The 54,856-nt window shown below is 59.5% G+C and carries 47 protein-coding genes and 1 pseudogene; 17 read left to right on the top strand and 31 right to left on the bottom strand.

The window, feature by feature from the left end; all coding sequences use genetic code 11:
* The first annotated feature begins 220 nt into the window (after positions 1-220).
* The gene (gene zapE / locus E4O97_RS18885; protein WP_148853717.1) at positions 221-1,327 is read left to right on the top strand and encodes a cell division protein ZapE; all 1,107 of its coding nucleotides are present in this window, start codon (positions 221-223) and stop codon (positions 1,325-1,327) included.
* A 165-nt stretch (positions 1,328-1,492) separates the two neighbouring features.
* Positions 1,493-1,987 (top strand): GNAT family N-acetyltransferase, encoded by a 495-nt coding sequence (locus tag E4O97_RS18880; protein WP_032875912.1) that lies wholly within the window; start codon positions 1,493-1,495, stop codon positions 1,985-1,987.
* Positions 1,988-2,085: 98 nt separating this feature from the next.
* On the opposite strand, the gene E4O97_RS18875 is transcribed toward E4O97_RS18880, so the two are convergent.
* From E4O97_RS18875 to E4O97_RS18860, 4 genes are all read right to left on the bottom strand, one after another.
* On the bottom strand, positions 2,086-2,298 hold the full coding sequence (locus E4O97_RS18875; protein WP_032875909.1) for a hypothetical protein: 213 nt from the start codon (positions 2,296-2,298) through the stop codon (positions 2,086-2,088).
* A 142-nt stretch (positions 2,299-2,440) separates the two neighbouring features.
* Positions 2,441-4,678: a TonB-dependent siderophore receptor gene (locus tag E4O97_RS18870; protein WP_248161942.1), complete on the bottom strand. Its 2,238-nt coding sequence runs from the start codon at positions 4,676-4,678 to the stop codon at positions 2,441-2,443.
* 127 nt (positions 4,679-4,805) lie between these two features.
* The gene (locus tag E4O97_RS18865) at positions 4,806-6,548 is read right to left on the bottom strand and encodes a phosphoethanolamine transferase CptA (RefSeq protein ID WP_248161940.1); all 1,743 of its coding nucleotides are present in this window, start codon (positions 6,546-6,548) and stop codon (positions 4,806-4,808) included.
* 154 nt (positions 6,549-6,702) lie between these two features.
* Entirely contained in the window at positions 6,703-6,879 is a 177-nt protein-coding gene (locus E4O97_RS18860) for a DUF6026 family protein (protein WP_157243918.1), read from the bottom strand.
* Between the two features lie 259 nt (positions 6,880-7,138).
* Here E4O97_RS18860 and gnd point away from each other — a divergent pair, with 259 nt between their 5' ends.
* From gnd to E4O97_RS18845, 3 genes are read left to right on the top strand one after another with little or no spacing between them, the layout of a single operon-like run.
* Entirely contained in the window at positions 7,139-8,122 is a 984-nt protein-coding gene (gene gnd, locus E4O97_RS18855) for a phosphogluconate dehydrogenase (NAD(+)-dependent, decarboxylating) (protein WP_248161938.1), read from the top strand.
* On the top strand, positions 8,119-9,642 hold the full coding sequence (zwf, locus tag E4O97_RS18850; RefSeq protein WP_005788671.1) for a glucose-6-phosphate dehydrogenase: 1,524 nt from the start codon (positions 8,119-8,121) through the stop codon (positions 9,640-9,642). Before gnd ends, zwf begins: the two co-directional genes overlap by 4 nt.
* On the top strand, positions 9,639-10,463 hold the full coding sequence (locus E4O97_RS18845) for an HAD family hydrolase (protein WP_248161936.1): 825 nt from the start codon (positions 9,639-9,641) through the stop codon (positions 10,461-10,463). The genes zwf and E4O97_RS18845 overlap by 4 nt, the downstream gene beginning before the upstream one ends.
* Before the next feature lie 67 nt (positions 10,464-10,530).
* Here the strand turns inward: E4O97_RS18845 and E4O97_RS18840 are convergent, their stop codons facing one another.
* Positions 10,531-10,791, bottom strand: a complete 261-nt coding sequence (locus E4O97_RS18840) for a hypothetical protein (protein WP_032875895.1) — start codon at positions 10,789-10,791, stop codon at positions 10,531-10,533.
* A 344-nt stretch (positions 10,792-11,135) separates the two neighbouring features.
* Here E4O97_RS18840 and E4O97_RS18835 point away from each other — a divergent pair, with 344 nt between their 5' ends.
* Complete coding sequence (locus E4O97_RS18835; RefSeq protein WP_078821498.1) at positions 11,136-12,458, top strand: sigma-54 dependent transcriptional regulator; 1,323 nt, start codon at positions 11,136-11,138, stop codon at positions 12,456-12,458.
* A 544-nt stretch (positions 12,459-13,002) separates the two neighbouring features.
* Here E4O97_RS18835 and E4O97_RS18830 read toward each other — a convergent pair.
* The 7 genes from E4O97_RS18830 to E4O97_RS18800 all read right to left on the bottom strand — a co-directional run bounded on the left by E4O97_RS18830 (position 13,003) and on the right by E4O97_RS18800 (position 18,972).
* Complete coding sequence (locus E4O97_RS18830; RefSeq protein WP_005788665.1) at positions 13,003-14,310, bottom strand: autotransporter outer membrane beta-barrel domain-containing protein; 1,308 nt, start codon at positions 14,308-14,310, stop codon at positions 13,003-13,005.
* A 49-nt stretch (positions 14,311-14,359) separates the two neighbouring features.
* A complete protein-coding gene (locus E4O97_RS18825) occupies positions 14,360-15,103 on the bottom strand; it encodes a hypothetical protein (RefSeq protein ID WP_078821497.1) in 744 nt (247 codons plus the stop codon).
* 37 nt (positions 15,104-15,140) lie between these two features.
* On the bottom strand, positions 15,141-15,821 hold the full coding sequence (locus E4O97_RS18820; RefSeq protein ID WP_032875883.1) for a C39 family peptidase: 681 nt from the start codon (positions 15,819-15,821) through the stop codon (positions 15,141-15,143).
* 60 nt (positions 15,822-15,881) lie between these two features.
* Complete coding sequence (locus E4O97_RS18815) at positions 15,882-16,619, bottom strand: hypothetical protein (RefSeq protein WP_005788658.1); 738 nt, start codon at positions 16,617-16,619, stop codon at positions 15,882-15,884.
* A gap of 69 nt (positions 16,620-16,688) precedes the next feature.
* Positions 16,689-17,237: an adhesin gene (locus tag E4O97_RS18810; protein WP_078821496.1), complete on the bottom strand. Its 549-nt coding sequence runs from the start codon at positions 17,235-17,237 to the stop codon at positions 16,689-16,691.
* The gene (locus E4O97_RS18805) at positions 17,237-17,677 is read right to left on the bottom strand and encodes a hypothetical protein (protein ID WP_032875874.1); all 441 of its coding nucleotides are present in this window, start codon (positions 17,675-17,677) and stop codon (positions 17,237-17,239) included. The genes E4O97_RS18810 and E4O97_RS18805 overlap by 1 nt, the downstream gene beginning before the upstream one ends.
* Positions 17,678-17,976: 299 nt before the next feature.
* The gene (locus E4O97_RS18800) at positions 17,977-18,972 is read right to left on the bottom strand and encodes a FecR family protein (RefSeq protein WP_032875872.1); all 996 of its coding nucleotides are present in this window, start codon (positions 18,970-18,972) and stop codon (positions 17,977-17,979) included.
* 148 nt (positions 18,973-19,120) lie between these two features.
* On the opposite strand from E4O97_RS18800, the gene E4O97_RS18795 reads away from it, so the two are divergent.
* Positions 19,121-19,390, top strand: coding sequence for a PepSY domain-containing protein (locus E4O97_RS18795; protein ID WP_032875869.1), 270 nt, complete (start codon positions 19,121-19,123; stop codon positions 19,388-19,390).
* A 20-nt stretch (positions 19,391-19,410) separates the two neighbouring features.
* Here the strand turns inward: E4O97_RS18795 and E4O97_RS18790 are convergent, their stop codons facing one another.
* Positions 19,411-24,549: a DUF6543 domain-containing protein gene (locus E4O97_RS18790; protein WP_248161933.1), complete on the bottom strand. Its 5,139-nt coding sequence runs from the start codon at positions 24,547-24,549 to the stop codon at positions 19,411-19,413.
* Positions 24,550-24,719: 170 nt separating this feature from the next.
* Here E4O97_RS18790 and E4O97_RS18785 point away from each other — a divergent pair, with 170 nt between their 5' ends.
* Positions 24,720-25,751, top strand: coding sequence for an Ldh family oxidoreductase (locus tag E4O97_RS18785; RefSeq protein ID WP_078821494.1), 1,032 nt, complete (start codon positions 24,720-24,722; stop codon positions 25,749-25,751).
* Positions 25,752-25,784: 33 nt separating this feature from the next.
* On the opposite strand, the gene E4O97_RS18780 is transcribed toward E4O97_RS18785, so the two are convergent.
* Positions 25,785-26,105, bottom strand: a complete 321-nt coding sequence (locus E4O97_RS18780; RefSeq protein WP_032875861.1) for a DUF883 family protein — start codon at positions 26,103-26,105, stop codon at positions 25,785-25,787.
* Between the two features lie 162 nt (positions 26,106-26,267).
* Between E4O97_RS18780 and E4O97_RS18775 the strand changes: the two genes are divergently transcribed.
* A complete protein-coding gene (locus E4O97_RS18775; protein WP_003190904.1) occupies positions 26,268-26,522 on the top strand; it encodes a hypothetical protein in 255 nt (84 codons plus the stop codon).
* Here the strand turns inward: E4O97_RS18775 and E4O97_RS18770 are convergent.
* Positions 26,494-27,414 carry a LysR family transcriptional regulator gene (locus tag E4O97_RS18770; RefSeq protein ID WP_248161931.1) on the bottom strand — a complete coding sequence of 307 codons (921 nt, stop codon included), beginning with the start codon at positions 27,412-27,414 and terminating at the stop codon, positions 26,494-26,496. The genes E4O97_RS18775 and E4O97_RS18770 overlap by 29 nt on opposite strands.
* Positions 27,415-27,503: 89 nt before the next feature.
* Here E4O97_RS18770 and E4O97_RS18765 point away from each other — a divergent pair, with 89 nt between their 5' ends.
* A complete protein-coding gene (locus E4O97_RS18765; RefSeq protein WP_078821493.1) occupies positions 27,504-28,430 on the top strand; it encodes a carbon-nitrogen hydrolase family protein in 927 nt (308 codons plus the stop codon).
* Positions 28,431-28,500: 70 nt separating this feature from the next.
* Here the strand turns inward: E4O97_RS18765 and E4O97_RS18760 are convergent, their stop codons facing one another.
* The 7 genes from E4O97_RS18760 to E4O97_RS18730 form a co-directional block, all read right to left on the bottom strand.
* Positions 28,501-28,962, bottom strand: a complete 462-nt coding sequence (locus tag E4O97_RS18760) for an LEA type 2 family protein (protein WP_248161929.1) — start codon at positions 28,960-28,962, stop codon at positions 28,501-28,503.
* A 12-nt stretch (positions 28,963-28,974) separates the two neighbouring features.
* Positions 28,975-30,405 carry a nucleobase:cation symporter-2 family protein gene (locus E4O97_RS18755; protein ID WP_078821492.1) on the bottom strand — a complete coding sequence of 477 codons (1,431 nt, stop codon included), beginning with the start codon at positions 30,403-30,405 and terminating at the stop codon, positions 28,975-28,977.
* A 220-nt stretch (positions 30,406-30,625) separates the two neighbouring features.
* A complete protein-coding gene (locus E4O97_RS18750) occupies positions 30,626-31,603 on the bottom strand; it encodes an NAD(P)-dependent oxidoreductase (protein WP_248161927.1) in 978 nt (325 codons plus the stop codon).
* A complete protein-coding gene (locus E4O97_RS18745; protein ID WP_216091526.1) occupies positions 31,600-32,892 on the bottom strand; it encodes an MFS transporter in 1,293 nt (430 codons plus the stop codon). The genes E4O97_RS18750 and E4O97_RS18745 overlap by 4 nt, the downstream gene beginning before the upstream one ends.
* A 45-nt stretch (positions 32,893-32,937) precedes the next feature.
* A complete protein-coding gene (locus tag E4O97_RS18740; RefSeq protein WP_078821488.1) occupies positions 32,938-33,879 on the bottom strand; it encodes a sugar kinase in 942 nt (313 codons plus the stop codon).
* On the bottom strand, positions 33,872-34,654 hold the full coding sequence (locus E4O97_RS18735) for a sugar phosphate isomerase/epimerase (protein WP_248128873.1): 783 nt from the start codon (positions 34,652-34,654) through the stop codon (positions 33,872-33,874). The genes E4O97_RS18740 and E4O97_RS18735 overlap by 8 nt, the downstream gene beginning before the upstream one ends.
* A gap of 86 nt (positions 34,655-34,740) precedes the next feature.
* Entirely contained in the window at positions 34,741-35,802 is a 1,062-nt protein-coding gene (locus tag E4O97_RS18730; RefSeq protein WP_078821486.1) for a LacI family DNA-binding transcriptional regulator, read from the bottom strand.
* Positions 35,803-36,063: 261 nt separating this feature from the next.
* Here E4O97_RS18730 and E4O97_RS18725 point away from each other — a divergent pair, with 261 nt between their 5' ends.
* The 3 genes from E4O97_RS18725 (at position 36,064) to E4O97_RS18715 (ending at position 42,027) form a co-directional block, all read left to right on the top strand.
* A complete protein-coding gene (locus tag E4O97_RS18725; RefSeq protein ID WP_078821485.1) occupies positions 36,064-37,308 on the top strand; it encodes a hypothetical protein in 1,245 nt (414 codons plus the stop codon).
* A gap of 178 nt (positions 37,309-37,486) precedes the next feature.
* Positions 37,487-39,487, top strand: coding sequence for a hypothetical protein (locus tag E4O97_RS18720; RefSeq protein ID WP_248132151.1), 2,001 nt, complete (start codon positions 37,487-37,489; stop codon positions 39,485-39,487).
* Between the two features lie 272 nt (positions 39,488-39,759).
* On the top strand, positions 39,760-42,027 hold the full coding sequence (locus E4O97_RS18715; protein ID WP_248161925.1) for an autotransporter outer membrane beta-barrel domain-containing protein: 2,268 nt from the start codon (positions 39,760-39,762) through the stop codon (positions 42,025-42,027).
* A gap of 61 nt (positions 42,028-42,088) precedes the next feature.
* Here the strand turns inward: E4O97_RS18715 and E4O97_RS18710 are convergent, their stop codons facing one another.
* The 6 genes from E4O97_RS18710 to E4O97_RS18685 all read right to left on the bottom strand — a co-directional run bounded on the left by E4O97_RS18710 (position 42,089) and on the right by E4O97_RS18685 (position 49,412).
* Positions 42,089-42,550: a hypothetical protein gene (locus E4O97_RS18710; protein WP_032875821.1), complete on the bottom strand. Its 462-nt coding sequence runs from the start codon at positions 42,548-42,550 to the stop codon at positions 42,089-42,091.
* Positions 42,551-42,801: 251 nt separating this feature from the next.
* Positions 42,802-43,401 (bottom strand): LysE family translocator, encoded by a 600-nt coding sequence (locus tag E4O97_RS18705; protein WP_148853729.1) that lies wholly within the window; start codon positions 43,399-43,401, stop codon positions 42,802-42,804.
* Positions 43,402-43,455: 54 nt separating this feature from the next.
* Entirely contained in the window at positions 43,456-44,295 is an 840-nt protein-coding gene (locus E4O97_RS18700) for an AraC family transcriptional regulator (RefSeq protein ID WP_032875816.1), read from the bottom strand.
* A 72-nt stretch (positions 44,296-44,367) separates the two neighbouring features.
* A complete protein-coding gene (locus E4O97_RS18695; protein WP_078821481.1) occupies positions 44,368-45,009 on the bottom strand; it encodes a DUF1345 domain-containing protein in 642 nt (213 codons plus the stop codon).
* A gap of 155 nt (positions 45,010-45,164) precedes the next feature.
* On the bottom strand, positions 45,165-48,263 hold the full coding sequence (locus E4O97_RS18690; protein ID WP_248161923.1) for an efflux RND transporter permease subunit: 3,099 nt from the start codon (positions 48,261-48,263) through the stop codon (positions 45,165-45,167).
* Positions 48,264-48,269: 6 nt separating this feature from the next.
* A complete protein-coding gene (locus tag E4O97_RS18685) occupies positions 48,270-49,412 on the bottom strand; it encodes an efflux RND transporter periplasmic adaptor subunit (RefSeq protein WP_248092306.1) in 1,143 nt (380 codons plus the stop codon).
* 227 nt (positions 49,413-49,639) lie between these two features.
* On the opposite strand from E4O97_RS18685, the gene E4O97_RS18680 reads away from it, so the two are divergent.
* Both E4O97_RS18680 and E4O97_RS18675 read left to right on the top strand, forming a co-directional pair.
* The gene (locus E4O97_RS18680; RefSeq protein WP_005788610.1) at positions 49,640-50,341 is read left to right on the top strand and encodes a response regulator transcription factor; all 702 of its coding nucleotides are present in this window, start codon (positions 49,640-49,642) and stop codon (positions 50,339-50,341) included.
* A 3-nt stretch (positions 50,342-50,344) separates the two neighbouring features.
* On the top strand, positions 50,345-51,646 hold the full coding sequence (locus tag E4O97_RS18675) for an ATP-binding protein (protein WP_078821478.1): 1,302 nt from the start codon (positions 50,345-50,347) through the stop codon (positions 51,644-51,646).
* Here the strand turns inward: E4O97_RS18675 and E4O97_RS18670 are convergent, their stop codons facing one another.
* The 3 genes from E4O97_RS18670 to E4O97_RS18660 all read right to left on the bottom strand — a co-directional run bounded on the left by E4O97_RS18670 (position 51,647) and on the right by E4O97_RS18660 (position 53,428).
* Entirely contained in the window at positions 51,647-52,321 is a 675-nt protein-coding gene (locus tag E4O97_RS18670) for an anti-sigma factor (RefSeq protein ID WP_078821477.1), read from the bottom strand.
* On the bottom strand, positions 52,318-52,845 hold the full coding sequence (locus E4O97_RS18665; protein ID WP_248161921.1) for a sigma-70 family RNA polymerase sigma factor: 528 nt from the start codon (positions 52,843-52,845) through the stop codon (positions 52,318-52,320). Before E4O97_RS18665 ends, E4O97_RS18670 begins: the two co-directional genes overlap by 4 nt.
* A 61-nt stretch (positions 52,846-52,906) precedes the next feature.
* Positions 52,907-53,428, bottom strand: coding sequence for a DUF3455 domain-containing protein (locus tag E4O97_RS18660; protein ID WP_103734302.1), 522 nt, complete (start codon positions 53,426-53,428; stop codon positions 52,907-52,909).
* A gap of 121 nt (positions 53,429-53,549) precedes the next feature.
* Between E4O97_RS18660 and E4O97_RS18655 the strand changes: the two are divergent.
* Positions 53,550-53,855 (top strand): annotated as a pseudogene (locus E4O97_RS18655) (SAM-dependent methyltransferase); the annotation flags it as partial.
* Positions 53,856-53,937: 82 nt separating this feature from the next.
* Positions 53,938-54,723, top strand: coding sequence for a sulfite exporter TauE/SafE family protein (locus E4O97_RS18650; protein WP_216091519.1), 786 nt, complete (start codon positions 53,938-53,940; stop codon positions 54,721-54,723).
* Positions 54,724-54,856 lie beyond the last annotated feature (133 nt).

Below are 54,856 nucleotides of genomic sequence, written 5' to 3'. Positions count from 1 at the left end.
GCCATCCATGGCGCGGGGCGGCTAAACCGGCATCCCTGCCGGTTTACCCCCCCAATCCCTGTCGAATTTCGGCCAGCGTGGTTTGACGGGGCGCCTGAGATCAAAAGCAGATCAAGATCAAGAGCGGCTCGCTTCGCATCGTGGTTACGGTTGGTGACTACAAACCAGGCTCAACGGGGCGTGCCCCCTCTCATATTTAGTCCGCAGAGCAGCATCTGACATGACGTTCGACTCGCCCCTCATTGCCTACCAGCACGCTATCGCCCAGCAAGGCTTCGTCTCCGACGACGCCCAGCGTCGGGCGGTGCAGGCTTTGCAAACCTGTCACGAGGGGTTGCATCAAGGCCATTCGCCAGTTGCCGGGGTCTATCTGTGGGGGCCGGTGGGGCGTGGCAAGACCTGGCTGATGGACCAGTTCCACCAAAGCCTGCGTGTGCCCGCGCGGCGTCAGCATTTTCATCACTTCATGGGGTGGGTGCATCAGCGCTTGTTCCAGCTCACCGGAACCCAGGATCCTTTGCGGGCGCTGGCTCAGGAGCTGAGCCAGGAAGTGCGCGTGCTGTGCTTCGATGAACTGTTTGTCAATGATATCGGCGACGCGATCATCCTCGGGCGGCTGTTCCAGGTGATGTTCGAGCAAGGCGTGGTAATGGTGTGCACCTCCAACCAGCCGCCTGATCAGTTGTATGCCGATGGCTTCAATCGCGAGCGTTTTCTGCCGGGCATCGACGCGCTCCAGCAGCATATGCAAGTGGTGGCGGTGGACGGTGGCGAAGATCATCGCCTGCATCCGGGGGTGGGGCAGCAACGCTATTGGGTGAATCAACCGAATGCACTGGCTGCGGTGTTCAAGCAATTGAGCCAAGGCCAGGCCGTAAGCAGCGGGGCGGTGAGCGTGGGGTACCGCTCCATTGTGGCGGTGCAGGCCAGTGATACGGTGCTCTGGTGTCGTTACGCCGAACTGTGCGAGCAACCCCTGGCCGCGATGGACTTCATGCTGCTGTGCGATCGCTTCGAGGCCATCCTCCTGGGTGAGGTCCCGAACCTCAGCGCCCAACAGCGCCCGGGGCGGATTGCCCGTGGCACCGAGGACGGCGCCGAGCGTGTGATGGCCGGGGACCGCCAATTGCCGCAACTGTCGGTTCATGATGACAGCGTGCGGCGCTTTATCGCCTTGGTGGACGAATGCTACGACCGCAAGGTGCCACTCTTTATCGAGGCCCGGGTGCCCTTGGAGTGCCTGTACACCGAAGGCTACCTGGAGTTTCCATTTCGTCGCACCCTGAGCCGCTTGCAAGAGATGCAACTGCAGCGCTTTGCTGTCTAGGAAAAATCCCCACTCCAGGGGCTTTTGCGCGATTTGATGCGAGCAACCTTCGCAATTTCTGTCAGATATTTGTAGTTAATCTCCTTCATCTACTGCCGACTCCACGCTTACAATCGAGGCTCTCAAAGGGGAACGAATCCCTGGTTGTCGTTATCGAGGAAGGAAATGGACACCCCAGACATCCTGGTGCTGCAAGCCAGCTATACCAACGAGGTGCACGCCAACGCCATCGGCTTGCTGCTCAACCACTATGCGCAAGACCCGATGGGCGGCGGCCACGCCTTGTCAGCCGATCTGTTGCAGCAACTGCCGGCTGAACTGGCCAAGCGTCCTCATGCGTTCAGCGTGCTGGCATTTGTCGGTGGCGAACCGGCAGGGTTGGTCAATTGTTTTGAGGGCTTCTCGACGTTTGCTTGCCGCCCGCTGGTCAACGTTCACGATGTGATGGTGAGGGAACAGTTTCGTGGCTTGGGCTTGAGCCAGAAAATGCTGCAGAAGGTCGAAGAAATCGCCCGCCAGAGGGGCTGCTGCAAGATTACTCTGGAAGTGCTTGAGGGCAATGAACTGGCGCAATCGGCGTATCGCAAGTTCGGGTTCGATGATTCAGTATTTGATCCGAAGTATGGCCATATGTTGTTTTGGAGCAAGTCGCTGTCATAAATGACTGGCGAAAAAAAGGCGCCATTAGATGGCGCCCAATAAACCTTTGCCAACGGAGCGGGATGGCGCAGGGTATTACGGATTAACTAAGCATTAAATCAACTGTTCGGTTGTTCCTGGCTGACGGTATCGACTTTCAACGTCTTCCCGTCGGCAGAGGCCATTCGTTGCTCTGCTGTGCCGTGAGTTTGCTGTTGAATGAAGCTGAAGTTGTCGTAGAACTCCTTCGAACGCTCTGAACCGCCCTCTGCGAAGGCAGCGGCGGAGGTCAGGGTCATCAGGCTGGCAAGCATCAACGTCGAGATTTTCATCGCGGTATTCCCATTAAGAGTGATAGGTGTCTGGCCGTTCCTTGATCAGAATCATGGAGCGACTATGGCGCTATCTTATTAAGTGGGAATTAACTGACAGGCACTGCGAAGTTAACGATTTTGTTAACTTCGCAGGGAGCGACTACAGCTTCCAGTCCAATGCAAGCGTGATAGATCGCGGGTCCCCCCAATACACACCATTATAAAAGCCGACACGTTCGTAATATTTTTTATCAAATAGATTGTTAACGTTAACCGAGGCGGAAACCTGTTCGTCGAACTGGTAGCGTGACATCAGGTTGACCACGGTGTAACCCTGTTGCGTGATCTTCGCCCGCGTGGTTATCGGCCGACCTTCGCTATTGCGTGCCCCTGTGGGCCGGTTACCGAAATCGTAGATTTCGCTTTGCCAGTTCACCGCGCCACCGACGGTGAGGTTGCGCCATGCGCCCGGCAGGCGATAGGCGCTGGAGACCTTCAACAGGTTCAAGGGCTGGCCGGTATTGGTACGTTTGTCTGAGCCATTAAGCGAGTGGGTGTAGGTGTAGCCGGCGGTCAGGTTCCAGTCTGGCCGGATTTCGCCTGCGGCTTCCAATTCGAAGCCGTTGACCTTGTTACCCTTGCCGCCAGACTTGTAGTACTCCTCGCCAGTGACGGGGTTGGGAGGGACCGAGTCATCGCGCTCTGCAACGTTGTCCTGGGTGCTCCAGAAATAGGCGGCCGCCAGGTTCAGACGTTCATTGAGCAGGCTGCCCTTGAGCCCCACCTCATAATTGCTGCCCACCACCGGTTCCAGGTACTTCTTGTTGATGTCACGCCTGTCTTGCGGCTTGAAGATATCGGTGTAGCTTGCGTAAACGGTGTACTGCGGGGTGATGTCATAGAGCAGCCCGGCGTAGGGCGTCCACATGTCGTTGTGGGTCTGGCGTGTTTTGCCGGCAGCCGTCAGTTGATCATTGTCGTTGTATTCAGGCGTGGCGCTTTCCAGCTCCCAGCTGCCGTAGCGGCTACCCAGCACGGCGTGCAAGCGGTCTGTAAGGCTCAGTCGAGTGGCGAGGTAGCCGGCTTTCTGCTGTTTTTTGCTGTGTTCGCCCTTGAGGTCGGTGACCGTGTCGGCGAACTTGCCGATATCGCCCATGTGCTTCCAATCCTCGATGGGGTAGTAGCTGGCAGGCAGGTCGTTACGCATAAAGGGCGAGACGTCCCGTTGGGCGGCCTCGCCATAGCCCATCATCAACCCGTGTTCGCGGCCCAGCAGGGTGTAGCTGCCGGCCAGGTTGAAGTCGATGGCTTCCATCCGCGACGTACCGCGCATATGACTGGCCCAGGCCGTCATGCCGCTGCGGTCCGCATTGGGAAAACCGGTGCCGCCGTAGTAGACCTTGCCGTCGGTGTCACTTTGGCGATGGGTATAGGCAGCCTTCAAATGCCAGTCGCCGCCGAGCCGATGGTCGAGGTTGGCGAAGGTGGTCTTGTCAGTCAGCGGCCAGGAGCTCCAGTGCGCCGCCATATTGGTGGAGCGAGGCAACCTTGCCTTGCCGCCCTGGCTGTTCCAGTAGGGCACAGTGCCCCAGGAGGTGCCTTGTACCTGTTTGTCCTGGTAATCAAAACCTACAGCCAGCACCGTATCGTCTGAAAGGTCACCTTCGAGAATGCCGTAGCCAACTGCGCGCTGCAGCCCATAGTTATCGCGAAAGGATTTGCTGTCACGGTAGGCCAGGACGCTACGCCCGCGCAGCTTACCGTCGAACGCCAAAGGCCCACCTACGTCGATGTAGCTGTAGTAGTTGTCATGGCTGGCGCCACTCACACCGGTCTGTGCCTGCCATTGGGCAGTAGGGCGCTTGCGCACCATGTTGACGGTGGCCGATGGGTCGCCCGCGCCTGTGGTCAGGCCCGTGGCGCCGCGTACCACTTCGATACGGTCGTAGATGATGGTGTCGGCGTCGGACTTCATGTAGCCGAATGTGTTGAGCATCCCATCAACCTGGAAGTTGTTGATGCCGTAACCGCGGGAGGAGTAGTAGACACGGTCCGAATCGTTATGTTGAACGTTGATGCCGGTGGTCTGGCGCAGCACTTCGGTCAAGGTGTTGAGGTTGAAGTCATCCATCTGCTGGCGTGTGATCACCGAGATCGATTGCGGGGTTTCCTTGATGGAAAGGTTCAGGCGGGTGGCGGTATTCATCGAACCGGTGGTGTAGGCACCGGTGTGCTCGGTGGTGGACCCAAGGCCGTCGGCGCTGATAGTGGTCGCGCCCAGCTCCAGGGCTTTGCTGGAGGCTTGTCCGGGGTCGATTTCAGCCAGCAGATCCGGGCTCAGCGCAAGACTGAACAGCCCGAAGGTAATGGTCATGGAACGGGTAAAAGGCGCGAACATTGCGGCAGACTCCTTGTCGTCTTTTAACCCTCCCGGGGTGGGAGGGCATGGTTCAAAGACGAAAGGAGGTGTGGAACTTTAGGCTTAAACGAGAATGATTGTTATCTTTGTGTTGCAGGGCCCCTGATTACTTCGCCACCACTTCGGCGCCATTGGCCTTCTTCGGCTTGATCAGGCTGAAGTCGATCAGGGCCTTCTGCTTGGTTTCGTAAGGGTTGCCGATCAACAAGGGCCGAGGCTTGAAGCTGTCGCTGACCAGGCTCTTGCTGTGGTCCAGTTCGTCAAAACTCAAGCCTGCCATGTCGGCCCAGGTGTGGATCAACTGCGAACTGCTGTAAGGCCGTTGCAGGTCGCCGGCGAAACTCCAGTCGTGGCTTTCGCGCCACTTCGGTGAGGCGTAGGCCATGAACGGGATGGTGTACATCGGTGCAGTCGGCTTGCCTTCGTTGCGGCCCAGGGTGTCGTGGCCGGCGGAGTCGAACACATCTTCGCCGTGGTCCGAGAGGTACAGCAAAAAGCCGTTGGGGTCGGTCTTGGCGTAGTCCTTGATCAGGCTGGAGACCACGAAGTCGTTGTACAGCACTGCGTTGTCATAGCTGTTGTAAGTCGGCAACTGCGCGTCGCTGACACCGGTCGGCACGCCCTGGCGGTCGGTGAACTTGTCGAACGTCGGCGGGTAACGGTACTGGTAGCTCATGTGAGTACCCAGCAGGTGCACCACGATGAACTTGCGCTCGGCGGTATCGGCCAGGGCCTTGGAAAACGGTGCCAGCACATCGCCGTCGTACTGGCGGGCGTTCTGGTTACGGTTGTTGTTCAGGTACACCTGCTCGTCGGCCTGTTCGGAAAAGGTCGTGAGCATGGTGTTGCGCTTGGTCATGGTCTGCTGGTTGGTGATCCAGAAGGTCTTGTAGCCGGCCTGTTTCATCACGCTGACAATCGACGGCGTCTTGAGGTACAGGTCCGGGTTTTCTTCATCGGCAAAGGTCAGCACCTGTTGCAGCGCTTCAATGGTATAGGGGCGAGGGGTGATGACGTTATCGAACACGGCCAGTTGGTCGCGCAGCTTGTCCAGTTCCGGCGTGGTGTTGCGCGGATAACCGTACAGGCTCATGCGCTGGCGGTTGGTGGACTCGCCGATTACCAGTACCAGCGTGGACGGCTGGCCGGCCATGCTGTCCTTGAGGTTCTTCAATGGCGGGATCTGGCTGGCGCTGTTGAGCATGCCCTGCATATTGTCCAGCTGTTCGGTGTAGCGACGGTAGGCGACGATCATCTGCCAAGGCACGGCAGGCTCGATACGGGTTTCGAAACGATCAATGGCCAATTCCATGGTTTCGCTGGTGGCGATTTGCTTGACCAGCGGGTAGCCCACAACCGCCAGGACAATGGCGATGGCCGCCACGATCGACTGGCCGCGAGGCAGGTACACCGGGCGCAGGCGCGTCCAGAGGAAGATAGCGAAGGCGGTGTGGGCTATGAACGCCAACACGATCCACCAGGCAAAATATTGGGTCGCGTATTCGCCCGCTTCGGAGATGTTCGACTCGAACATGATGAAGATGACGCTCTGGGAGAACTCCTGCTGGTAAATGAAGAAGTAACCCAGGCTGGCCATGGAGCAGGCCCACAACACCACACCGATCAAGGCGGCAAGCAGGCGTGTCTTGCGCGGGAACAGCAACATCGGCGCCAGCCACAGTGCACTCATGAAGAATGCCTGGCGGAAACCACTGAAGCCGGACGTGCCGGTCAGTTGGATAAGAAGCTGGGTAATACCCGAGAAATACCAGAAAAACAGGAATAGCCAACCAAGGCCGGCCCAATCAAAGCCTTTCGCAGTCGTCGTGCTGCGTTTGAACATCGCCATCCAGCGCCCCATCAGTCAATGATCGTCGCGCAGAGTCGCGCGACATCGGGCCGCTCAGAACGTGAGCGGCATCGCGGGCGGGAGTATCAGGATAAGTGTGTGAAAACTTTGTGAGTTTTCCGTAGGTATTGCCTTACAAACTGACCAGGTGCGTTCAGCAGAGCGCCGGCTTGGCCTGGGATGGCAGCTCGAGCTGGGCTTGAAGGTGTGAACGCAGACGCAGGACTTCCTGTTGCAACTGATCGCGCTCGTCCTTCAACTGGCGCAATTCATCGCGACGGATGCTGACGTAGAGGGTCTGTGGCGGGCGGGTCATCTGTGCTGTGCTCATTGCTTACCTCGCAAATAGCCGGTAGATCGCGCTGCTCAAACAGGGTTTGGGCAACAGTCGGAAGCAAGTTTGAATTCTTTTTTGCAGCAAGGGAACTTTTTTATTTTTGGCGGTCGTGTGACTTTTCAGGCGGTGATGGTGAAACGATGGCAACTTTTTTGTCATGAAACTACACGGATCCGCTCTGGACTAACCCTCATTAGCCTCATTGCGCTATAAACTATGTCACACATTTTTTAGAAGTTAGGAGCATCAGCACATGCAACTGGGGATTATCGGACTAGGCCGCATGGGCGGTAACATTGCGCGGCGCCTGATGCTCAATGGGCATACCACCGTTGTATACGACCGTAACGAAGCCTTCGTCAAAGCCTTGAGCGAGGAGGGCGCCACTGGCGTCGCCGACTTGAATACCCTGGTGGCTGGCCTGCAAAAGCCCCGTGCGGTCTGGGTAATGTTGCCGGCGGGCGCCCCCACCGAAGACACCATCAATGCCTTGAGCGAGCTGCTCGAAGACGGCGATGTGATCATCGACGGCGGCAATACCAACTACAAGGATGATGTACGTCGCGGCAAGGCCCTGGCTGAAAAGGGCCTGCACTACGTTGACGTCGGCACTTCCGGCGGCGTCTGGGGCCTGGAGCGTGGCTATTGCATGATGATCGGCGGCGACGTCGAGACCGTGCAGCGCCTGGACCCGATCTTCAAGAGCCTGGCCCCTGGCCTTGGCAATATCCCGCGCACCAAGGACCGTTCGGCCGCAGCCGACCCACGCGCCGAGCACGGTTATATCCATGCAGGCCCGGCGGGTTCCGGTCACTTCGTCAAGATGATCCACAACGGCATTGAATACGGAATGATGCAGGCGTTCGCCGAAGGTTTTGACATCCTCAAGACCAAGAACTCGGAAAACCTGCCGAAGGATCAGCGCTTTGACCTCAACGTTGCCGATATCGCCGAAGTCTGGCGCCGTGGCAGCGTGGTGTCGTCGTGGCTGCTGGACTTGACCGCCGACGCCCTGGCCACCGACCCGAAACTCGATGGTTACTCCGGTTCGGTAGCGGACAGCGGCGAAGGCCGTTGGACCATCGAAGCGGCCATGGAACAAGCGGTGCCGGTACCGGTGCTGTCGACGTCGCTGTTTGCGCGTTTCCGCTCCCGCCAGCAGAGCACCTACGGCGACAAAATGCTGTCTGCCATGCGCTTTGGCTTTGGCGGCCATGTGGAGACCTCCAAAAAATGACCGCCAACGGCAAGAAACCCAAGGCCGAACCTGCTCCACCTACCACGTTGTTTCTGTTTGGCGCCCATGGCGACCTGGTCAAGCGCCTGCTCATGCCGGCGCTGTACAACCTGAGCCGCGACGGGTTGCTGGGCGATGGCCTGCGTATTGTCGGCGTTGATCACAACGCCATCAGCGACGCAGACTTCGCCAAGAAGCTTGAGGATTTCATTCGCACCGAAGCCGCCAGCAAGGTCCGGGGCAATGCTGAACATGCCCTGGACCCTGCGCTGTGGGCGCAACTGGCCAAGGGCATCAGCTATGTCGAGGGCGACTTCCTCGACGACGGCACCTACGCGGATATTGCGCAGAAGATCGCCGACAGCGGCACCGGCAACGCCGTGTTCTACCTCGCCACTGCGCCGCGCTTCTTCAGTGAAGTGGTGCAGCGCCTGGGCAGTGCCGGTTTGTTGAATGAAACGGACGATGGCTTTCGGCGTGTGGTTATCGAGAAGCCGTTCGGCTCCGACCTGGCCACCGCCGAGGCGCTGAACGCGTGCCTGCTCAAGGTGATGAGCGAGAAGCAGATCTACCGCATCGACCATTACCTGGGCAAGGAGACGGTGCAGAATATTCTGGTCAGCCGCTTCTCCAACGTGCTGTTCGAAGCGTTCTGGAACAACCATTACATCGATCACGTGCAAATCACCGCGGCTGAAACCGTCGGCGTTGAAACCCGAGGTAACTTTTTCGAAAAAACCGGCACACTGCGCGACATGGTGCCCAACCATCTGTTCCAGCTACTGGCGATGGTCGCCATGGAGCCGCCGGCAGCCTTCGGCGCCGATGCGGTGCGGGGGGAGAAAGCCAAGGTGGTCGGTGCAATTCGCCCCTGGTCGCTGGAAGATGCGCGGGCCAATTCCGTGCGCGGCCAGTACACCGCCGGCGAAATCGCCGGCAAGCCATTGCCCGGTTATCGCGAAGAAGCCAACGTCGCACCCGACAGCAGCACCGAGACCTTCGTTGCGCTCAAAGTGATGATCGATAACTGGCGTTGGGTCGGTGTGCCGTTTTACTTGCGAACCGGCAAGCGCATGAGCATCCGCGACACCGAGATCGTGATCTGCTTCAAGCAGGCGCCTTATGCGCAATTTCGCGATACCGAAGTCGATGAGCTCAAGCCCACTTACTTGAAAATCCAGATCCAGCCGAACGAAGGCATGTGGTTCGACCTGCTGGCCAAGAAGCCTGGGCCGACTCTGGAGATGGCCAATATCGAGTTGGGTTTTGACTACAAGGACTTCTTCGAGATGCAGCCCTCGACAGGTTACGAAACCCTGATCTACGACTGTTTGACCGGCGATCAGACGTTGTTCCAGCGTGCCGACAACATCGAGAACGGTTGGCGCGCCGTGCAGCCGTTCCTGGATGCATGGAAGGAAGACGACGGTATCCAGGCCTACAAGGCTGGTGAAGATGGCCCGGTGGCAGCGGATGCGTTACTCGCTCGTGACGGTCGCACCTGGCACAGCCTCGGATGAGTGACGTAACGATTCATCCCATCCGCTTTGTCCTCAGTGATGTAGACGGGACGCTGTTGCACCCCGACCACAGCCTCAGCCAGCGTACCGCCGATGCAATTGGTGCGATGCGTGAAGCCGGGGTGCTGTTCAGCCTCGCCAGCGGGCGTCCGCCCAAGGCCATGCTGCATTTGATCGAGACGTTTGGCATCGATGTGCCGGTGGCCGGTTTCAACGGCGGCACGCTGGTCAACCCGGATGGCAGCATCCTGGTGGCTCACCATTTGCCGGCAGACGCGGCACTGGTCACCCTGGCGCTGTTTTCTGCCGAGCCGGACGTGGAGGTGTGGGTGTTTGCCGACGGCGATTGGCTGCGCCGCGACCCGCCAGGGCCAATGATGCAGCGCGAAGCTGATGGCTTGGGCTATGGCCCGGTGGTCGTGGAGAGTTTCGAGCCCTACCTGGACCGGGTCGACAAGATTGTCGCGGCCAGTAACAACACGCAGTTGCTGGTGGAGTTGGAAGCGCAGTTGCAGCCCAAGGTACAAGGTTTGGCTCAGGTATCGCGTTCGCAGCCGGTGTATCTGGACGTGACCGCAATGCTGGCTAACAAAGGCGAAGCCTTGAAAACCCTGGCCGAGCACCTTGGCGTGCCGCTGAACCAGACCGCCGCCATCGGCGACGGCGGCAACGATCCGGCGATGTTTCACGTGGCTGGGTTGTCGATTGCCATGGGTCAGGCTGAAGAAACCGTCAAGCGCCAGGCCAATGTGGTGACCGGCAGCAACGTCGAGGACGGGGCTGCCGAGGCATTCGAGCGGTTTATTCTCGCGGCATGCTAAGTACTTGAAGTGTTATTGCACAACTTCCAGCCGATGTTTGACGTTGGCTGGAAGTTGCCGCATTGAATTACTTCGGCATTGCCCAGGACTGTAACTGGTAGCCATCTTTGTCGAGCTCGGCGCGAGCCTGCAACAACAGGTCTTCAAGTTGAGCCGGGTCGGTATAGGCAGTCGACGACAGCTGTTTTCTGCCGATACGGGTGTTGGTACGGTCGATGACGCTGAGGCTGAGGGCGCCATTGCCATCGTGCCAGGCCACGCACTGAAAGGGTTGGAAGGCACGGTCTGCAATCAAAAGAGCTTCGTTGATGCGCAGCGGAGCGTTCATTTGGGTCTTCTCTCTGTATGCCCATTCAAGTGAGTACCGGCGGTTGGGCTGACCGTGCGGTGGGTTACTTGTACTGATGCACGATGGTGGGGTGCGGGTCACATGCTAGAGCAAGAAATTTTAACTTTCCCTGACTAACGTCATGTAAGCGGCTGTTTTGAAAGCTGATTGAAAGTTTCGGCAGCAGCAAACTTTTTGCCCCCGATTAAACACACATGGCTTTTTGCCCGCACTTATAGCGAAATAGTACAAGGTGAGCGTCAAGATCTTGCTAGGGTTAGCGCCAGGCGCCCCAAATCCTTGTTTCTAAATAACTTTAATAATCTTGGCGCCAAGGAATCGTCATGATTGTGACACCTGTTCAACGCCGCTTGCTGGTAGTCGAGCCCTGTGATGACTGTCACAGGCTACTACCCGGCTTGCGCACTGCCGGCTGGGAAGTTGACAGCTGTGCATTGCAGGCGGTGGGGGATCGTTCTTGCGATGTGGGCCTGCTCCGCTTGCAGCCCTGTCATCTGGAACGCCCAGAGGCGGTCAAGGAGTTGATTGGCCGCAGCGGTACCGAGTGGATCGCCGTGCTCAGTCCTGAAGTCCTGCGTTTGCAGAATGTCGCAGACTTTGTCTGCGAATGGTTCTTCGATTTTCATACCTTGCCGTTCGATGTGGCTCGGGTCCAGGTGACCATTGGGCGTGCGTTTGGCATGGCGCGACTGCGGGGCAAGGGTGTCGTGCCGGTAGATGAAGCCCACGAGTTGTTAGGCGACAGCCGCCCGATTCGTGAACTGCGCAAACTGTTGTCGAAGTTGGCGCCCACCGAATCGCCGGTACTGATTCGTGGCGACAGCGGCACCGGCAAAGAGCTGGTCGCCAAGACCCTTCATCGACAATCCCAGCGCCACGCCAAGCCGTTTGTGGCGATTAACTGTGGGGCGATCCCTGAACATCTGATCCAGTCGGAACTGTTCGGCCATGAAAAGGGCGCCTTTACCGGCGCACATCAGCGCAAGGTCGGACGGATTGAGGCGGCCCACGGTGGCACGTTGTTTCTGGATGAAATCGGCGATTTGCCGATGGAGCTGCAAGCCAACCTGTTGCGCTTTCTTCAGGAAAAACATATCGAGCGCGTCGGCGGCAGCCAACCCATTTCGGTGGATGTGCGGGTGCTGGCAGCCACCCATGTGGATCTTGAAGCCGCGGTGGAGAAGGGCGCCTTTCGCGAAGACCTGTATTACCGCCTCAATGTCTTGCAAGTAGTCACGGCCCCATTGCGCGAGCGCCATGGTGACGTGGCGATGCTGGCCAATCATTTTTCGCGTTTCTACAGCCAGGAAACCGGCCGACGCCCGCGCAGCTTCAGCGAAGAGGCATTGGTGGCGATGGGGCAACACCCGTGGCCGGGCAATGTGCGTGAGCTGGCCAACCGTGTGCGCCGCGGTCTGGTGCTGGCCGAAGGGCGCCAGATCGAAGCCGTGGACCTGGGGCTGCAAGGCCAGCAGGTACTTTCGCCGCCGATGGCGACACTGGAAGACTACAAGCACCGCGCCGAACGCCAGGCGTTGTGCGATGTGCTCAATCGGCACAGCGATAATTTCAGTGTTGCAGCCCGTGTGCTGGGGATTTCCCGGCCGACGTTCTACCGGCTGCTGCACAAGCACCAGATCCGCTAAGGCGGGTTGTGGAGGGTAATGCCGGTCACTTAAGCGCAGATCCCCTGTGGGAGGGAGCTTGCTCCCGATGGCGGCCTCAGGACCGGCCGGGATGTTGGATTAGACCGAGTACATATCCGTTATTTGGGTAACGGCTGCTACTGGTTCCGCTCTTACAGCGGGTCACTTTTGAAAAGAAGAGCCCAAAAGTAACCAAAAGGCTCTTGCCCCACCACTCGGCACCTCGCTTAGGCTCGGTGTGCCCGTAATCCGCCATGGATTTGGGGGGGGCGCCGCCACGCGCCATCCATGGCGCGGGGCGGCTAAACCGGCATCCCTGCCGGTTTACCCCCCAAATCCCTGTCGAATTCCGGCCAGCGTGGTTTGACGGGGCTCCTAAGATCAAAAGCAGATCAAGATCAAGAACGGCTCGCTTCGCATCGTGGTTGCCATTGGCGACTGCAAAGTTGTGTAGATACCTATGCCCCGATAGCGGTGGATCAACCAACATCAATGTTTGCTGGGCCGACGTCTTCGCGGGCTTGCCCCTCCCACTTTTTCGCGGTCAGAAGTAGTACGGGAATTTCAGGCTGAACGTAAAGTCCGGCGCATCATCGGTCATCCCGATCGCCAGGTTCGGCACAATGGTCAGGTTATCCGAGGCGGCAATCGTCATGCCTACGTTGAAATAACCCGCGTTGGCATCGCTGGACACCACCGATTGCCAGTCGCCGCCGTCCGGCTTGAGCTTGCTCTTGCGCTGCACCAGATCGGAAACCGAGAACGACATGCTCATCTTCTCGTTCAAGGCGAACGCCACACCGACACCGAACTGGAAGCTGTCGCCCAGGCGTACTTTGCCCCCCACCTTCTGGTTGACTTCACTGCTGATGTCATCGAACGAGTCTTCGAAGTTGTGGGTATACGACAGCGAACCGAACAGCACCGCCGGGTCGAAGGTCTTGACCAGGGAAATGCCCGGTGTAACCGACCAGACCCCGTTGCCCGTAGGCAGGCTTTCCGGCAAGTAGAGGTTGTCGTTATTGGGTTGCCTGACCAGCTTGATGCCGAACGGCTCTTTACCCGTGGGCGCCTTGACGCGCACAGACACTACCGCATCCGGCAAGGTCGGCGTTTCGTCGAGGAACTTGTAGGCCACGCCAAAGTTGACGTCACCGATGGTAGGGTCGCGGGTCACCGAGGCTTCCGAGGTGGCGGTGGCATCGTTGCCGGCGCCGCCGGACTGGTAGGTCGAATCGCGGTACACCACGGGGACGTTCAGATCGAACTGCCAGCGGTTGTCGACGTTGTAGCGCCCGGTAAGGTCCAGGGTCCAACTGTCGGACTTGATCCGGTCCAGGTTGATATTGCCCAGAAAGATCGAGTCCAGCGCCAGGAAGCCATTGAGGGTCAATTGGCGTGCATCGTAACGGGCATAGGTGATGCCGGTTTCCACGCTGAACTTGCCATTGCCGAAAAAGCCGCTGGCCTCGTTGTACAGGTTGCTCACACTTTGCGCAGGGGCCGAGTCGTCCTTGAGGGATTGGCCGTAGGAGCTGCCGCCACCGCCTGCACCACCTGACGCTGCGGCTGCACCGGTACCCGTGGCGGCGACAGCGTTAGCGCCTTGCTTGAAGTCGGCAGGTGATTTGGCCAAGCGCTTGGGGGCGGGCGCTGCGGGTTGATCCTCTACCTGACGCACGCGTTGCTCCAGCACGGCCAAGGCTTTTTGCTGCACGTCATAGCGTTGCTTGAGTTCCAGCAGTTCCTTTTTCAGGGTTTCGATATCGGCGTCTGGCGCGGCATACAGCACGGATGCGGGCAAGAGCGTACTTAAACAAATCACCGCGCGTAGCGATAACGATCGATGCATGAAATAAGCCGTCCTGTTCTAATGCGAAAGTGTCGAGGGTCAGCGTAGTTCAATAACCGAGCGTGCGTAGGCCTTTGAGTTGATCCAAATTGCAGTTCAACGCGCCATTGTTCAAACCGTTATTGTTCATCACGACGTTGAGTTGGGTGATGTTTCTGACAAGGTTGCTGTTGCCGGTCAGCACCGTACCCTGCAGCACATTGCCGCCGCCGATCTGCTGCAGGCTGTTGCCCTGGTTGTGGTTGGCCTGGATCGCCATCTGTACGCCGCCGTTGTTGGCCGAAACGCTGACGCGGCCCGCCGCGCTGTCGCCGGTCACGGTGCCGCCGGCCATCAGCACTTGCCCCGTTTGCAGGTTACTGGCGGGGGCGACGCCATTCTCGATGCTGATGCCCACATCGTTGTAGGCGGTGTTGCCATCGCCTGCGGTGCGCACGCTTTGGGTTACGCCCTGGCCGCTGCCGAGGCCGGCGCCACCGACCACATTCCCGGTTCCGGTGTTTGGCAGGCTGCCGTTACCCGTGGAGCCGGTGGTTTGCACATAGAATTGCGGAGTAACGGTGGTCTTGTCGATCTGCATGTTGGCCGTGCCGGTAATGCGGTCACCGACGGCGTTGGTCCAGGTGCTGCTCATGACAATGCCGAAGCTGATGATGCGCCCCGGCATTACGTAACGGCCACGCAAGTCGGCCATCTGCGCATCATTGAGTTCGATCGGTTTGAAAGCCGATGAAGCATAGGCGGGTATAGAGGCTGCCAGACACAAGACCGTCAGCCAACGGAAAGTGCTCATCTGCTGCTCCTGGGGCGTCCTGCCCCTTATTGCGCTTCTAGAAGAAGTCGCTCTGGATAAAACCGAAATCCATCAACTCGGCATCGCCCACGGGCCGGAACTCGTTCAACTGGTTCTTGGCCGTCAGCGGAGTGGGCGGGTCAAGCAAGACGTTGGCCTTGTCGTAACCTTCACCCAGCACGGCAAACACAATGCCATTCCAGCCTTTGACGAAGTCGTCACGGGAATAGCGCTTGTGCCCCAGCACGGGATCGCCGATATACACCCAGTCCTTGTCGGCCCGCTGCATCACCACGAAGTGCTTGTAGCCACGGATCTCCAGCAGCACCACCACGGGAATCTTCACCGTCACCAGGGTATCGGGTGCGATTTTGTAGCCGCGGGCACGCATACCGATGCTTTCGAGGTAGCGCTTCATATCCAGCATGGAAAAGCCTTGGGTGCGCACCAGGTCCTGGTCGGCGGTTACCAGCATCCCTTTGATGATGTGGTCTTCGTCGACGTCCAGCCAATAGGCCTGGCGCAGGATGGTCGCGAGTGCCGCGGCACCGCAGCTGAAATCGGTTTTCTGTTCCACCAGGTTGGCGAACCGGCGCTCACGGATGCTCTCGACCTTCTTGAAGATCACCGCACCGCCGGGCATGGCGGAAATCGCCATGGTGCCTGCCCAGGTCGTGCCGGTGAGCAACATCAAGAGGGTGAGGGTCGCGATACGCATGATCGAATGACCTGTTGGACACTGAAATAGAAAGGGCCTTGTTGCCAAGGCCCCGTTGGATCAGAAGCGCACGCCGCTGCTGCACACAGTGCAACCCTGGCCGATCGACAGGCTGTTGCTGCCCTGGTTGCCCGCACCGGATTGCAGGTTGACGCCTACGTTGCCGGAGTTGCGGTTGACCGAGTTGTCGAGGCTGGAATTGTTCGACACGTATTGAGCTTTGCCACCATAGCCGTGGCTGCTGGCGGCGGTGTTGAGGAAGTTGTTGGCAAGCGAGTTTTGTTCGGTATTGGCTGCCGCCGCGATATTTTTCCCGTCAGCGGTCACGATAGCCAGGTTGTTTTTACCTTGGTTGCCTTGACCGGACTGGCCGTTGTAACCGACGTTGCCGGAGTTACCGTTAACAGCATTATCCAGGGAGGAGTTGTTTTGCGTGCCTTTGTTGATGAAGCTGTTCAGCCCGCTGTTTTGATTCACGTCGACCACGCCGAACACGGTCGCTGCATCGCCTTTGGCGCTGGAGATGGCGGCAGAGTTGTCGGCCTGGTTGCCACTGCCAGACTGCACGTTGACGCCGACGTTACCGCTGTTGCCATTGACGGAGTCATCGGCAGACGCGTTGTTTTCGGTTTTGGTGTCGTTGAATTTATTGCCTGCGCTGTTTTGTACATCCGTGACGACAGCAGCAATTACGCCCGTTGGCTGAGGCGCTGGGTGCCAGCCACCCGCTTGAGCAGCTGCTGCCATGAGTGCGGCGAGAGCGAAAACCAGAGGTTTCAGAGCCATTTGAGGTTTCATGGTGTTTCTCCTTGCTTCTAATTAGTTGGGTTAAGTGTTGGTACGGTCTAACTAACGTCTACCAAGCGGTTACTTGATAGTGATGCCCAGGGTGTTAGCCACTCGGTTCCCCACCCCGGCACTCTGGTTCACCTGAATCACTCCTCGGCTGCCGGTGAAGGCCTGGTCGCTGGTCGCGACCTGGCGGCTGCCAGTGGTGGGGGTGAGCCCTGAGTCGGTCAACTGCGTCGTGTTCTGTTGCAACAGGACGCTGTCATCGATGCTTTGCGGGCCAGGGTTGAGGCTGATCCGCACCGCGTTGATTGATTGGTTATTGGCCCCGGCCGACTGGTTAACGCCCAGCACGCCGTTGCCATTGATAAATGAAGCGCCCTGAATCGCCACCTTGGCACTCAAGGACGGGTCGACGTTGCCGTCGAGCCGCTGGATATTCACATTGGTGGCCTGGCCATCGAGCGCGATTGCGCGGCTGTTGGACATCTGTTGCTGGTTGCCGGCGGCCTGGTTGATCGACAGCACACCTTCGTACTGTTGGCCGCTGTTGTTGATAACGGCGGTGTTGTCGGCCATTGCCGAGGCGCTGCCCAGCAGGGCGATGGTCAACAGGATGCGCTTCATCATTTGCCCCCCAGCATGTTGCCCAGATTGTTCAAGGGCGCCATGCCGCGCTGGATCGAACCATTGATCTGTCCAGCCATGCTGCTGCCCGCGCCATGGCCGGCGGCTGCACCGGCGCCCTGGGTCGACAGGCTGTTTTGCGTGGCGCCCAGGCCAGACAGGTTGCCGTTGGGCTGGATGGAGCGCGCAAGGCCAGAACCGCTGCGGATGCCGCCAATGTCCCGATCACTGAGTTCGCCGGAGGTGGCACTGATGATTTCTTTGCTGGGGTTGGCGTTGGCAGTGGTGGGGTATGGATCGGGGAGGGAGGTGCGTCCGTACATGTGACCCTGCACGGTTCGCCCTGTCACGATAACGCCATCGCCCGCATGGCTGATGCCGGCGCTGAGCACGCAGCTGATCAGCAGTACGGTTATCGAGGCGTGTGTGAGTGTGATCACGGCGGCAGTCCTTTTTCTGAACGCTGACCCTAAACAGCGTTATCAGGGAAAGAGCAGAACCCGTGCCGCTTTTCGTTTACGTTTGAAACTCAATAGGTTGCGATTTTTCTGCGCGCATCGCCGATAGCAGTGTTTCAAGCATGAAACAGTCGCTGGGCGGCGCGATATGCCCGGCCACACTCTTCAACTGTGTCAGCGATGAAACAGTCTCGATGACAGATGCATGAATCCGCAGCCGCTGGGCGATTCAGCGTACCGAGGTGTTTCAAAAGTGGACACTGAAGTAAAAAAAACGCGCCTCAACCCTTGGGCGTTTTACCCGGGATGGAGTTGAGTACGGGATTGCCATCCTGGTTGCGGGTCAGGTAGACCGGCAGGACCTTGGGCAGGGAAGGGATGAGGTTGTTGACCTCGCTGAGGTTATAGATGCCACCAATGCGAATGCTCCCGGTGCCAGCATCCGCCAGCATCACTGGCTTGTTCAGGTATCGGTTGATCAGCGGTAACGCATCGGCCAATGCAAGGTTATCAAGCACCAGCTTGCCCGTACGCCAGGCAAGCGCAGGGTCATTGGGTTTGATCGCGGCGACTTGCGGCGTGGCGTCGCCGCGGTGGTAGCTGGCCTGCATCCCCGGAGTCAACGGCACGCTGCCATGCACCGCGTCGCTGGTGATCTGCACCGAGCCTTCCAGCAACATTACCCGCACCTGGTCTTCATACTTCCACACATTGAACTGGGTGCCCGTCACCCGAACCTGGCCTTCGCCAGCCTGCACGATAAACGGGTGCTCGCTGTCGTGGGTGACGTTGAAAAACGCTTCGCCCTTGGCCAACTTCACCTGGCGACGATCCTTGTAGTGGCTGTAGACCAGCTCGGTGCCCAGGTTCAACTCCACCTCACTGCCGTCACCGAGGGTAACTTTGCGCAGCCCGTTGGTGGCGTCAAACCGCTCGTATGAGCTTGGCAACCAACCGGCTTCCCAGCCCGTGAAGGCGGCCAGCGGCAGAGCAGCAAGGCAGATAGCGGCTGCCACCGCATAAGAGCGCCAGCGTTTACGAGGCTTGAGCGGCACCACAAGCGGTGCAGGCGCATTGCGGGGCAAATGATCGGCCACGTCCCAGATTTCCAACATCGCGGCATACTCGAAGGCGTGCAGCGGGTGGGCATCGTGCCAATGTTCGAAGGCCTGACGTTCAGCCGCCGTGCAGTCGCTGGCATGCACACGCATACACCAATGCGCAGCGGCGTCGGTGATGGCGTCGTATTCGGCTTCTGAAAGGGACTTTTCGCTCATTTATTCATCCTGATTTCCCACATTCTACCCCCCCGAGCCTTACGGCGAGAACAGCATCATGGCGATTGCATATCAATTGGAACTTATTCTTGTTTAAACGCGCCTAAAAAATCAGGAAACACACTGTCATCCACCAAGGAGTACGAAAATGTTGAAGAAAACCTTAGCCGCCCTGTGTGCAACCACCGCGCTGTTGAGCGCCGGCGCTGCGCTGGCAGACAAGCCGGGTGCGGGCTGGATTCCGATTGAAAAAGCTATTGAAGTGGCGAAGACCAAGGCTGGGTATGTCGAGGTCTACGCCGCCGAAGCCGATAACGACGGCTACTGGGAAGTCAAAGGCCGTAAATCCGACGGCGTGGTGTATGAAGCACGAATCGACGGCGCCTCGGGCAATGTCCTGCGCGACCAGAAAGATTGATTCACGTGTTGGGGGCCTGCTCAGGCCCCCTCATCCAGCATTCTCCCCAGATGTGTAATCAGGTAACTGACTGAGTCGGCGTTGGATAGAATGACGTCAATACGCTTGTCGACATTGCTCATGAAAACTTCTCGGGCCTCATTCAGGGTCTTGGCACCCGTGATATTCAGGACTCTGCGTTTGAGGAAGCTGGTGGCGGTGGAAAAGCCGTAATCCTCCCAGGTATTGGATATGTCATCCCATGCCTTGAATAGCATAGTTGCCGGCGTCAACGTCGACAGCCCGCTCGTTTGCAAATCATCTTGGCGCGTCTTCACCGCCTGAGCACCCGGCTTTGCCGTATCGATCAGGTCTCGGAATGGCTCCAGGCTCCGCAGGTAGGCAATGTCCTCTGTCTTGAACCGCAGATGCGTCAGCTCATGGATCAGGGTAGAGGCTCTGGCATGGGCGAACATGTCGAAAGGTTCACTCAGTATGGTGGCGTATTCAGCCAGGTTTGGATGGAAGAACCTTTCGAACAGGTACACTTTGCGCTCGCTGTCACCGAGAAGCACCATCGCGTAATCAGTGGTGGGGGCTTTCACGCTTTCCCCGCTGACAAAGCGCATTGAGTCAGGCCCGATCAAGGTGGGGTCGCTTAGCTCATCCAGTATTCCATCGATGATGTCCTCGATTTTCTTCACTTGGGCCGGGTTCAGATTGAGAGTGCCGAACAGGTCGCACAAAAACAGGCCTACCCGGCTATCAGGCTTGAGCAGCTCTGCAAAGTGATGGATGTTGCGCTTGCAGTTGACGGCGTAGTAAGTCGATACGTTCAAGGCTTCGTCGATGACTTGGGCTTTCCAGCTTGACACTGCAGCGATCGCCCTTATGCCCTGCGCTTCAATATTGATGTCGCGCCTTTCGGCTCGTCGCACTTTTTGCCGCGTCCAGGCCTGGCCGAAGCGGGGCTTGTGTATGCTCAGGTCCATTACCCATTTGCCATCAGCATTGCGACCGACGTAGGGGCCCTGCTGATCGTCGTTGTCCAGGCGCCAGTGCTCCTTGGTTTTCTTCACCGGATACACCTTGCCTGCCAGCGGCACGTAACTCTTGGCGCTCGCCTTATCCTTGTAGACATGGGTGGAGGTGTCCAGCTCAAGGTCCTCCAGGGCGATGTCGTAGCCCTCCAAGCGCTGCAACCGCGTTCGCGAAGTGGCGGTGACGTCCCGCAGGCCCGGGGCAGTGGCGGTGGGCAGGCCGCCTTCCGGCAGGTCGACCAGGTCAGTGTCATCAGGCGGTGGGGTTTCGCTGCCATCAAGCTCGCTGTACAGGGCGGCCATTTGCACCACGGCCAGGCTGAAGTCCTTCATCGCGGCTTTCCACTGGTGCAGTTGCAGCGCTTCAGCCGAGCGCTTGACTAACTGGTAGCTGCGCCAGACCACAAGTGGATAGGCGAGTTTGCCCGCCATGAAGTGCACTGCCGTGGGTATGCCCTTGCCGAACACGCCCACCACTTTATCCCAAAGCAGCTTGGAGCCTTTTTCGAACTGGCAGGCGAGCATTTTTAGCAGGATCAGCGTGTTCTCACTGAATAAATAGTGCAGCAGGTTGCCGGTCACGGCAGATGAGGCCAGGCTCATATCCGAAGAGCGATGAAGGTTGTTTTGCAGCAGGCTGCGGTAAACGGCCCGGTGCGGATCTTCCAGGTGCTGGATGACCCAGTCCTGCAGTTCCCCTGGTCGCTCCACTTCATCCAGCAGCGCTTGCTCGTTGTCATATTGCTTGAGCACGTGGTTTTCACTGTAGGGCGCATAGAGCACTACCGGACCGGCCTCTTTGCTTCCAGGGCTGATCAGGTACATGCCCAATACCTTGGCGGCAGTAGCGCCTGCAGTCGCCACCAGCTCAACGGGCCGGATCAGCGTCGATACGTCCTTCAACGCCGCACGTGCCAGGCCGTCAGGCATGTCGAACACCTGCTGGACCAAGCCCAAGGCCTTGTTTGACAGGCGTTCTTGCAGATGTTGCTCGTGGGCGTATTGCAACACCTGCCATGGCAGTTGCCGACAGAACAGGCGCCGCCGTTTGCGTGCAGCTTCCGTGCGGGTGTCCATCTCGGTTTGCAATCGCTTTTGGTACACCGATTTCAAGTCCAGTTGCCGCACCAGTTGAACCAGCGCATTGGCATCCAGGGTGTCCGGCAGCGGTGTGGCGGTGCGCGATCGCGGGCCGATAGTCTGGTTGTTCAGGTCCGGCAAATGGCGCAAGGCAAAATCGGTCAGGCTGTAGTCATGGATGTCGAGGGCCTGGTGCACGGGAATCAGCACGTCATCGGGGCTGATTGTGTGTTCGGGGAAGCGTGCCTGGAGCAGCTTGCTCAGGGCGCCAAAGGTGTGCTCGCGCAGGGACAGGACGCCCTGCAGGTAGTCTTCCTCTTCCGGGGCGCTGTTGTGGTATTGCTCAAGCAGTTCTGCATGGTAGATCTGCTCCTTGGCGGGCGCCATTGCCAGCCACACGGGCAGGGCCTGCTGGGTGACCATGGCATCGGCCAGCGCCTTGGCTCGTGCAAGGTTGGTGGGCGCCGGGATCTGCAGGATCTCATCCAGGCGGTCCTGCACGGCGCGCGCCGGCAAGTCCATGGCCAGCAGTCGGTCTACCGAGTCCATGACGTAATCGCCGTAGGTTTTCAGGCGATTGTCCAGCAGGTTATCGTCAATACGTTGCAGCGCAGCCAGGCGATACGCCTGATGAGGCACGCGCTGGGACAATGACAGATTCTCCAGTAGCGACAGTCGTTTGATCGGATGCGCCAGGCGCTGGGTGAGCGCCTCGCGCAGGGCCGAGACCGACGCAAAAACCTCATGACCACGCCGAGGCGTCCATAGGATCGCCTGGCCCGAATTCTTGGGGTCAAGGCCGCCACGTTCGGTCAGTACAAACAGATTGGCCAGCGGCAGCAGCGCGTCGGACGTACCCTTGTGCAATGCCAGCGCATAAGCATCCGGCAGAAACCCGTTGATCCCATGTCGGGTCAGGCGCGCCAGGCTGTCAGTTCGCAGGACCGCATCAAGAATGGCGTTGCTGCGGTGCGTCAGCGTTTTACCCAGCAGTCGCAGTTCAGCCTCGCTGCGCAAGCCCAACAGCATCGAGTGCGCGTGTTTATCGCGGATATTGTTCAGGAACAGGCGCGGGAGTTCACGCATCTCGTGGCCGGCAAACACGTTCAAGACCCGTTCGATCATGTTGTTGAAGGTTTTGAGGGGCATGTTATTGAGCTTCAGGGCGACACCCTGGTTGCGTTCTGCGTAAAACCCAGTTCTGGAAGACACTGGGAGCGGCTTGCTCTTCTGGCCGAGGCGCTCGATGAAATGTTCAACCATGCTCAGCGAAGACACAGGCGCGCGCTCCTCACGCTGCTCGGCGCGGGACGCGTAAGTGTTGACATAAATCTCGTCGGCCTTGAGGTCCAGTCGTTGGGTTTGCAGTTCTGTGTTCAGGGCCAGGGTGGCCATGCTGCGTAGTGTCGGGTGCTTAAGGCGCTCGATCTGCAATCCTTCTTGGGCAGCGCGCAGGCGTTGCAGGTGCAGCTTGGCGCGCTCGGCTTGCACCGTGGAGGGGCGGCCATTGCCGCTGCTGACGGGATGTATCGTCCAGCGCCCATCGGTGTCCAGGTCGGCCAGGCGACTGTCGAGCATGGTGCGGATGTCCAGGGCGTAATCGAGCAATGCTTCCAGGGCCACCTGGCCGGCGCTGCTGCGATAGAGGCTCAGGGCATGGTTCATATTACTGGTCTGCTTGGCGGCGATGTCTTCGATCATGTCGGTGAACACGTGCCCGGTGACGGGGTGTGCGGCAACGTTGATCTGGTCCAGGCCGATAAAGGTGTTGCGCTCGTCCAGAGACAGGAAATTGAGCAGTTCATCTTCGTGCCCGGCGGCGGTGAGCATGGTCAATAGCGTGTCTTTGAGATCATCCAGATCCTTAAGTACCTGCAAGCCACGGGATTGGGTGTAAAGGTAGGCATGGCTGTCATGCAGCATCAGGGTACTGGCCAGTTCCACGTAGTGCTGGTAGGGCGCGTAGATGCGCACTTTTTCCACGCTCAGTTTGGCGGCGTAGGTGCTGCGAGCGCCCTGGTCGCTGAGGAACAGGGCCTGGAGCATATGGCTTTCGTCAGTACTGAGGATGCCGTTCTGGCGCTTGAGCAGCACATCGAGGCGGAACTTGTCAGCCAGGATTTGCGCGAACAGGTCAAGGCGCGAGGTGCCGCTGTCGATGTCTTCGTTCCAGTAGGTCTGTAGCAGGCTCTCGAGCAATTTGGACAGCGTACCGGAGGTTTGTTCGATGAGCGTGTCCCAATACTCGCGGTCTTGTTGCAACTGGGGCTGGGTGAAGTGGCTGGTGACGTGCTTGGGGTTGATGAATTCGCGAGTTTGCCCCAAGGGCCAGGCATGTTTGACATAGAACTGCAATAACGCATCACGTAACGACAGGGAGTCGATCCAGCGTCGATCGGCATCCGTCGGGCTTTGGAGAAAGCAGTTCACTTGCGTTTGCCGCTGATCCAGGCCGGGGAAATGAGGGTGCGCCATGATGCCGAGCAATGTGTCGAGCATGGCGGACAAGGTCGGGGTCTTCTGCAAGTGCTCAAGCATTGCTTGCACGTTGGCCTGTTGGCAGGCCTGCAGGGTTTGTTCCTGGTCTTGCATGACCGCACCCAGGACCGGCGAAGTGGTCAGTGTCAGAGCGCTATCCGCCGGCAGACTGTTGCGCTGTGCAATCGACAGAAAACTCAGCAACTCCACGCGCTGTACCGAATCAGCCGACGCCTGACTGACCTCGGCAAGCAGCGAGGCATGGCTGTCAAACACCTGGATACCGCCATAAGGCGTGTACAGCAGAGCCTTGGCACCGTCGGGCGTGGAACTCATCACAAACGCGCCGGCCAGTGGGATCGCAACCTGCCCCGACACATTGATCATTAGCCTTTCTACACGCATGGGCGGGCTTTGCAGGCGGGTATCCTGACGGCTGGCGTCGCTGGCGTAATACACGCCGTGCAGCCATTCCAGATCCTTGACGGTGAACCCCAGGGCGCGTTCGCGCTCGCTCAATGTCGAGCGATTGACGGGTAGCAGGAACTCGTCGAAAAAATAGGGCGGTGTGACACGGGTCATCGCCTGTCTCCAGCGTGAATAGGAAGACACAGGGTAGGCAGGCACCGATGACTGGCGGGGGTAACTATTGAGTCTCGTTGTAAGTTGACAGTGAGCGCTGCAGGTGGTGTTTAATCGACGGCCTGGATGTCCATTCGTTGCCCCTTCCAATCATAAAAATGGAGCTTCAAATGTCTGCGCAGTCTCCGACAGTTGTCACGGCCTTCATCAGCTTCACTGAGTTGGTGGGGGTGCTCCAACAGATTTTCGTCAGGCACGGCACCTCGCCAGAAGTGGCGGCGATCCTTGCGCACAATTGCGCCAGCGCTGAACGTGATGGCGCTCATAGCCACGGTATTTTTCGTATCCCGGGTTACCTCTCGACCCTGGCCAGCGGTTGGGTCAATGGCGCCGCCGTGCCGATCGTGACCGACGTTGCGTCAGGCTTCGTACGGGTCGACGCCGCCAATGGGTTCGCCCAACCCGCTCTGGCGGCCGCGCGTGCGTTACTGGTGAGCAAGGCCCGCAGCGCCGGCATTGCGTTACTGGCTATCCACAATTCCCATCACTTTGCGGCCTTGTGGCCGGACGTCGAACCTTTCGCCGAAGAAGGGCTGGTTGCACTCAGTGTGGTCAACAGCATGACCTGCGTGGTGCCCCATGGCGCTGATCGCCCGTTGTTCGGCACCAACCCCATCGCGTTTGCTGCGCCGCGGGCCGATGGCGCGCCGATTGTGTTCGACCTGGCCACCAGCGCCATCGCCCATGGCGACGTGCAGATCGCCGCGCGCAAAGGCGAACGGCTCCCACCAGGCATGGGCGTCGATAGCCTGGGCCAGCCGACCCAGGACCCGAAAGCCATTCTGGAGGGGGGCGCGCTGTTGCCATTTGGTGGGCATAAGGGGTCGGCGTTGTCGATGATGGTCGAGTTGCTGGCGGCGGCACTGACAGGCGGCAATTTTTCGTTCGAATTCAATTGGGCCGATCATCCGGGAGCGCGTACGCCCTGGACCGGCCAATTACTGATAGTGATCGATCCGCGCAAAACCGCCGGGCAAAGCTTTGCCGAGCGCAGCCAGGAACTGGTGCGGCAGATGCATGCGGCGGGGTTACGGCGATTACCGGGGGATCGGCGCCATCGCACACGGGCGGAGTCGCAGGAAGCAGGCATAGAGCTTGACGCGCAGGACCTTCGGCAACTGCGAGAACTGGCGGCGGGGTGAAACAGGCTGCGCCGTGGGCGCAGCCCGTGCTGATCAGTTACGGCGACCCAGCAGCAGACCCACCACCAGGCCAAAGCCTGCGGAAATGGCCACGGTCTGCCATGGATGACCGCCGATGTAGGTCTCGGTGGCGTCCACGACTGGCTTGCTGCGCTCACGGACGCTGGACACCGAATCCAGGGCTTGCTTGAGTTTGATGGCAACCTGCTCGCGCAGGGTTTCACCTTCCTCGCCTACCAGGGATGCGCTGCTTTTGAGCAGTTTGTCCGATTCTTCGATCAGCGCGGTCAGTTCGCTGAAGGCTTGATCCTTGATTTGTTCTTCGACGGCTTGGGCGGCGGTTTTGCGGGCCATGTGTGACTCCTTGCAAGTGAATGTGACAGTGAACAATGGAGTATCGGGCAGCGGCAAAAGTTGCAGTTATTTTGCGAGCCGTCCATTTGCGGCACAATGGTGATCAGGCCCTTTGGGCCTACAGTGTAAGATGTCAGTCATTTGTGCAGCAGGTAATTCAACATGAGCTTCAATCTCGCCAACAAGACCCTCGCCGAACGCGCCGAGCTGGAAGACGAAAAGTCGCGCCTCTACGACCTTTGGCAAACCAACCTGGGCAAAGCCAAGGGCGAAGCGGCCCGTTTGTTCGGCGAGCGCGCCAAGCGCAAGGGAAAATGGGCCGAGTGGGTGCGCGCCGAACTTGACGGCATGTCGCCGCCGGAGTTTTCCAACATGGTGCGCAGTGAAGTCAACAAGCTGATGGCAGCGGCGAAATAAAGCACGCCACGATCGCCTCGCGAACCTTGAGCAACAGCGGATCAAGCTGGGCCTGGGTACGCCAGCCCAACTCCACCGGGTAGTGCGGCAGCGCCAGCGGGCAGGGCAGCACACGCAAGCCGGTCATCTGCGCAATCGCTTGGGCCGCATGACCGGGGATCGTCGCCACCGCCGCGCTGCCTTTGAGCAGGTACGGCAGCGCCGCAAAGTGGCTGGTGGACGCACATACCTGGCGGCTCAAGCCCTGCGCCGCCAACCCTTCATCGGTAATACCGATAAACCCGCCTGACGACACCAGCACATGGTCGCGTGCGATGAATTCTGCAAGCTCGATACCTTGCTGATCGGGCGCCAGGCTACCTGGGTCAACCAGGCAACGGTAGTCACCTTCGCCCAGCACTTGCCGACTCAGCCTGCGCTCGGCAAACCCGCCGGCGGTAATGGCCAGGTCCAGGTTGCGGTCGAGCAGGGCAGCCGCAACGATCTGGCTGTGGGTCTGGCGAAAGATCACCCGCAGTTTCGGCAGGCGCTGTGCAATGGCGCCCATCAGCTGCCGGCCGTAGGCGATTTCGAAATCGTCTGACAGACCTAACACCACCGATCGCCCCTGATAATGCGGGTTATCCGGGTGGATCATCGCCAGGCTTTGTCGGCAGCGGTCCAATGCCTCGCTGATCACCGGTTTCAACTGATTGGCCCGCAGGGTGGGCGCCAGGCCGCGACCGGTGCGTACGAAAAGTGGGTCGCCATATAGTTCGCGTAAACGCCGCAAACCGGCGCTGATTGCCGATTGCGTAACGCCCAGGCGCAATGCAGCACGGCTGGCGCTGGACTCGTCGTGCAGGGCTTCGAAGGTTTTCAGCAGGTTCAGGTCAACCTGGGCGATATTCATTTGGCTCATATCATTTAGCACTGAGGTGGGCTTTATTCATGATCGAGTCTGGCCGGAGAATGGGCAACCCTTATTACCGGAGTGAGCACATGCCCGTATCGATCGTCGCAGCCCTGCAAATCGGCTCCTTGCCTGGCGGCAAAGCGCAAACCCTGGCGCAGATCCTGGCCTATGAAGATGAAATACAGCGCAGTGGCGCGCAGTTGGTGGTGATGCCTGAGGCGTTGCTGGGGGGATATCCCAAGGGCGAAAGCTTCGGCACGCAATTGGGCTATCGCCTGCCCGAAGGCCGTGAAGCCTTTGCGCGGTACTTTGCCAATGCCATCGACGTGCCGGGCGTGGAGACCAAGGCGCTGGCCGGGTTATCGGCGCGTACCGGTGCGAGCCTGGTGCTCGGCGTGATCGAGCGCAGTGGCAGCACGCTGTATTGCACCGTGCTGTATTTCGAACCGTCGAGCGGTTTGGTCGCCAAGCACCGCAAACTCATGCCGACCGGCACTGAGCGGCTGATCTGGGGCAAGGGCGACGGCTCAACCTTGCCGGTGATTGACGCGGCTGTCGGGCGTATCGGCGGGGCGGTGTGCTGGGAGAACATGATGCCGCTGTTGCGCACGGCGATGTATGCCAAGGGCGTGCAGGTGTGGTGTGCGCCCACAGTGGACGAGCGCGAGATGTGGCAGGTGAGCATGCGCCATATTGCCCATGAAGGCCGTTGCTTTGTGGTCAGCGCCTGCCAGGTGCAGGCATCACCGCAGGCCTTGGGTGTGGAGGTTGCCAACTGGCCGGCGGAGCGCCCGTTGATTGCCGGTGGCAGCGTGATCGTCGGTCCCATGGGCGATATTTTGGCGGGGCCGTTGCTGGGGGAGGCGGGTTTGTTGACGGCGCAGATCGATACAGATGATCTGGTGCGGGCACGCTACGACTACGACGTAGTGGGGCATTACGCTCGGCCGGATATTTTTGAATTGGTGGTGGACGAGCGCGCCAAGTCAGGCGTGCGCTACATCACTGATTGAACCGGGTCAACCCAAGGCTTTTGTAGGCGCGAGCTTGCATTTCGCAGATTTGGATCAGATCACTCGCGCATCACCAGGTGGCGGTACTGGGCAAATCCAGAGTGCCACGCTCTACAAAGCGCATGGTGCCGAACAATCCGCCCGCCAGTTTGCCGCGCAGCACATAGGGCAGGTTATTCAGGCTTTGGGTCTGGCTCAGGCCCAGGGTCTGGCGCAACACCGAGAACGCCGAAACACTCACAGGGACCATCAGCACCGTCTCGGAAAAACGTGGGATGCTGCCGGCCTGGTCACTTACCCCGGACGCCAACGGTCGGCCATTGACTTCCAGATCCAGCGCCACGCCGTTGTAGTCGATTGCCGTTTCATTGGGGTTCTGCACCCGCAGCTTCACGGCAAAGCGCACTTCCAGATCCTGGCTTTGCAGGGGCTCGATGCCCACCACGTTAATATTCACCGGGTCGCGATTGGGGAACAGCGCGCAGGCGCTCAAGCTCAGCAACAACAACGAAAGAACCATGAGCTTGCGCATATAAAAGTGCTCCTACTGTTTCGTGACGTCCGGGTCCTGCATGACCTTGAGGGTAGAGGACTCCGGATCGAATTCATCTTCTTCCAGCTCTATGAACTCTTCGGGCAGGAAAATGTTCAGCAGGATTGCACAGAACGCGCCCACAGTGATCGGCGATTCGAAGATGTTGTGCAGCGCCTTGGGCAAATCGCGCAGCACTTCCGGCACTGCGGCGACGCCCAGGCCCATCCCCAGGGAAATCGCCACGATCAGCACATTGCGCCGGTGCAGGCCGGCTTCGGCGAGGATCTTGATCCCGGCCACGGCCACGGTGCCGAACATGATCAGTGTCGCGCCGCCAAGTACTGGTTTGGGCATCAGTTGCAGCACCGCGCCGATCATCGGGAACAACCCCAGCAGCACCAGCAGCCCGGCGATAAAGTACGCCACGTAGCGGCTGGCCACGCCGGTCAGCTGGATCACGCCGTTGTTCTGGGCGAACGTCACCATCGGCAGGCTGTTGAAGGTAGCGGCCATCGCCGAGTTGAGGCCATCGGCCAGCAGGCCGGATTTGATGCGCTTGATATACAGCGGGCCCTTGACCGGTTGCTGGGAGATCATCGAATTGGCTGTCAGGTCTCCAGCCGCTTCCAGAGGCGAAATCAGGAAGATCACCGCCACCGGGATAAACGCCACCCAGTCGAACGAGAAACCGTACTTGAACGGTACCGGCACGCTGATCAACGGCACCTGGGGCAGGGCGGCCATATCCACACGGCCCAGCAACCACGCCACCACGAAGCCCAGCGTCAGGCCGATCACGATCGAACCCAGACGCAGGAACGGGTTGTTGAAGCGGTTGAGCACCACGATGGTCAGCAGCACCAGCGCCGCCAGGCCCATATTGCTGGCGGCGCCCAGGTCGCCCGCGCCATAGCCGCCGGCCATATCGGTGACTGCCACCTTGATCAGTGACAGGCCCATCAAGGTAATGATGGTGCCAGTCACAACCGGGGTGATCAGCTTGCGCAGTTTGCCGATGAACTGGCTCAGCACTACTTCGATAAACGCGGCGAAAAAGCAGATGCCAAAGATCGTCGACAGGATTTCATCGGTGCCGCCGCCCCGGGCCTTAACCATAAAGCCCGCACTGAGAATCACGCTGATAAACGAAAAGCTGGTGCCTTGCAGGCACAACAGGCCCGAACCCACTGGCCCGAACGTGCGTGCCTGCACAAAGGTGCCGAGCCCCGAGACGAATAGCGCCATGCTCACCAGGTACGGCACTTCGCTTTCCAGGCCAAGTACGCCGCCGACGATCAGGGTCGGGGTAATGATGCCGACAAAGCTCGCCAGCACATGCTGCAAGGCGGCAAAAATCGCAGCGGTGAAGTGCGGGCGGTCTTCCAGGCCGTAGATCAGGTCGGATTTATAGCGCGGGCGGGGGGCTTGAGCGTCAGACAAAATGAAGGCTCGGGTCGGAAAATGGAGGCGCAGGATGCCAGAAAGTGTCGGTCGTCAGAAGTGTAAAAGAATATTCATGAAGTCGCTGTATAGGCCGACCACATCAAAATGTGGGAGGGGGCTTGCTCCCGATAGCAGTCTGTCAGTCAACTCATCTGTGGCTGATGTACTGCCATTGGGGGCAAGCCCCCTCCCACATCGGACAGTGTTGTTCCAGGGGTTATTGCTTCCAGGCCCCAGGGTTCACCAGGTTTTGCGGTCGCTCGCCCGACAACGCCTGCAGCAGATTATCCACCGCACACTTGGCCATCGCCTCGCGCGTTTCATGGGTGGCTGAGCCGATATGCGGCGTCGCCACCACGTTGTTCAAGCGCAGCAGCGGTGATGTGTGATCCAGCGGTTCTTTCTCGAATACATCCAACCCCGCCGCGCGGATAGTGCGCTGCTGCAGAGCCTCGACCAGTGCCGCTTCGTCCACTACTTTGCCCCGTGAGATATTGATGAAGATCGTCTCCGCCCCCATCAACGCGAACTCTTGCGCGCCAATCAACTTCTCGGTTTCAGCCGTCAGCGGCAACGTCAGGCAAACAAAATCCGCTTCTTTGAGCAAGTCCTGCAAGCTTCGATACTGCGCGCCAAAACGCGTCTCCACTGCTGGCTTGGGCGAATGGCTGTGGTAGATCACCGGCATGCCAAAACCAAAATGCCCACGCTGGGCCAGCGCTTCACCAATGCGGCCCATGCCGATAATACCCAGGGTCTTGCCATGCACATCGCTACCGAAATGCGCCGGGCCGATGTTCTTGTTCCACTGGCCGGCACGCACCATGTCAGCCAGCTCGACCACACGCCGGGCGGTGGCCAGGACCAGCGCAAAGCCGGTGTCGGCGGTGGTTTCGGTGAGTACGTCCGGGGTGTTACTGAGCAGGATGCCACGTTGGGTCAGGTAGTCGATGTCGTAGTTGTCGACGCCCACCGAAACGCTGGCAATGGCTTGCAGTTCGGGAGCCAGGTCGAGCAGCCTGGCATCCAGGCGCAAGCTCGCGCCCAGCAGGCCATGGGCAGTGGGCAGGGCATCGCGCAGCTTGGCCAGGCCGGTTTCATCCAGTGCGTCAATCAGCGTGACGTCGACCTGCTCATGCAGGCGAGCCATGAGCGGGGCGGAGAGTTTTTTGTACAGCACGACAGACTTTTTCATGAGGTTTTTACCTTCAATTCCAGGGTTGGCGCCGGCGAGCGGTCACTGGCGCCGGGCTTGAGGAAAATCGTCAGCACCACGGAAAGCAGCAGCGCGCCGCTCATCAGCAGGTACGAAGCGCCGGGCGAGCCGGTGCTGCTGTTGAGGTAACCCACCAGGTACGAGCCACCGAACGAGCCCAGGGCGCCCATGCTGTTAATCAGTGCCATGGCGCCACCGGCGACGTTGGCCGGCAGGATTTCCGGGACAATGGCGAAAAACGGACCATAGGGTGCATACATGCACGCCCCGGCGATCACCAGCAGGGTGTAGGACCACCAGAAGTGTTCGGCGCCCAACACGTAGGACGCGTAGAAGGCAATCGACGCAATCAGCAGGGGCGGCCAGACAAAACGCTTACGTTTTTGCAGCTTGTCTGAACCCCAGGACACCACGAGCATGCCAATCACCGCTGCCAGGTAGGGCAGGGCCGAGAGCCAGCCGGCTTCGACCATGTCCATCTGCAAGCCGGCCTTGAGGATCGATGGCAACCACAGCACGAAGCCGTACACGCCAATGCTCCAGCAAAAAAACTGCAGGGCGAGAATGATCACCTTGGGCGAACGGAACGCCTCGGCGTAGTTCTTCACGGCCTTGATTCCCACCTGCTCGGCGGCGAGGGCGGTTTCCAGGCTGTGCTTTTCGGCGTCGCTCAGCCACTTGGCATCCTTGGGGCGCTCATCGGCCAGCTTCCACCAGATAAACGCCCACAACACCGCCGGCAGGCCCTCGATGATGAACATCCAGCGCCAGCTGAAATGCTGCACCAGGTAGCCCGACACCACCGACATCCACAGCATGGTCACCGGGTTGCCGAGGATCAGGAAGGTATTGGCCCGCGAGCGTTCGGCACGGGTGAACCAATGGCACAGGTACACCAGCATGGCCGGCATCACGGCAGCCTCGACCACCCCGAGCATGAAGCGGATGGCGATCAGCATATAGGCGTTGGACACCACGCCGGTCAGCGTCGCCAGGCCGCCCCAGAGGATCAGGCTGACGAAGATCAGTTTCTTGACGCTGCGCTTTTGCGCGTAGATCGCCCCCGGCACCTGGAAGAAAAAGTAGCCAAGGAAAAACAGCGCACCGAGCAGCGAAGACATGCCCGGCGTGATCATCAGGTCTTCGGCCATGCCGGACGCGGCGGCGAAGCCGTAGTTGGCGCGGTCCAGGTAGGCCAGGCTGTAGGTGATAAACACGATAGGCATGATGTACCACCAGCGACGGGTGGCGAGTTTCACGGGTTCCATGGGGTTGCTCCTGAGCTTGTTGTAGTTGTGGCAACAGGTAATGGGTTACGCAACGGATCGAGTGGGCAGTTCGGCGCGGGTCGGCAAACCCTCCATATCGCCACGGCTCTGCACGGCGCGGCTGCCGATCCAGTTAGCGCGCTGCACCGCCTCGGGGAAGCTTGAGTTTTCCAGCAGGGCACTGATCATGCCCACGGCAAAGCCGTCGCCGGCGCCGACGGTGTCCACGACTTTTTCCACCTTGACGGCGGCGACAAAGCCCTGATCCATGTGGGTGCGGTAATAGGCGCCTTCGGGGCCGAGCTTGATCGCCACGGCTTCGGCGCCCTGGTCGAGGTAGAACGCAGCGATATCCGCAGGATCCTCGAAACCGGTGAGCAGGCGGCCTTCACCCAGGCCCGGCAACACCCAGTCCGCCAGAGTGGCCAGGGCATTGATTTCGCGGATCATCTGCGCCTGGCTGGCCCAGAGCGAGGGGCGCAGGTTCGGGTCGAACGACACGCTGCGCCCGGCGTTGCGCATCTGCGTCATCAGTTCGAAGGAGAGTTCACGGGTGGCATCGGACAATGCCGGTGGAATCCCGGTAGCGTGCAGATGGCGGGCTTGCAACAACGCAGGGCTGATATCGGCGATGGACAAATGGCTGGCCGCCGAGCCTTTGCGAAAGTACTCGACCTGGGGATCAGCGCCGGCCTCTTCGCGCGACTTGAGCTGAAACCCGGTGGGATGCAACGGGTCGACGGCCACATGGCGGCAATCAATGCCTTCCTTGCCCAGCGTGTCGACCACAAAGCGCCCGAGGGAGTCGTCACCTACTCGGCTCAGCCATGCCACGTTGAACCCCAGGCGCGACAAGCCGATGGCGACATTGCTGTCGGCGCCGGCAATGCGTTTGTGAAACTGCGCGACCTGGCCCAGATCGCCGGTCTGCTCGGCGACAAACATCGCCATGGTTTCACCAAACGACAGGATATCGATCTCAGACATGGGCGTTCTCCACGCGGGGTTGGCCAAGGCAGGCGAGGGTGGCGACCTGTTGTGCAGTGACCTCGACCAGGTCATCGCCCTGCAACGGAAATTCCACCGCCCGCGTAATACCTTGAGTCATGTGTTTGAGCAGTTGTTCCCACAGATGCAGGTCGGTGGCGCCCGGCGGCAAGGCCACGAGCTTGCCGTCGGCGCGACGGGCCACGGCCTTGCAGTGCAGGTAATCCACATGCCGGCCCAGCAACCGCGCAGCAGTGAGCGCGGACTGGTCTTGCCACTGCCAGTTACCGATATCGAAGGTCATTTTCACCGGAAGGCCCAGGCGTTCGACTTCGGTGAAAAACCGTTGCATCGGTTCAATGCGTCCACCGTGCAGGGTCTGGTCGTTTTCCACCAGCAGCTTGACCGGGTGGCGATTGAGCAGGGCGTGCAGGCTTTCCAGATCGTTGGTATCGGTGAAGTAACCGAGCGAGACCTTCAGCCATCCCGAGCCAAAGGCCTGGGCAAGGTCCAGGGTGGCGGCCAGCTCGGCATTGGGCTGGGCACGGCCGGCGACCCACAGCTCCAAGGGCGAAGAAAATACTGATTCCAGGCCTTGTTCTGCAGCGGCCAGGGCCAGCTCGGCCGGTTGCTCGGTGGTGAGCAGTTCTTCACGCCATTCAATGCGCTGGGCACCGGCGGCGCTGAGCAGCGCGACAAAACTCAATTGACCCTGCTGGCGAACCAGGTCGGCGCCGTAGCTGGAAAGGCTGATGGAGACGGGGTATTTATGCATTGTTGTTTACCTCTGAAACCGGTTTCATTTTCATGCGCAGAACGAAAAATGTGGGAGCGGGCTTGCCCGCGAAAGCGGTGTGTCAGTCAGCTTGGAAGTGGCTGACCTATCGCTTTCGCGGGCAAGCCCGCTCCCACAGGGGATTGGGTAGAGCCGCGGATAATCAGCTCCGGTAAAAAATCCAGGGTGCGCGTGGGGGCGGTATCGCCGCGCAGGCGCTTGAGCAAACAGTCAAAAGCGCTGGCGCCAATCGCTTGCGTCGGTTGGGCGAGGGCGGTAATCCCATTACCCACCAGCGGGTACCAGTCCAGGTCATCCAGGGCGATCAAGCCCACCTCGCCGAACAGGTCGCAGCCCAGGGCCTTGAGTACACGGGTGCAGGCCAGTGCTGCCACGCCGTTGGCGCAGAACAGTGCCTTGGGGCCGGATTTGGCGAGAAAGGCTTGCAGACGCTTTTCCAGTTCGCCATCCAGTTCAACCACGGCACCTGTCAAAGCCGGGCGTTTGGCAATCTCGGTGTTGAAACTCTCCAAACGCTCCAAACGTGAACTGGTGCCATCGGTGGCCTCGCTCACCAGCAGCACGTCGCGATAACCCTGTTGCTCAAGATGCTCTACCGCAATACGCACCGCCGCCGGGTTGTCCAGGCCCACCAAGTCACTGTGCAACGGCTCGACCTTGCGGTCCACTAACACCAGGGGCATTTCCCGTTGCAGTTCCAGCAATTGGTCGAGGTGATGGCCCAGGGTGTTCACGATCAGCCCTTCGATGTTGTACGAGCGCAGCGCCGCCAAGTGCTGGCGCTCCTGCTCGTCATCGCGGTCGGTGTTGCACACCACCAGGCTGTAGCCGTGCTGGCGGCAGGCGGTTTCGACGCCGTGCATCACCGCGATGGAGTAGGGGTTGCGGATATCAGCCACCAGCATGCCGATCAGGCGCGTGCGCCCACGCTTGAGGCCACGGGCCATCTGGTTGGGGCGGTAGCCGAGTTCTGCGATGGCGTGTTCGATACGCAGGGCGATGGCATCGGAGAGCAGGGCGCGGTCATCGCCGATAAAGCGCGACACGCTGGCCTTGGACACGCGTGCTCGCTCGGCGACGTCGAGCATGGTCACGCGGCTGCGCTGGGCGGCGGAAAATGGAGTCACGGCAAAGCCTTTCTTATTGGAATGAGTAACGGGATGAAACCGGTTTCAGAAAACACTAGCCCATCGTCTTCGTCAAGAGAATCTTGGTCGTGTGAAGCCACTGGTCAGCGGGGAGATCCGACGAGCGGTGGTCCTACCTGTGAGTTTTGACAGTATCGGCTGGGCCAGAGGAGGTGTTCAATGGCGCCAACAGAACCTCTGGTATTGGCATGCTGAGAGCAGGGGGCGGTTTAGAAAATGCTTGAATGACGGGAGGTTTAAATGACTACTTCCACTACTGGCCAGAGTGCCAATGGGCCTACGGGCTCAGGAGGCATCCTTGTGCTTGAGGCGCCAACAGTCTTCGACGTATTGCCAGATGGATTATTACCCGCTCGATTCAATTTCACTGATCTACGCATCTTGCTTGAGATACCTTGGGCGGTTTTGCCCGGCCCCGGAAGGTTTCAGTACGTGATTTTCGAATGGCATGTCCGAGGTGCCAGGTCCGTTGATACCCCGCCCGTTGAGCTGCGTGGCCCACTGACGGATGCCGACTTCCCTCTGCCCATGACGATTCCTCAGGCGTTCCTGCTGAGCAGTGCCATCGTTGACCTGCGCTACCGGATTCATAACACCCGGCCAGATAGCCCGAGTGTCGATACCTCGTCGCCCGTGACGATCAGAATCGACCGCGACGCTCCAGGCGTCGGCTCGTTACTGGCGCCTGCCATTTTCCCGATCGATCCGATCACCCAACCCTATCTGGATGCAAATCCCATGGTGCGCATGGAGATCCCCGAGGGCTATCTCGGACGTGAAGTCGGGGACAAGGTGCTGATGTACTTTTCGGATATGAATATGCTGCCAACCGGCCTACCCACTTGGGTTTCGCCACCGCTGACCAGTGATAGCGGCCGCATTTTTGTGGACGTGCCCAATGACGTGTTCCGCGCCTACCCTGGCGCGCTATGGCTTTTCTGTTTTTATCGTTTGGAGGATCGCGCCGGTAATGTGAACCCGACCTTTTCATTGTTGGCGCGGGTCGGGTTGGCAACCGATCTTCCACCCATCCAGTTCACTCGGCCTGAATTTCCTCAGGCTTTGCTTCACCCAAACCGGTATTTGACCTGCAGCACCCAACCGCCAATCTGGTACGGAGTCGAGGTGGCAATCCCGGCAGACCCGAACATCCAGCACGGGGATTTGATCACGCTGAGGTTCCAGGGGTATGGCCAATATCCGGACGACGACCCAGATCCGAATGTTGTGGAAACCCTTGAGCATTACTGGGATGCAGTGGCGGATGCATCCGGCTACAACTTCTGGATTCGTGACGTCGAGCGCGTAATCCGGCCATTGAAAATAAATGCCGGTGGAGAGGCTCTTTACCTTGTGTCCAGGAATCGAACGCCCATTGGCCGTTCAGCTTCCAGGTTTGTGCAGTTCGATCGTTTGGTGCCTACATCGCCACCACCGCCCAACCCGGTTTACTGCTGGGAAGGCGGCAATGGTCCCGAGCCCTGAGCCAGGGTGCGGGTTTAGTAGAACATTTTGAACTGAATGTAGTTGGTCGAAGAATCATTCGGCTGAAGAGAGTGTGTCCCGGTTTCAGTCTCCTGGCCGTAACTCAAGTGACTGAACGAGCGTTTGCGGCCCGCCAGTGCGCGCGGTGCCTATTCTAAAGCAGCAAGGAGAGACTGAAATGAGTAGAAAACGTGGTTCGACTACGACGCCAGCGCCTTTGGTTCTCAATGCACCCACGATTGACGAGGCGTTGGATGATGCGACTGGCCTTATCCCGGCGGTCGTCGCCCGTGTTGGCATTAACGTTCAGTTACGGACCGGGACAGCATCAAGGGGCACGGACTGGATGGGCGTTGAAATCCGGGATATCACTGTGAGCCCGCCTACCTGGACCACCTTGGTGGCGCCTTATCAAATCAACCAGACGCCCGTTCCTCCGATAATCAGCAGGTTTATTCCCGCGCGGGTACCTGAATTTCCACATGGCTACTACGAGCTCAGGAATACTCAATACCGTAATCAGGCCGGCATACCAGGCCCCTCCCTTGACTCCTCCAACCCGGGTGCTTTTCGGGTTGATACCATTGCACCCTATGCCGTAGCGACTTCACGCGAGCAGCCGCTTGTTCCAGTCTTCGCAAATGTGCCGCCGGGCACGGTCATTAACGATGCCTTCCTGATCGATCAAGGCGGCGTGGAGATTCAGATCCCCCCGAATGACTTTGGTCCACAGACTGGGCGATTCGAAGCGGGGGATATGATTAACGTGTACTTCAGCCCGGTGATGGACCCGCGCCCCGAGTATCTGGTGAGTGGCTCAGGTGTGCCTATGTTGCCATCCCCTGATGTAAGCACTTTTTTCCTGGCCAGGAACCTGATTATCCTGAGCGGGCTATATTATATTTTCTACACCATCACTGACCGGGCAGGTAACGTCAGCCGTCCCTCGTTCAATGATTTTCGAACAGTCTCGTTGTTGGACGATCCGCAGCCTTTGGAGCCGTTCCTGCCCTTGGCGCCGGCACCACGTGCCGGCAGCACGGATGATCTTCTCGATATTCAGGATTATCGTCAGGGGATTGAAGCCCACGTTGAAGATTATCCTGACCACGCCACTGGCCTGGACAAGTTCGAGATGCAATGGGAAGCACAGCCCTTTGGGCCGCAAACCGCTGAGCTGGTTGATTTTCCGGTGGTCTTCAGCAATATGAATGATGCGATTAAAGACGCATATACCGCAACGCTGGGGCCGCAGACGGTGACCCTGCGCTACCGTATCGAACGAAATGGCGTGTTTTTCCCTTCTCCTGATAAAACGGTGCGGCTTGACCTGTCGGTGGAGGGGCCTGTTCTTCCCGGCACTCTTGAACCCGGCGATGTAAACCCAGCGCTGAACCTGGCGCAGGTGTTCGGCGGGGGGCCCACTCCGGAGCTGAACACCCTGCGCATTGGCGATGCGAATCAACCCGTCACCATTGTGATCCCGCTCTGGACCATTGCAGCGCTGCCCCATGCGAATAACGAGTTTGTCCTGTTGTGGGGGGCTACGAAAGAGCGAGTAGGGCCTTTCCCCCTCAGCACGACAGTGCCCGGAGATGACGCGACGTTCACCATTCCTTGGGAGGTCGTTGCCCGCCACGGCAATGAGCTGCAGCCCGTCAGCTATGTGGTCATTGGCCCCGGCACCACGAATGAAAACCCGTCGGGCGTTACCATGGTCGACGTGATCGATGCAGTGAGGGTCGTACTGCCGCCTGCTGAGTTCTTACACCTTGACGCCAACGACGAGTGGAGTTGCCAATCGCTGCGAACCCGCGCGCCCGGAGCACCACCGACGCTTTACGCCGAGCTCTTCATTCCAGGCGATCCGAGGTTGGAGGTAGGTAATAGCGTGACGGTAACCGTTACGATCTTCAGTGAAGCATTTGGCTTTCCACCGGGTCCATTCACGCAGACCTTTACCCACCCATCGTTGAGCCAAGGGGATAAGGACAATGGATTTGTCGTTGAAATCCCTTATCGTCCATTCCTGACCCAGTCCGTGCTTGGCCCTTGCGAGGTGACCTACTCAACGATCGTCAACACTGGGGCTACCGGTAACAGTGAATTGGCTGAGGTGTACACGGTATTTTCCAACCCTGAGACATACTGTGATGGGGTAACTATCGTAAGACCTTGAACTCAATGAAAAACGTTAAATACAAAAGGGAAGCACGGCTTCCCTTTTGTGTGTCTGACAGTTATGTATTGCTCCTTGTCGGAAAGACCTTCAGCTTCTTTGTTAAGTATGTTTTTCCAACACTCTAAAATATCAATCGCTACATCCATCTAAGATAAATCCTACAGCCATGGGTATGTTCGCTGCGTAACCTCTGCGCCGCACCGGTAAGGCTTCATTCCCAGGGAACGAGCCAAACCGTTTCGAAGGCTCCACCCAGAGGATGAACTCACATGCGACTGTTAACTGAATTCGAGCTCAAGCCTTTGAGCAAGATGATGAAAGTTCCAACTATTACTTTTTTGATGTTTGCGGCTGTGCATTCCACCGCCCAGGCAGGCCACCTGATTGGTGAGTCAAAAACCATTGAAAGCAACGAACTCAATAATGACTGGCAGTTGGATTTCAGATCTGAACTGACCGTCAATGGTGCTCGGGCCCAACATATCCTGGTCAACGATTCGGCACTGATTGTCAATGCGGGCAGCCGCATCAATGACATCCGAGCCACCCAAGGCTCTTTAGTGAGCCTCGACGGCGCCACCGTTGATTCAAGCCACGCAGTGTTTGGTGCGGTGCGTCTGGATGACAGCGATGCGCTTATTAACGGCAGCAACATCACCAGCCATACCACCATGGGTCTGCAAGCGTTCCAGAGTCACGACTCTGACAAGGGCGGGGTAGCCGAAGTATTCAATAGCACCATCCGTGGTCACATCGGTGGCGCAGTGGCGACTGGCAACAGCGAGCTGCACTTTAACGACCACACGTTGGTCGAAGGTACCGGCGTCGATAGTTTTGGCGTGTCGCTCGATGGTGCAACGGCAACTGCCAGCCAAAAAAGCAGGATTATCGGTGGCAAGAACGGCGTGGTGTTCACCAATGACCTCAACAGCGCGAATACGGGCAAGTTGGTATTGGATAACTCCAGCGTCGAAGGCCGCAGCGGTGCCGCCATTGCCGTCAATGGTTTTCCCGGCGAGGCCATGGCCGTTGAGATCGATATACGCAACGGCTCGACCTTGATCGGCGGTAACGGCTCATTGCTGGAGGTCAACGGCGGCGCCGTAGCGAGCATGAATGTCGATAACAGCGACCTACGTGGCAACGTTATCGTCGAGGACGGCAGCACGGCGCATTTGAGCTTGCAAAACCGTGCCGGGCTGACGGGCCAACTGCAGAATGTCACCAGTCTAGCTGTCGGTGATCAGTCTTATTGGGCGTTGACAGGCGACAGCCAAGTGGGCGCCTTGAGCCTCGCCGGCGGTACGGTGAAGTTCGGTGATACCGATGCGTTCTACCAGTTGGACGTAGACAGCCTTGAGGGTAATGGCACCTTCGTCATGGGGACCGATTTCGCCCGTGGCATTACGGACTTCTTGAACGTCGAGGGCGAGGCCAAAGGCGACCACAAGCTGTTGCTCGCAGCCAGCGGTGCGGAACCGACCAACCCGCAAGATATCCGCGTCGTTCACACCGGCGGCGGTGATGCACAGTTTTCCCTGGTGGGCGATGTAGTTGATGTCGGCGCTTATTCCTATGGCCTGAAAAAGGAAGGTACCGACTGGTTCCTCGACCCGAACAACCGTGTGATCAGCCCCGGTACCCGCTCGGTATTGGCGCTGTTCAACACCGCACCGACCGTGTGGTACGGCGAGGCGACATCCCTGCGTTCGCGTATGGGCGAGCTGCGTTTCGAGCCTGGACAGGCGGGCGTGTGGATACGCGGTTATGGCAACAAGTACGAAGTGTCCGACAGCACCGGGATTGGCTACAGCCAGAATCAGCGGGGCTTTACCCTCGGTGCAGACACACCCTTGGCCGACAGCCAGTGGCTGGTGGGCGTAATGGCCGGTCACAGCACCTCTGACCTGAACCTCAAGCGCGGTACCTCGGGGAACGTGAAGAGTTACTACCTGGGTGCGTATGCGACCTGGCTGGACGAGGAGAGCGGCCTGTATTTCGATGCGGTGGCCAAGGTTAACCGCTTCCAGAATGAGTCCAAGGTGGGCCTGAGTGACGGCACCTCATCCAAGGGCAAGTACAACAATACCGGTGGCGGCCTGTCGGCTGAGTTCGGTCGTAACATCAAGCTGGACGACGGGTTCTTTATCGAACCTTACGCGCAAATGTCTACGGTGGTGATCCAGGGTGCCAATTACAGCCTGGATAATGGCTTGGAAGCCAAGGGTGAGCGTACGCGGTCGATCATGGCCAAGGCCGGCGCGACCGTCGGGCGGGATATACAACTCGACTCCGGCAGTGTCGTGCAGCCTTATCTGCGCGCAGCGATGGTGCATGAGTTTGCCAACAACAATAAGGTCTCGGTGAACAACAATGTGTTCAACAACGACCTCTCTGGTTCTCGCGCCGAATTCGGGGCGGGTATGGCGGTGAAGCTCTCGCAGAACCTGCAGCTGCATGCCGACCTTGAGCACAGCAGCGGCGGCCGGGTTGAACAGCCTTGGGGCGCTAACGTAGGGGTGCGTTACACCTGGTAAAGACGTAACACACAACAACGCCCGTATCGAAAGATGCGGGCGCTTTTTTTTGCGAATAACATCAACTGGTCAGGTCGAAGTCGACGTCCAGGACGTGCGCATGCCCGTTAACATCATGATCGGTTGTAGCATGCAGCGTACCTCTGATTTTAATGACGCCGGCCGCGAGTCCCCGAATGATCAAAGTACCCTCAATGGCGCTCACTGTATAATGATCCTGGGGTAACTTTACTGAATACCAGACCTTAACATTCGTGAACTCTTGTTTTGCGAGGTCGATCTCCTGGCCTACCCGAACGTTATCGGGTATCTGAATGAATATTTCTTTTATGGTCACTGAGTTATCGGCGTGTCGGCCATTGATTCTATAGACAGCTTGTTCGAAGTCGTGCACCACGGTGGTGGTTTGAAATTCGATGGGGGATAAATCGACCTTCGCCTCGAAGAGGCCAGTCGCAGTAATTCGTTTGGGACGTAATGCCTTTTGTTGCGCCAAGGTTAACGGTTGCGCTAGTACGGTCATGATCGCTTCTCCATCGCTGATGATTGTGCGAGTAACAGAGGTCGGTGGGGCTCTGCCTTGTTCATGTAACAGCAGTGCATCGACGCCGTAAACTGTCAAAACTAACAGTATACAAATCTTGCTGCGTGTGGCTCTCTGGCGCCCGGCTTGCTTGGGCGTACGATGTATTAGATGCTTATTGACGGGCGTGTCTACTGTTAAGAATGACAGTCTGGAAATTTAACTCTGTTTAGATCCCCTACCGAAGAATCTCACATGATCGTACTTATCCAGGTTGAACTCATGAGCAACAACGCCATGCATTGATTGAAACGTCGCTGCGCATGGGGGGACGCCAGCCATCGATTAGAGCCTGCCCCCAAGACTGCCCAGGCGCTGAGGCAAGGCAGCGATATCAAAAAAAATATCAGCGACAAAGACATTACCCGTTTTTGCTGCTCTGCACCGTTGCCGGCAAATACGCTGACCACAGCGAGTGCCATCATCCAGGTCTTGGGGTTTATCAGCTGCAAGCACGCTGAGCCGAACAGGCCGAGTCGCCTGTGCGCAGATTGCTCCCCTATGACATGTGGCGGTGCGCTGAAGATCTGCCAGGCCAGGTAACTTAGCCAGGCCATGCCGACCCACTGCATCGCCGTTTGCACTCTGGGCATCTGCGCCAGCGACTGGCCCACACCGGAACCCACCAGCAGCACAATCCCCGACGCCCCCACACCAGCCCCCAGAATAATGGGCAATGCAGCCTTGAAGCCGTAACGGGCGCTGTTGCTCAGCACCAGGATATTGGTCGGGCCGGGGGTGATGGAGGCGACAAAGGCGAACAGCATGAAAGGCACGAACGTGGACAGCATGACGGGGGACTCCGGCGAGCTCATTTAGAGCGCCCATCTTCACAAGCCCGGGCGTTACCGGTCTGGAAGATTTGTGCAGCGTTTGCGGTACGCGGCCGGTGTCAGCCCATAAGCCCGCATGAACCAGCGGCCCAAATGACTTTGATCGGCGAAACCCAGGGCCATCGCCACGTCTGCCGGTTGATCGCCCTTGGCCAATAGATACCGGGCACGGGCCAGGCGCAGTTGCACCAGATACGCGTGGGGCGGCAGGCCGAAGGCGCTCTTGAACGCGCGGCTCAGGCGAAAGCGGTCGACGCCGCAGGCCAGCCCGAGTTCATCCATGCCGACGTCCTGATGCAGATGGGCGTGCAGGTATTCCCGGGCCTTGTGCGCCACCTGCGGCAAACGTGGGTCATCGCGGTAGCGCATGCGCCAATAGAGCTGGCCGGTGAGGCGTTCCAGCAAGTAGTCCAGCGCGCTCTGCCGCACGATCCGCAGTTCGCCGTGGTGCAAACTCTCAAACGCCTGACTGGTGGCCAGGGCCAGGCGTGGATCGCTGGCCAAGGTGCGGGCGAAACTCAACTGATGATGGGCGGGTGCTTCCTCGAAGACACTGGCGATTTCCCGTTCCAGCCACTGCGGGTCAAGGTAGAGCATGCGGTAAGTGAAGCCGTCGACCGTCGGGGCATTGCCGTCGTGGAGTTCCCCAGGCTCCAGCAGGAATACCTGCCCCGGCACGCTGTCATGGCGCATGCGCCGGCAGTTGAATTGCTGCACGCCTTGTTCGGTGACGCCCACCAGGTAGCTGTCGTGCCAATGGGGGTCATACGCATGGCCTTCGAAATGCGCGCGCAGGGTCTCGATACCGGTGTCGGCGTCCTGGGACAAGTCGATCCAATTGTGCGCAGGCATACAACACCGAGGCGGAAAGTGAAGGGCTATTAGCGGCAACACCGGGGTGGGCGTCTAGAAGGTTTGTGCAGTCTAGCCAAACAACCCGGCGGCGATGTTGATCGAAAAGCCCAGAATAGCAGTGTTGAACAAAAAACCGATCAACGACTGCCCCAGCACCACCTTGCGCAGGCCACGGGTGGCGACGCCCACATCCGAGGTTTGTACCGCTACGCCGATGGTGAAGGAAAAGTACAGGAAGTCCCAATAGTTGGGCGTGAGCAAGCCTTCGGCAAAACGTAGGGCGGGCTCCTTGCCTGGCCAAGTGTAATAGAGCCTGGCGTAGTGCACGCTGAAAATCACCCCGATCAATAGCCACGAGCCGATCACCGTCAGCCCGGTAAAACCGTAGTGCAGCAGGCGCTCGGAAGCAGCCAGGTCCTTGCTGCCCACCAGTTCGAAGGTGATGGTCGCCAGGCTGGCGATGGCGGCAATGCACACCATGAACAGCACCAGGCCGGCGTTCTCGTCTTCGATTTCGGCGATGCGCTTGACGTCTTCGGCCTTGGCGCGAATGGTCAACCACAGCATCAGTATCAGGTAGGTCCAGACCCCGGCGTTCCAGCCGATCAGGATTTTGCTGGCAAGGGTGTCAGCCGGTACCAGAATGCCCACGGCAAGGCCCAGTACGGCGGCGGACGAGAGGCGAGGGTGGGTGCGGGCGAGGAAGGACATGGTTGGTCACAGCTGGCGATAGTTGAGCAGACTGTACCTGATCCTGTGGGAGGGGGCTTGCTCCCGATTGCGGTGTATCAGTGCCAAATAGGCTGGCTGACACATTGCAATCGGGAGCAAGCCCCCTCCCACATTTTTTATCGCGTGCGGCGGGATTATTGCGCTTTGTGGCGCTTGCGCACCAGCTTCATCACCACCACAAAGAACACCGGCACAAACACCACCGCCAAGGTCGCCGTGATCATCCCGCCAATCACACCGGTACCAATTGCCTGCTGGCTGGCCGAACTGGCCCCGGTGGCAATTGCCAGCGGCACCACGCCGAGGATAAACGCCAGCGAGGTCATGATGATCGGTCGCAGTCGCAACCGCGCCGCCTTCAAGGTGGCGTCGATCAAGTCCTCGCCCTGGTCATACAGGTCCTTGGCGAACTCGATGATCAGGATCGCGTTTTTCGCCGACAGGCCGATGATGGTGATCAGGCCGACCTTGAAGAACACGTCGTTGGGCATCCCGCGCAAGGACACCGCCAGCACCGCTCCCAGTACGCCCAGCGGCACCACCAGCAACACCGAGGTCGGGATCGACCAGCTTTCATACAGCGCGGCCAGGCACAGGAACACGATCAGCAAGGACAGGCCCAACAGCAACGGTGCCTGGGAGCCGGACAAGCGCTCCTGCAAGGACAACCCGGTCCATTCCTGGCCCAGCCCGGCGGGCAACTGGCTGACCAGGCGCTGGATTTCTTCCATGGCCTCGCCGGTGCTGTGCCCCGGCGCCGCTTCACCGCTGATGGCGATGGCTGGGTAGCCGTTGTAGCGGGTCAACTGCGTCGGGCCCTGGGTCCACTTGGCTTCGACAAAGGCCGACAGCGGCACCATCTTGCCGGCGTTGTTGCGCACGTTGATCTTCATCAGGTCGGCCACCTGGCTGCGCTGGTCGCCTTCGGCCTGCACCACCACCCGCTGCATACGGCCCTGGTTGGGGAAGTCATTGATATACGCCGAACCAATCGCCGAGGAGAGCACATTGCCGACGTCGGCAAACGACACGCCCAAGGCATTGGCTTGCTTGCGGTCGACTTCCAGTTGCACTTGCGGGGCTTCGGCCAGGGCGCTTTCGCGCACGTTGGCCAGGATCGGGCTTTTTGCCGCAGCGTCCAGCAGTTCGGTACGCGCAGCCATCAACCCGGCGTGGCCAACGCCGCCACGGTCCTGCAGGCGGAACTCGAAACCACTGGAGGTGCCGAGGCCGTCTACCGGCGGTGGCAGGACGGCATAGGCAATCGCATCCTTGAGTTCGCTGAAGGCCATGTTGGCGCGGTCGGCAATCGACGCTGCCGAATCATCACTGCCGCGTTCCGACCAGTCCTTGAGCGTGGTAAATGCCAGCGCCGCGTTCTGTCCGGAACCGGAGAAACTGAAGCCCATGATCATGGTGGTGTCGCCCACCCCAGGCTCGCCTGCGTTGTGCGCTTCGATCTGTTCGGCCACCTGCACCGTGCGGTTCTTGCTGGCACCCGGCGGCAGCTGGATATCGGTGATGGTGTAGCCCTGATCTTCCACCGGCAGGAACGAGGAGGGCAGGCGGCTGAACAACAGCCCCATGCCCACCAGCAATACCAGGTAGATCAGCAGGTAGCGGCCGCTGCGCTTGAGGGCATAGGCCACCCAGCCTTCATAACGGTCGGTGAGTTGCTCGAAGCGTCGGTTGAACCAGCCGAAGAAGCCACCCTTGGCATGGTGCTCGCCCTTGGCAATCGGCTTGAGCAAGGTGGCGCACAGGGCCGGCGTCAAGGTCAGGGCCAGGAACGCCGAGAACAGGATCGAGGTGGCCATCGACAGCGAGAACTGCTGGTAGATCACCCCCACAGAACCGGGCATGAACGCCATCGGCAGGAACACCGCCACCAGCACTAGGGTGATACCGACGATGGCACCGGTGATCTGGCCCATGGCTTTTTTCGTCGCGTCCTTGGGTGACAAGCCCTCGGTGGCCATGATGCGTTCGACGTTTTCCACTACCACGATGGCATCGTCCACCAGGATGCCGATGGCCAGCACCATGCCGAACATGGTCAGTACGTTGATCGAGAAGCCCAGCAGCAACATGGTGGCAAAGGTGCCCATCAGCGCAATCGGCACCACCAGCGTGGGGATCAGGGTGTAGCGCACGTTCTGCAGGAACAGGAACATCACCGCAAACACCAGCGCCATGGCCTCAAGCAAGGTGTAGACCACCTTGGTGATCGAGACCTTGACGAACGGCGAGGTGTCGTAGGGGATCTTGTATTCCACATTGGCCGGGAAGTAGCGCGACAGTTCATCCATCTTCGCCCGCACCAGGGTTGCGGTGCTCAGCGCGTTGGCGCCCGGCGACAGCTGCACGCTGACGGCGGTGGACGGCTTGCCGTTCAGACGGGTGGAGAACTGGTATTCCTGGCTGCCGACTTCCACGCGCGCCACATCGCCGATGCGCACGGTGGAGCCGTCGGGGTTGGCCTTGAGGACAATGTCGGCGAACTCCGCCGGGGTCGACAATTGCCCCTTGACCAGGATCGCCGCAGTGATTTCCTGGGTGTTGGTGCCCGGCAAGTCACCAATGCTGCCTGCCGAGACCTGGGCGTTCTGCGCACTGATTGCAGCGTTGACGTCCGCCGGCGTGAGGTTGAAACCGATCAGCTTCTGGGGGTCGATCCAGATACGCATCGCCCGCTCGGCGCCATACAACTGGGCCTTGCCGACGCCGTCCAGGCGCTTGAGCTCGTTCATCACGTTGCGCGCCAGGTAGTCGCTGAGCGCAACGTCGTCGAGCTTGCCGTCGTTGGAGGTCAGGGTCACCAGCAGCAGGAAGCCGGCGGAGACCTTTTCCACCTGCAAGCCTTGCTGGGTCACGGCCTGGGGCAGGCGCGGCTCGACGACCTTGAGGCGGTTCTGCACATCCACCTGGGCCATTTCCGGGTCGGTGCCCGGCTGGAAGGTCGCGGTGATCGTCGCCGAGCCCAGGCTGCTCTGGGATTCGAAATACAGCAGGTGATCAGCGCCGTTGAGCTCCTGCTCAATCAGGCTGACCACGCTTTCGTCCAGGGTCTGGGCAGAGGCACCCGGGTACACCGCGTAGATTTCCACCTTCGGTGGCGCGACGTTGGGGTACTGGGCCACCGGCAACTGCGGGATGGCCAGGAAGCCGGCCAGCAGGATAAACAGGGCCACCACCCAGGCGAAAATCGGGCGGTCAATAAAGAACTGCGGCATGACGGGTTATTCCTTTACGAGCGGGCTGTCGTCCACTTCAACTTTTTCGCCGGGGCGTGCATGTTGCAGGCCCTCGACGATAATGCGATCGCCTGGCTTGAGGCCGCTGCTGACAATCCAGCGATCTTCGATCACCGCGCCCAATTCCACCGGCTGCTGGCTGACGGTCTGCTCGGCGTCCAGCAGCAACACCATCGGGATGCCGGCGCTGTCACGGGTGATGGCACGTTGCGGCACGCTGATGCCTTGCTTGTCCACGGCCTGCTCCAGGCGCACCCGTACGAAACTGCCGGGTAACAGGTCCAGATCCGGGTTGGGGAACTCGCTGCGCAGCGTGATTTGCCCGGTGCCCGGGTCAACGCTGATCTCGGCGAACAGCAGTTTGCCCGGCAACGGGTACAGGCTGCCGTCGTCCTGGATCAGGGTGGCCTTGGCCTGGTCCTGGCCGACCTGCTTCAAGCTGCCGGCACGAAAGGCGCGGCGCAGGTCGTTCAACTCACGGGTGGACTGGGTGAGGTCGGCGTGGATCGGGTCCAGTTGCTGGATGATCGCCAGCGGCGTGGCTTCGTTCTGGCCGACCAGCGCGCCTTCGGTCACCAGGGCACGGCCGATGCGCCCGGAAATCGGCGCGGTCACGGTGGCATAGCCCAGGTTCAGCCTGGCGCGCTCGACGGCAGCCTTTTGCGCAGCAACCTCTGCGTTGGTCTGGCGCAGGGCGGCGCGGGCGTTGTCGTATTCCTGGCCGCTGATGGCATTGCCTTCAACCAACTGGCTGTAGCGCTGCTCTTGCAGGCGGGCCTGGAACGCATTGGCTTCGGCCTTGCTCAGGTTGGCCTGGGCGCTGTCCAGGTCAGCCTTGAAGGGCGCCGGGTCGATGCGGAACAGCACGTCGCCCTGTTTCACATCGTGACCTTCCTTGAACACACGCTGCATGACCACACCGGCCACTCGGGCACGCACTTCGGCAATGCGCGGCGCGGCGATACGCCCGCTCAGTTCGCTGGTAATGGACAGGGGCTTGGCCTGCAGGGTTTCGATGCGCACTTTGGCCAGGGGCATTTCCGGCGCCTCGTCTGCAGACTGACCACACGCGCTCAGCGCCAGTGTGAGGGCCAACAGGCAAAACGGCGCAAATAGATTCTTCGACATGCTCTTATCCCAATATTGACTGGCGCATCCTAAAGTCACCTGCGCCGTGGTGCTGTGAAGCTGTGTAGGTCGTGTGTGAAGAAGTGTAAGGTACGGCGCGCGTGGCGTCGGGGGCGTATATCCTTGCACAACCTTGCTTACAATGAAGATCAAATGTGGGAGGGAGCAAGCCCCTTCCCACATGGGATTTGTGTACGACTTATCAGTGTATTTTCTGGAAACACCCTATGCCCAACATCCTTCTGGTCGAAGACGACGCCGCACTCTCCGAGCTGATCGCCAGCTACCTGGAACGCAATGGCTATCACGTCAGTGTGCTCAGCCGCGGCGACCACGTACGCGAACGTGCGCGTCTCAACCCGCCGGACCTGGTGATCCTCGACCTGATGTTGCCGGGCCTCGACGGCCTGCAAGTCTGCCGCCTGCTGCGCGCCGACTCGGCGGGCCTGCCGATCCTGATGCTGACCGCCCGCGACGACAGCCACGACCAGGTGCTGGGCCTGGAAATGGGGGCCGACGATTATGTGACCAAACCCTGCGAGCCGCGCGTGCTGCTGGCCCGGGTGCGCACGCTGCTGCGCCGTAGCAGTCTGTCCGAGCCCCAGGTGGCCAACGACCGGATCATCATGGGCAACCTGTGCATCGACTTGTCGGAACGCACCGTCACCTGGCGCGAGCAGGCGGTGGAGCTGTCCAGCGGCGAATACAACCTGCTGGTGGTACTGGCGCGCCACGCCGGTGAAGTGCTCAGCCGCGACCAGATCCTGCAACGCCTTCGCGGCATCGAGTTCAACGGTACCGATCGCTCGGTGGACGTGGCCATTTCCAAGTTGCGGCGCAAGTTCGACGACCACGCCGGCGAGGCGCGCAAGATCAAGACCGTGTGGGGCAAGGGTTATCTGTTCAGCCGCTCCGAGTGGGAATGCTGAACCATGTTCCGTGTACTGCTACGCCTCTACCTGATCACTATCGTCACCTACAGTGCAGCCATCTTTCTGATTCCCAAGCTGGTGATCCAACTGTTCGAACACCGCTACATGGACTACAACATCGAACAGTCCCGTGGCCTGCAAAAGCTGATGGTCAAGCAATACCAGCGCGCACCGGTGGAGCACTGGTCCCAGGTGACCGACCAGTTGAGTCGCGATTTTGCGCCATTGAAGGTTGAACTGTTGCTGCGTCAGGACGCTCGCTATACGCCGCAGGAAGAACAACTGCTGGAGCAAGGCAAGTCGGTGATCCGCCTGGGCGAGTGGGGCTGGATGGAAGAAATCAGCTCGCCGATCAACCAGCAGTTCGCGGTCAAGCTGACCATTCCGCCGGACCCGCTGGACATGAACCTGCTGTACTGGTCGATGAACGTGCTGATCGGCGCGGCGCTGCTGGCGTGCCTGCTGGTGTGGCTGCGCCCGCACTGGCGTGACCTGGAGCGCCTCAAAAGCACCGCCGCGCTGTTGGGCAAGGGCCACCTTGGAGAGCGCACGCGCCTTCCGCCCAGCTCCAGCATCGGCAGCCTGGCGACGGTGTTCGACACCATGGCCGACGATATCGAGCACCTGCTGAACCAGCAGCGCGACTTGCTCAATGCGGTCTCCCATGAACTGCGCACACCGCTCACCCGCCTGGATTTCGGCCTGGCGCTGGCGCTCTCCGAAGACTTGCCCCAGGCCAGTCGCGAGCGTCTGCAAAGCCTGGTGGCGCATATTCGCGAGCTGGATGAACTGGTGCTGGAATTGCTGTCCTACAGCCGCCTGCAAAATCCTGCGCAATTGCCCGAACGGGTCGAGGTGGCGCTCGACGAGTTTATCGACAGCGTGCTGGGCAGCGTCGACGACGAGCTGGAAAACCCCGAGATTGTCATCGACGTGGCGCTCGACTGCACCGTGGAGCGCTTCAGCCTCGACCCGCGCCTTACCGCCCGCGCCTTGCAGAACCTGCTGCGCAACGCGACGCGCTATTGCGACAAACGCATTCAGGTGGGGGTCAAGGTGTGTCCCAACGGCTGCGAAATCTGGGTGGACGACGACGGCATCGGCATACCGATGGACCAGCGCGAGCGCATCTTCGAACCGTTCTACCGCCTGGACCGCAGCCGCGACCGTGCCACCGGCGGCTTCGGCCTGGGCCTGGCGATCAGCCGACGTGCCCTGGAGGCCCAGGGCGGCACCTTGACAGCCCTGGCCTCGCCTCTGGGAGGCGCGCGGTTTCGGGTGTGGTTGCCCAGCGCAAGCTGATCAGAGCACTTTGACCGCGCGGCCGATGGCCTGGATCGGCCCGGTCGGTTTACCGGTCGGCGAGCCACGCGGGTCTTCCAGGGTCAGCTCGAACAGCTGGTTGGGCGCAAGCGGTGGCAGCTTGTCCAGCGGTACCGAGAGCGTTTGCCCTGGCTTGACCAGCCCCAACGACACCGGAGCCTGCCAGCCATCGCCTTTGGTCCAGAACTGCAGGGCTTTGTCGTTCGGTACTTCCATTACGCCTAGCGGAATCAGTTGGATCTGTTGGTCATGGCTGGCCTGGATCACCCAGCCGGGTGTCTGGCTCTGTGGCGCAACCAACACCACCACAAACGTCGAGTCGGCTACGGGCGGGCGGGTCAGCAACAGTGCGGCCAACACCAGTGTGGTCACCAAACCTGCGCCAGCCAATCCACGCCAGAGCGACAGCAGGTTCCACCAAGGCACGCCGGCATCCTGGTTTGCCGTGCTGTGTTCAATGCGCCGCCACAGCTGTGCGGACGGCGGCACGGGCTCGGCCAAGGCGGTCAGTGGGAGCAGACGCTGCTCCCAGGCATCCACCGCCGCACGCAGCTCGCTGTCATGTTTCAAGCGTTGCTCGACCTCGGCGCGTTGGTTGGCGGGCAGGGTGCCCAGCACGTATTCGCTGGCGAGTTCATCCAGTGGGTTGCTCATGCCATGCACTCGCGCAGCGCGACGAGGCTCCGTTTGATCCAGGCTTTGACGGTGCCCAGGGGCGTGTCCAGTTTCCGGGCGATTTCGCTGTGGGAATAACCGTCGACATAGGCGTGAAGAATGCACGTGCGACGGGTCGGGTCGAGTTGTTCCAGGCAGTTGTACACCTGGCCTTCTCGGGCGCTGAATTCAAAGCTGTCATTGGCGGCGGCGAGCTGCTCGTGTTCATCGCTCAATGCCACTTCCCGGTAGTGATTGCGCACGGCATTGAGCGCCAGGTGCCGGGTGATGCTGAACACCCAGCCCCGTGCCGAACCGCGGCTTGGGTCGAAACTGCCAGCGCCGCGCCAGACCTTGATAAACGCGTCATGCACGACATCTTCGGCCAGGGCTTTGTCACGCACAATGCGCAACGCCACGCCGAGCAAGCGGCTGCTGTCCTCGGCATAGAGTTGGCGCAAGGCGCGTTGGTCGCCACGGGCACATGCCGCCAGGCAGGCTTGATAATCAAACAAACACTGCATCCTTAAAATGGCTGAGTCCTGTGGCGAGCGCACTCGCCACAGACAGCGTAGCCGAGTTTGCTCAGTTGGCCGCCCAGAAGATGTAGTCGGCCTGATACTTCACCACAGCCTGCTGGCCTTTGTTCGCCACCGTGCATTCGCTGCTAGGCGCCACACCGCCTTTGAGGGCGACCCGCTGGATGTAACTCACCCCGCTCATGGCACCTTTACCTTCAGCCGGGTTGGCCTTGACCAGTTGATAGGGCAGGTTGCCTGCACTTGAAGGTGCTACCGCCAGTTGGGTACCGGTGATTTTCGAGCCGTCCTGGGCTTGCCAGGTGGCGGGCGGGCCGAAGTAGCTGCCCACCGGCTTGCCGCTGCGGTCATTCAACACGGCTTTGGGGCCGACAAAGAACCACTCGGTCTGGCCGACGGCGTTGGCTTTGTCACGGCATTCGTAGGTGATTTCGCCGACCCCGGTGGTTTCCATCGTAATCTTGTGCCCGTCGGGCACCTTGATACTTTCAGGCAAGCCGGTCTGGGCGAAAACCGCAGGCGCGGCGGTGAGTGCAGCCGCGAAGCAGAACAGTGTTTTAGCGTTCATGGGTAGTGCTCCATTTGAGTAAAACAGCGGGGTGACTGCAAGGACTACACGCGACACGCCCGATTGGATGCACCGGTTAGAAAATAAACTTCAGAGGGCGCACACTGTGCGCCCGCACCCGCCCTATGAGGCGACACGCCGCGTTTTCATACAGGGCGTTGGCGCGAAGCCTTCACGGGTGAGTACTTTTCCGCAACTGAAATGAGCTGTTTTGCGTATCAGCATGTGGCAACCCCAGGAAGTGATCATGGATCGCTTCCTGTCGGTAAGCTTCATCGCGGCGCTACCAGCCGCGCAAAATGCCACGGCGACCGAGCCATTGTGCGAGTTGATCGACACACACACAGCGCTGCGTGGGCGTGACACTGTAGCGTTCCGGTATCAGATTCAGCCCTATGTCTGCCATCGTCTGGCAGAAAAGGCATAAAGTCAGATCATATTGATATAAGTGGTTATAAGAAAAATCGCTATCCTGCGCCCAGAAATTTATAAGGCCGCAGGTAGCTGTAATGGATGTGGGTAATATTGGTTTCGTGGTTGCCGGCCTGATCGTTGGTTTTATCGTCGGCATGACCGGTGTCGGTGGAGGCTCCCTGATGACGCCGATCCTGTTGTGGTTCGGCATCAACCCGGCCACCGCGGTGGGGACTGACTTGCTGTATGCCGCCATCACCAAGTCCGGTGGTGTGCTGGTGCACAGCAAGAACCGCAACATCGACTGGACCATCACTGGCTGGCTGACCTTGGGCAGTGTGCCGGCGGTGCTTTTGACGTTATGGTTCCTGGCCAGCCTGCACACCGACCCCAGCGCGATGAATGCGGTGATCAAGCAGGCGCTGGGCTTTGTGCTGTTGCTGACCGCATTGGCGATCCTGTTCAAGAAAAGCCTGTTGGCCTTTGCTCAGCGACATGCCGGTGATGACTACCACATGCGCCCGCGCAACCTGAACGCCCTGACCGTGTTGACCGGCGCGGTCCTCGGCACCATGGTAGCCCTGACGTCCATTGGCGCCGGGGCCCTCGGCACGGTGGCGCTGTTTATCCTGTATCCGTTCCTGGCCACGCGCCGTCTGGTGGGCACCGAAATTGCCCATGCCGTGCCCCTGACCCTGGTGGCGGGCCTGGGCCACGCGAGCATGGGCAATATGGACTGGCATCTGCTGGGCTTCTTGCTGATGGGCTCGTTGCCGGGGATCTACTTCGGCAGCCATATGACCGGCAAGATCTCCGACAGCGTCTTACGCCCGTGCCTGGCGGTCATGTTGATGGCGGTGGGGTACAAGCTGGCGTTCTGAGCCGCATGTGCTCCACATGTGGGAGGGGGCTTGCTCCCGATGGCTGCCTCAGGGCCGACCAGGATGTTGGATCAGACCGAGTACATATCCGTTATTTGGGTAACGGCTGATATTGGTTCCGCTTTTACAGCGG

Source organism: Pseudomonas sp. W15Feb34, assembly GCF_023127765.1.
Classification (GTDB): Bacteria; Pseudomonadota; Gammaproteobacteria; order Pseudomonadales; family Pseudomonadaceae; genus Aquipseudomonas; species Aquipseudomonas synxantha_A.
The sequence above is the reverse complement of the archived record's forward strand: the minus strand, read 5'-3'. Positions and strand labels throughout refer to the sequence as shown.

Excerpts from the sequence above, each read along its gene's own strand:
- zapE (WP_148853717.1), top strand. The coding sequence starts at position 221 with ATGACGTTCGACTCGCCCCTCATTGCCTACCAGCACGCTATCGCCCAG.
- E4O97_RS18880 (WP_032875912.1), top strand. The coding sequence starts at position 1,493 with ATGGACACCCCAGACATCCTGGTGCTGCAAGCCAGCTATACCAACGAG.
- E4O97_RS18875 (WP_032875909.1), bottom strand. The coding sequence starts at position 2,298 with ATGAAAATCTCGACGTTGATGCTTGCCAGCCTGATGACCCTGACCTCC.
- E4O97_RS18870 (WP_248161942.1), bottom strand. The coding sequence starts at position 4,678 with ATGTTCGCGCCTTTTACCCGTTCCATGACCATTACCTTCGGGCTGTTC.
- E4O97_RS18865 (WP_248161940.1), bottom strand. The coding sequence starts at position 6,548 with ATGGCGATGTTCAAACGCAGCACGACGACTGCGAAAGGCTTTGATTGG.
- E4O97_RS18860 (WP_157243918.1), bottom strand. The coding sequence starts at position 6,879 with ATGAGCACAGCACAGATGACCCGCCCGCCACAGACCCTCTACGTCAGC.
- gnd (WP_248161938.1), top strand. The coding sequence starts at position 7,139 with ATGCAACTGGGGATTATCGGACTAGGCCGCATGGGCGGTAACATTGCG.
- zwf (WP_005788671.1), top strand. The coding sequence starts at position 8,119 with ATGACCGCCAACGGCAAGAAACCCAAGGCCGAACCTGCTCCACCTACC.
- E4O97_RS18845 (WP_248161936.1), top strand. The coding sequence starts at position 9,639 with ATGAGTGACGTAACGATTCATCCCATCCGCTTTGTCCTCAGTGATGTA.
- E4O97_RS18840 (WP_032875895.1), bottom strand. The coding sequence starts at position 10,791 with ATGAACGCTCCGCTGCGCATCAACGAAGCTCTTTTGATTGCAGACCGT.
- E4O97_RS18835 (WP_078821498.1), top strand. The coding sequence starts at position 11,136 with ATGATTGTGACACCTGTTCAACGCCGCTTGCTGGTAGTCGAGCCCTGT.
- E4O97_RS18830 (WP_005788665.1), bottom strand. The coding sequence starts at position 14,310 with ATGCATCGATCGTTATCGCTACGCGCGGTGATTTGTTTAAGTACGCTC.
- E4O97_RS18825 (WP_078821497.1), bottom strand. The coding sequence starts at position 15,103 with ATGAGCACTTTCCGTTGGCTGACGGTCTTGTGTCTGGCAGCCTCTATA.
- E4O97_RS18820 (WP_032875883.1), bottom strand. The coding sequence starts at position 15,821 with ATGCGTATCGCGACCCTCACCCTCTTGATGTTGCTCACCGGCACGACC.
- E4O97_RS18815 (WP_005788658.1), bottom strand. The coding sequence starts at position 16,619 with ATGAAACCTCAAATGGCTCTGAAACCTCTGGTTTTCGCTCTCGCCGCA.
- E4O97_RS18810 (WP_078821496.1), bottom strand. The coding sequence starts at position 17,237 with ATGAAGCGCATCCTGTTGACCATCGCCCTGCTGGGCAGCGCCTCGGCA.
- E4O97_RS18800 (WP_032875872.1), bottom strand. The coding sequence starts at position 18,972 with ATGAGCGAAAAGTCCCTTTCAGAAGCCGAATACGACGCCATCACCGAC.
- E4O97_RS18795 (WP_032875869.1), top strand. The coding sequence starts at position 19,121 with ATGTTGAAGAAAACCTTAGCCGCCCTGTGTGCAACCACCGCGCTGTTG.
- E4O97_RS18790 (WP_248161933.1), bottom strand. The coding sequence starts at position 24,549 with ATGACCCGTGTCACACCGCCCTATTTTTTCGACGAGTTCCTGCTACCC.
- E4O97_RS18785 (WP_078821494.1), top strand. The coding sequence starts at position 24,720 with ATGTCTGCGCAGTCTCCGACAGTTGTCACGGCCTTCATCAGCTTCACT.
- E4O97_RS18780 (WP_032875861.1), bottom strand. The coding sequence starts at position 26,105 with ATGGCCCGCAAAACCGCCGCCCAAGCCGTCGAAGAACAAATCAAGGAT.
- E4O97_RS18775 (WP_003190904.1), top strand. The coding sequence starts at position 26,268 with ATGAGCTTCAATCTCGCCAACAAGACCCTCGCCGAACGCGCCGAGCTG.
- E4O97_RS18770 (WP_248161931.1), bottom strand. The coding sequence starts at position 27,414 with ATGAATATCGCCCAGGTTGACCTGAACCTGCTGAAAACCTTCGAAGCC.
- E4O97_RS18765 (WP_078821493.1), top strand. The coding sequence starts at position 27,504 with ATGCCCGTATCGATCGTCGCAGCCCTGCAAATCGGCTCCTTGCCTGGC.
- E4O97_RS18760 (WP_248161929.1), bottom strand. The coding sequence starts at position 28,962 with ATGCGCAAGCTCATGGTTCTTTCGTTGTTGTTGCTGAGCTTGAGCGCC.
- E4O97_RS18750 (WP_248161927.1), bottom strand. The coding sequence starts at position 31,603 with ATGAAAAAGTCTGTCGTGCTGTACAAAAAACTCTCCGCCCCGCTCATG.
- E4O97_RS18745 (WP_216091526.1), bottom strand. The coding sequence starts at position 32,892 with ATGGAACCCGTGAAACTCGCCACCCGTCGCTGGTGGTACATCATGCCT.
- E4O97_RS18740 (WP_078821488.1), bottom strand. The coding sequence starts at position 33,879 with ATGTCTGAGATCGATATCCTGTCGTTTGGTGAAACCATGGCGATGTTT.
- E4O97_RS18735 (WP_248128873.1), bottom strand. The coding sequence starts at position 34,654 with ATGCATAAATACCCCGTCTCCATCAGCCTTTCCAGCTACGGCGCCGAC.
- E4O97_RS18725 (WP_078821485.1), top strand. The coding sequence starts at position 36,064 with ATGACTACTTCCACTACTGGCCAGAGTGCCAATGGGCCTACGGGCTCA.
- E4O97_RS18720 (WP_248132151.1), top strand. The coding sequence starts at position 37,487 with ATGAGTAGAAAACGTGGTTCGACTACGACGCCAGCGCCTTTGGTTCTC.
- E4O97_RS18715 (WP_248161925.1), top strand. The coding sequence starts at position 39,760 with ATGCGACTGTTAACTGAATTCGAGCTCAAGCCTTTGAGCAAGATGATG.
- E4O97_RS18710 (WP_032875821.1), bottom strand. The coding sequence starts at position 42,550 with ATGACCGTACTAGCGCAACCGTTAACCTTGGCGCAACAAAAGGCATTA.
- E4O97_RS18705 (WP_148853729.1), bottom strand. The coding sequence starts at position 43,401 with ATGCTGTCCACGTTCGTGCCTTTCATGCTGTTCGCCTTTGTCGCCTCC.
- E4O97_RS18700 (WP_032875816.1), bottom strand. The coding sequence starts at position 44,295 with ATGCCTGCGCACAATTGGATCGACTTGTCCCAGGACGCCGACACCGGT.
- E4O97_RS18695 (WP_078821481.1), bottom strand. The coding sequence starts at position 45,009 with ATGTCCTTCCTCGCCCGCACCCACCCTCGCCTCTCGTCCGCCGCCGTA.
- E4O97_RS18690 (WP_248161923.1), bottom strand. The coding sequence starts at position 48,263 with ATGCCGCAGTTCTTTATTGACCGCCCGATTTTCGCCTGGGTGGTGGCC.
- E4O97_RS18685 (WP_248092306.1), bottom strand. The coding sequence starts at position 49,412 with ATGTCGAAGAATCTATTTGCGCCGTTTTGCCTGTTGGCCCTCACACTG.
- E4O97_RS18680 (WP_005788610.1), top strand. The coding sequence starts at position 49,640 with ATGCCCAACATCCTTCTGGTCGAAGACGACGCCGCACTCTCCGAGCTG.
- E4O97_RS18675 (WP_078821478.1), top strand. The coding sequence starts at position 50,345 with ATGTTCCGTGTACTGCTACGCCTCTACCTGATCACTATCGTCACCTAC.
- E4O97_RS18670 (WP_078821477.1), bottom strand. The coding sequence starts at position 52,321 with ATGAGCAACCCACTGGATGAACTCGCCAGCGAATACGTGCTGGGCACC.
- E4O97_RS18665 (WP_248161921.1), bottom strand. The coding sequence starts at position 52,845 with ATGCAGTGTTTGTTTGATTATCAAGCCTGCCTGGCGGCATGTGCCCGT.
- E4O97_RS18660 (WP_103734302.1), bottom strand. The coding sequence starts at position 53,428 with ATGAACGCTAAAACACTGTTCTGCTTCGCGGCTGCACTCACCGCCGCG.
- E4O97_RS18650 (WP_216091519.1), top strand. The coding sequence starts at position 53,938 with ATGGATGTGGGTAATATTGGTTTCGTGGTTGCCGGCCTGATCGTTGGT.